The 56299-nt window shown below is 63.0% G+C and carries 51 protein-coding genes and 1 tRNA gene (2 of these 52 only partly in view); 12 read left to right on the forward strand and 40 right to left on the reverse strand.

The features are described from left to right. The 3 genes in view from AC72UB_RS06650 to AC72UB_RS06660 are tightly spaced (at most 16 nt apart) and all read left to right on the forward strand, a layout consistent with a single transcriptional unit that may run on beyond the window. On the forward strand, window positions 1-726 hold the 3' portion of the coding sequence (locus AC72UB_RS06650) for a glutamine synthetase family protein (RefSeq protein ID WP_505189069.1). 630 nt of this gene lie to the left of the window's left edge; the window shows 726 of its 1356 coding nt (coding positions 631-1356); its start codon lies beyond the left edge, outside the window; its stop codon occupies window positions 724-726. A gap of 1 nt (window position 727) precedes the next feature. Next, window positions 728-916, forward strand: a complete 189-nt coding sequence (locus AC72UB_RS06655) for a hypothetical protein (protein ID WP_505189070.1) — start codon at window positions 728-730, stop codon at window positions 914-916. A gap of 16 nt (window positions 917-932) precedes the next feature. Continuing rightward, window positions 933-2309, forward strand: a complete 1377-nt coding sequence (locus tag AC72UB_RS06660) for an NAD(P)/FAD-dependent oxidoreductase (protein WP_505189071.1) — start codon at window positions 933-935, stop codon at window positions 2307-2309. Between the two features lie 179 nt (window positions 2310-2488). Here AC72UB_RS06660 and AC72UB_RS06665 read toward each other — a convergent pair whose 3' ends face one another. The 14 genes from AC72UB_RS06665 to AC72UB_RS06730 all read right to left on the reverse strand — a co-directional run bounded on the left by AC72UB_RS06665 (window position 2489) and on the right by AC72UB_RS06730 (window position 17080). Next, the gene (locus AC72UB_RS06665) at window positions 2489-3355 is read right to left on the reverse strand and encodes an ABC transporter permease (RefSeq protein WP_505189072.1); all 867 of its coding nucleotides are present in this window, start codon (window positions 3353-3355) and stop codon (window positions 2489-2491) included. Window positions 3356-3367: 12 nt separating this feature from the next. Beyond that, complete coding sequence (locus AC72UB_RS06670) at window positions 3368-4294, reverse strand: ABC transporter permease (protein WP_505189073.1); 927 nt, start codon at window positions 4292-4294, stop codon at window positions 3368-3370. Between the two features lie 3 nt (window positions 4295-4297). After that, entirely contained in the window at window positions 4298-5380 is a 1083-nt protein-coding gene (locus AC72UB_RS06675) for an ABC transporter ATP-binding protein (RefSeq protein ID WP_505189074.1), read from the reverse strand. A gap of 168 nt (window positions 5381-5548) precedes the next feature. Then, complete coding sequence (locus tag AC72UB_RS06680) at window positions 5549-6676, reverse strand: extracellular solute-binding protein (RefSeq protein WP_505189075.1); 1128 nt, start codon at window positions 6674-6676, stop codon at window positions 5549-5551. Window positions 6677-7004: 328 nt separating this feature from the next. Continuing rightward, complete coding sequence (locus tag AC72UB_RS06685) at window positions 7005-7508, reverse strand: flavin reductase family protein (protein WP_505189076.1); 504 nt, start codon at window positions 7506-7508, stop codon at window positions 7005-7007. Between the two features lie 4 nt (window positions 7509-7512). Beyond that, on the reverse strand, window positions 7513-8880 hold the full coding sequence (locus AC72UB_RS06690; RefSeq protein ID WP_505189077.1) for a glutamine synthetase family protein: 1368 nt from the start codon (window positions 8878-8880) through the stop codon (window positions 7513-7515). Then, a complete protein-coding gene (locus AC72UB_RS06695) occupies window positions 8873-9559 on the reverse strand; it encodes a TetR/AcrR family transcriptional regulator (RefSeq protein ID WP_505189078.1) in 687 nt (228 codons plus the stop codon). Before AC72UB_RS06695 ends, AC72UB_RS06690 begins: the two co-directional genes overlap by 8 nt. Continuing rightward, window positions 9556-10857 carry an alpha/beta fold hydrolase gene (locus tag AC72UB_RS06700; protein ID WP_505189079.1) on the reverse strand — a complete coding sequence of 434 codons (1302 nt, stop codon included), beginning with the start codon at window positions 10855-10857 and terminating at the stop codon, window positions 9556-9558. Before AC72UB_RS06700 ends, AC72UB_RS06695 begins: the two co-directional genes overlap by 4 nt. Then, window positions 10857-12164 (reverse strand): acyl-CoA dehydrogenase family protein, encoded by a 1308-nt coding sequence (locus tag AC72UB_RS06705; protein WP_505189080.1) that lies wholly within the window; start codon window positions 12162-12164, stop codon window positions 10857-10859. Before AC72UB_RS06705 ends, AC72UB_RS06700 begins: the two co-directional genes overlap by 1 nt. 14 nt (window positions 12165-12178) lie before the next feature. Then, entirely contained in the window at window positions 12179-13231 is a 1053-nt protein-coding gene (locus AC72UB_RS06710) for a 2,5-dihydroxypyridine 5,6-dioxygenase NicX family protein (protein ID WP_505189081.1), read from the reverse strand. A gap of 160 nt (window positions 13232-13391) precedes the next feature. Then, window positions 13392-14027 (reverse strand): flavin reductase family protein, encoded by a 636-nt coding sequence (locus tag AC72UB_RS06715; RefSeq protein ID WP_505189082.1) that lies wholly within the window; start codon window positions 14025-14027, stop codon window positions 13392-13394. Then, window positions 14027-14950: a carbon-nitrogen hydrolase family protein gene (locus AC72UB_RS06720; protein WP_505189083.1), complete on the reverse strand. Its 924-nt coding sequence runs from the start codon at window positions 14948-14950 to the stop codon at window positions 14027-14029. Before AC72UB_RS06720 ends, AC72UB_RS06715 begins: the two co-directional genes overlap by 1 nt. Window positions 14951-15028: 78 nt before the next feature. Continuing rightward, complete coding sequence (locus AC72UB_RS06725) at window positions 15029-15949, reverse strand: fumarylacetoacetate hydrolase family protein (RefSeq protein WP_505189084.1); 921 nt, start codon at window positions 15947-15949, stop codon at window positions 15029-15031. Between the two features lie 9 nt (window positions 15950-15958). Continuing rightward, window positions 15959-17080 carry a cupin domain-containing protein gene (locus AC72UB_RS06730; protein WP_505189085.1) on the reverse strand — a complete coding sequence of 374 codons (1122 nt, stop codon included), beginning with the start codon at window positions 17078-17080 and terminating at the stop codon, window positions 15959-15961. 143 nt (window positions 17081-17223) lie between these two features. Between AC72UB_RS06730 and AC72UB_RS06735 the strand changes: the two genes are divergently transcribed. The 3 genes from AC72UB_RS06735 (at window position 17224) to AC72UB_RS06745 (ending at window position 20467) form a co-directional block, all read left to right on the forward strand. Beyond that, the gene (locus tag AC72UB_RS06735) at window positions 17224-17940 is read left to right on the forward strand and encodes an FCD domain-containing protein (protein WP_505189086.1); all 717 of its coding nucleotides are present in this window, start codon (window positions 17224-17226) and stop codon (window positions 17938-17940) included. A gap of 9 nt (window positions 17941-17949) precedes the next feature. Further along, window positions 17950-18414: an Rrf2 family transcriptional regulator gene (locus AC72UB_RS06740; protein WP_463291330.1), complete on the forward strand. Its 465-nt coding sequence runs from the start codon at window positions 17950-17952 to the stop codon at window positions 18412-18414. A 154-nt stretch (window positions 18415-18568) separates the two neighbouring features. Then, window positions 18569-20467, forward strand: coding sequence for a PHA/PHB synthase family protein (locus AC72UB_RS06745; protein ID WP_505189087.1), 1899 nt, complete (start codon window positions 18569-18571; stop codon window positions 20465-20467). Window positions 20468-20504: 37 nt separating this feature from the next. On the opposite strand, the gene AC72UB_RS06750 is transcribed toward AC72UB_RS06745, so the two are convergent. From AC72UB_RS06750 to AC72UB_RS06760, 3 genes are all read right to left on the reverse strand, one after another. Further along, window positions 20505-20581: transfer RNA gene (locus tag AC72UB_RS06750), tRNA-Met, on the reverse strand. A 369-nt stretch (window positions 20582-20950) separates the two neighbouring features. After that, complete coding sequence (locus tag AC72UB_RS06755; protein ID WP_505189088.1) at window positions 20951-22954, reverse strand: hydantoinase/oxoprolinase N-terminal domain-containing protein; 2004 nt, start codon at window positions 22952-22954, stop codon at window positions 20951-20953. A gap of 117 nt (window positions 22955-23071) precedes the next feature. Next, on the reverse strand, window positions 23072-24214 hold the full coding sequence (locus AC72UB_RS06760; protein ID WP_505189089.1) for an MFS transporter: 1143 nt from the start codon (window positions 24212-24214) through the stop codon (window positions 23072-23074). Window positions 24215-24434: 220 nt separating this feature from the next. Here AC72UB_RS06760 and AC72UB_RS06765 point away from each other — a divergent pair, with 220 nt between their 5' ends. Beyond that, on the forward strand, window positions 24435-25028 hold the full coding sequence (locus tag AC72UB_RS06765; RefSeq protein ID WP_505189090.1) for a 50S ribosomal protein L25/general stress protein Ctc: 594 nt from the start codon (window positions 24435-24437) through the stop codon (window positions 25026-25028). A 79-nt stretch (window positions 25029-25107) separates the two neighbouring features. Here AC72UB_RS06765 and AC72UB_RS06770 read toward each other — a convergent pair whose 3' ends face one another. The 5 genes from AC72UB_RS06770 to AC72UB_RS06790 form a co-directional block, all read right to left on the reverse strand. Beyond that, entirely contained in the window at window positions 25108-27540 is a 2433-nt protein-coding gene (locus AC72UB_RS06770; protein WP_505189091.1) for a GcvT family protein, read from the reverse strand. Window position 27541: 1 nt separating this feature from the next. After that, entirely contained in the window at window positions 27542-28432 is an 891-nt protein-coding gene (locus AC72UB_RS06775) for a phosphotransferase (RefSeq protein WP_505189092.1), read from the reverse strand. Then, window positions 28429-30420, reverse strand: coding sequence for an ABC transporter permease (locus tag AC72UB_RS06780; protein WP_505189093.1), 1992 nt, complete (start codon window positions 30418-30420; stop codon window positions 28429-28431). Before AC72UB_RS06780 ends, AC72UB_RS06775 begins: the two co-directional genes overlap by 4 nt. After that, window positions 30417-31433 carry a quaternary amine ABC transporter ATP-binding protein gene (locus AC72UB_RS06785; protein WP_505189094.1) on the reverse strand — a complete coding sequence of 339 codons (1017 nt, stop codon included), beginning with the start codon at window positions 31431-31433 and terminating at the stop codon, window positions 30417-30419. The genes AC72UB_RS06780 and AC72UB_RS06785 overlap by 4 nt, the downstream gene beginning before the upstream one ends. Window positions 31434-31510: 77 nt before the next feature. Next, window positions 31511-32446 (reverse strand): ABC transporter substrate-binding protein, encoded by a 936-nt coding sequence (locus tag AC72UB_RS06790; RefSeq protein WP_505189095.1) that lies wholly within the window; start codon window positions 32444-32446, stop codon window positions 31511-31513. 247 nt (window positions 32447-32693) lie between these two features. Between AC72UB_RS06790 and AC72UB_RS06795 the strand changes: the two genes are divergently transcribed. Then, the gene (locus tag AC72UB_RS06795; RefSeq protein ID WP_505189096.1) at window positions 32694-33479 is read left to right on the forward strand and encodes a DeoR/GlpR family DNA-binding transcription regulator; all 786 of its coding nucleotides are present in this window, start codon (window positions 32694-32696) and stop codon (window positions 33477-33479) included. Window positions 33480-33490: 11 nt separating this feature from the next. Here AC72UB_RS06795 and ureG read toward each other — a convergent pair whose 3' ends face one another. The 8 genes from ureG to AC72UB_RS06835 are packed head-to-tail and all read right to left on the reverse strand — an operon-like array spanning window position 33491 to window position 38665. Beyond that, entirely contained in the window at window positions 33491-34132 is a 642-nt protein-coding gene (gene ureG / locus AC72UB_RS06800) for an urease accessory protein UreG (RefSeq protein WP_505189097.1), read from the reverse strand. Continuing rightward, window positions 34129-34740, reverse strand: coding sequence for an urease accessory protein UreF (locus tag AC72UB_RS06805; RefSeq protein WP_505189144.1), 612 nt, complete (start codon window positions 34738-34740; stop codon window positions 34129-34131). Before AC72UB_RS06805 ends, ureG begins: the two co-directional genes overlap by 4 nt. Before the next feature lie 17 nt (window positions 34741-34757). Continuing rightward, window positions 34758-35318 (reverse strand): urease accessory protein UreE, encoded by a 561-nt coding sequence (locus tag AC72UB_RS06810; RefSeq protein ID WP_505189098.1) that lies wholly within the window; start codon window positions 35316-35318, stop codon window positions 34758-34760. Window positions 35319-35329: 11 nt separating this feature from the next. Continuing rightward, entirely contained in the window at window positions 35330-37036 is a 1707-nt protein-coding gene (gene ureC / locus AC72UB_RS06815) for an urease subunit alpha (protein WP_505189099.1), read from the reverse strand. 1 nt (window position 37037) lies between these two features. Next, entirely contained in the window at window positions 37038-37343 is a 306-nt protein-coding gene (locus AC72UB_RS06820; protein WP_505189100.1) for an urease subunit beta, read from the reverse strand. Further along, on the reverse strand, window positions 37340-37528 hold the full coding sequence (locus tag AC72UB_RS06825; protein WP_505189101.1) for a hypothetical protein: 189 nt from the start codon (window positions 37526-37528) through the stop codon (window positions 37340-37342). Before AC72UB_RS06825 ends, AC72UB_RS06820 begins: the two co-directional genes overlap by 4 nt. 9 nt (window positions 37529-37537) lie before the next feature. Further along, window positions 37538-37840, reverse strand: coding sequence for an urease subunit gamma (locus tag AC72UB_RS06830; protein WP_505189102.1), 303 nt, complete (start codon window positions 37838-37840; stop codon window positions 37538-37540). 12 nt (window positions 37841-37852) lie between these two features. Then, a complete protein-coding gene (locus tag AC72UB_RS06835; RefSeq protein WP_505189103.1) occupies window positions 37853-38665 on the reverse strand; it encodes an urease accessory protein UreD in 813 nt (270 codons plus the stop codon). Between the two features lie 390 nt (window positions 38666-39055). On the opposite strand from AC72UB_RS06835, the gene AC72UB_RS06840 reads away from it, so the two are divergent. The 3 genes from AC72UB_RS06840 (at window position 39056) to arsJ (ending at window position 42266) form a co-directional block, all read left to right on the forward strand. Beyond that, window positions 39056-39910, forward strand: coding sequence for a metalloregulator ArsR/SmtB family transcription factor (locus tag AC72UB_RS06840; protein WP_505189104.1), 855 nt, complete (start codon window positions 39056-39058; stop codon window positions 39908-39910). A gap of 5 nt (window positions 39911-39915) precedes the next feature. Continuing rightward, the gene (locus tag AC72UB_RS06845; RefSeq protein WP_505189105.1) at window positions 39916-40923 is read left to right on the forward strand and encodes an ArsJ-associated glyceraldehyde-3-phosphate dehydrogenase; all 1008 of its coding nucleotides are present in this window, start codon (window positions 39916-39918) and stop codon (window positions 40921-40923) included. 95 nt (window positions 40924-41018) lie between these two features. Further along, complete coding sequence (gene arsJ, locus AC72UB_RS06850; protein WP_505189106.1) at window positions 41019-42266, forward strand: organoarsenical effux MFS transporter ArsJ; 1248 nt, start codon at window positions 41019-41021, stop codon at window positions 42264-42266. A 47-nt stretch (window positions 42267-42313) separates the two neighbouring features. On the opposite strand, the gene nagB is transcribed toward arsJ, so the two are convergent. The 9 genes from nagB to AC72UB_RS06895 form a co-directional block, all read right to left on the reverse strand. Then, window positions 42314-43093, reverse strand: coding sequence for a glucosamine-6-phosphate deaminase (gene nagB, locus AC72UB_RS06855; protein ID WP_505189107.1), 780 nt, complete (start codon window positions 43091-43093; stop codon window positions 42314-42316). Then, on the reverse strand, window positions 43090-44169 hold the full coding sequence (locus AC72UB_RS06860) for an ABC transporter ATP-binding protein (protein WP_505189108.1): 1080 nt from the start codon (window positions 44167-44169) through the stop codon (window positions 43090-43092). The genes nagB and AC72UB_RS06860 overlap by 4 nt, the downstream gene beginning before the upstream one ends. A 9-nt stretch (window positions 44170-44178) precedes the next feature. Then, complete coding sequence (locus tag AC72UB_RS06865) at window positions 44179-45006, reverse strand: carbohydrate ABC transporter permease (RefSeq protein ID WP_505189109.1); 828 nt, start codon at window positions 45004-45006, stop codon at window positions 44179-44181. Continuing rightward, window positions 45003-45875, reverse strand: a complete 873-nt coding sequence (locus AC72UB_RS06870) for a carbohydrate ABC transporter permease (protein WP_505189110.1) — start codon at window positions 45873-45875, stop codon at window positions 45003-45005. Before AC72UB_RS06870 ends, AC72UB_RS06865 begins: the two co-directional genes overlap by 4 nt. Before the next feature lie 14 nt (window positions 45876-45889). Further along, window positions 45890-47173 carry an ABC transporter substrate-binding protein gene (locus AC72UB_RS06875; protein WP_505189111.1) on the reverse strand — a complete coding sequence of 428 codons (1284 nt, stop codon included), beginning with the start codon at window positions 47171-47173 and terminating at the stop codon, window positions 45890-45892. 27 nt (window positions 47174-47200) lie between these two features. After that, window positions 47201-47923 carry a sugar isomerase domain-containing protein gene (locus AC72UB_RS06880; protein ID WP_505189112.1) on the reverse strand — a complete coding sequence of 241 codons (723 nt, stop codon included), beginning with the start codon at window positions 47921-47923 and terminating at the stop codon, window positions 47201-47203. After that, entirely contained in the window at window positions 47920-48645 is a 726-nt protein-coding gene (locus tag AC72UB_RS06885) for a GntR family transcriptional regulator (RefSeq protein ID WP_505189113.1), read from the reverse strand. The genes AC72UB_RS06880 and AC72UB_RS06885 overlap by 4 nt, the downstream gene beginning before the upstream one ends. Before the next feature lie 125 nt (window positions 48646-48770). After that, window positions 48771-50264: an FGGY-family carbohydrate kinase gene (locus AC72UB_RS06890; protein ID WP_505189114.1), complete on the reverse strand. Its 1494-nt coding sequence runs from the start codon at window positions 50262-50264 to the stop codon at window positions 48771-48773. A gap of 241 nt (window positions 50265-50505) precedes the next feature. Beyond that, window positions 50506-55059 (reverse strand): Ig-like domain-containing protein, encoded by a 4554-nt coding sequence (locus AC72UB_RS06895; RefSeq protein WP_505189115.1) that lies wholly within the window; start codon window positions 55057-55059, stop codon window positions 50506-50508. A gap of 222 nt (window positions 55060-55281) precedes the next feature. On the opposite strand from AC72UB_RS06895, the gene AC72UB_RS06900 reads away from it, so the two are divergent. Then, window positions 55282-55554: a hypothetical protein gene (locus AC72UB_RS06900; protein WP_505189116.1), complete on the forward strand. Its 273-nt coding sequence runs from the start codon at window positions 55282-55284 to the stop codon at window positions 55552-55554. A gap of 386 nt (window positions 55555-55940) precedes the next feature. Here AC72UB_RS06900 and AC72UB_RS06905 read toward each other — a convergent pair whose 3' ends face one another. Then, window positions 55941-56299, reverse strand: the 3' portion of a protein-coding gene (locus AC72UB_RS06905; protein WP_505189117.1) for a hypothetical protein. It continues 277 nt past the right edge of the window; only the last 359 of its 636 coding nucleotides appear in the window; its start codon lies beyond the right edge, outside the window; the stop codon is at window positions 55941-55943.

The following is a 56299-nucleotide window of genomic DNA, read 5'->3' on the forward strand; positions in this document are numbered from 1 at the left end:
GCGCAGTTCGAGGTGAACCTTGCCCATCTGGATGACCCGGTGCTCGCCTGCGACCATGCGCTGATGCTGCGCCGGATCGTCAAAGGGGTGGCTGCCAAGCATGGGCTGGAGGCCACCTTTATGTCCAAACCTTTTGCCGACCAATCCGGCTCGGGGCTGCATATTCACGCCAGCTTGATCGACGCGGCAGGGCGCAATGTCTTTGACGAAACCACGCCGGATGGCGACCGGATGCTTGGCCATGCGATTGCAGGCCTGCAGGCAACCACCTATGACGCGATGGGATTTTTTGCGCCCAATATCAACGCCTACCGCCGCTTTGCTGCCAATCAGTTTGTGCCGGTGAACACAAGCTGGGGGATCAACAACCGCTCCGTGTCGTTCCGCGTACCAATGGGCGGCGGTCGCGCGCGGCGGATTGAGCATCGTATCGCAGGGGCCGATGCCAACCCCTATCTCGTCATGGCGGCGATGCTGGCGGGGTTCCATCATGGAATTGCCAATAAGCTGGCGCCCACCCCACCTTCGACCGGCAATGCCGGCGAAGAGGCCGACCCCGAAATGCCCTTGCGCCTGTGGACCGCGCTGGACCGGCTGCAAGCATCGGCCCTGATGGCCGAGTATTTCGGGCCGCGCTATCCGGCGGCCTACGCGGCCATCAAACGATCCGAGTTTGAGGCCTTCATGGCCGAGGTGCTGCCGCGCGAATACGACTGGTATCTCTAGCATGTTCAATGTCGTGATCTTGGGCGGCGGGCTGCCTGATCTCGGCGCGGCGCATCCTTGCGGCCCCTCTGGCCGCATCGCCTGTGCCGGATCGGATATTGCGTCGGCACAGCAAGGCTGGTTTGAAGAGGCATTGGCTTCGGCCGAACGGACGGTGACGGCTTTGGCCGAAACCGTCTTGAGCACATGACACGCGGAGAACAGGCATGAAGATCGGTGACGTCAGCTTTTGGTATGCCGACATGGGCCTGCCCGAAACCCGCCGCCCGCCCCTGTCGGGGGATACCTCGGTCGATGTGGCGATCATTGGCGCGGGGTTCACCGGGCTTTGGACGGCGTGGTATCTGATGCAGGAAAAGCCCGACCTCAAGGTCTTGGTGATCGAAAAGGAATTCGCGGGCTTCGGCGCTTCGGGCCGCAATGGTGGGTGGTGCATGGGCACCTTCGCGTGGAAGCACGACGCCTATGCCGCCGCCACCTCGCGTGAGGCGGTGCTGGAGATGGTCAAGGATCTCGAGGCGACCGTGCCCGAGATCACGGCGGTCTGTGCGGCCGAGGGAATTGACGCTGACATCATCCCTTCGGAAGAGATGATGGTGGCGACCACTCCGGCGCAATTGCAGCGCATGAAAGAGGAAATCGCCCATCGCCGCGCTTGGGGTGACGGGCATCGCGCGCGCGAACTGAGCCCGCAAGAGGTGGCGCAGCGGATCCATATTCCGGGCGTGCTCGGCGCGATGGTGGTCTCGGGCATGGCACGGGTGCAGCCGGCAAAATTGGTGCGCGGGCTGGCCGAAGCGGTTGAACGCAAGGGCGCGACCATTGTCGAAGGCACCGAGGTGATCTCTTACGACGCGGGGCGCGTCACCACCAACCGCGGGGTGGTACGGGCGCCGATCATCCTGCGCTGCACCGAAGGCTTTACCGCCGGGATCAAAGGGCACAAGCGCGACTGGCTGCCCCTGAACTCGGCCCAGATCGCCACAGTGCCCTTGCCGCCCGAGGCTTGGGCCAAGATCGGCTGGGACGGGCATGAGCTGATCGGCGATATGAAGAACGCCTACTGCTATTGCCAGCGCACGCGCGAGGGCCGCATCACGGTGGGCGCGCGCGGGGTGCCCTATAAATTCGCCAGCCAAATGGACCGCAACGGCGCGCCGGATGCCGAAACCATCCGCCGGCTGACCGCCATCTTGCACGAACACTTCCCCGAAGCCGCGAAACATCCCATCGACCACGCCTGGTGTGGCGTGATCGGTGTGCCGCGCGATTGGTGCGCGACAGTGGGCTTGGATCGTAACACTGGCCTTGGCTGGGCGGGGGGCTATGTGGGCGTCGGGGTCTCCACCTCGAACCTTGCCGGTCGGACACTGGCCGACCTTGCCCTCGGCCGTGAGACGCGGATCACCCGGCACCCATGGGTCAACCGCCGTGTGCGGCAATGGGAGCCAGAGCCCCTGCGCTGGCTTGGTGTGCATCTGATGTACAAGCTCTTGGCGCTTGCCGACCGCCGCGAGGCGCGGCTGCGTGGCAAGCCCTCGCGCTTTGGAGCGCTGGGCAACTGGATCACCGGGCGGCACTGACCCGCCCCATCCCTTTCATCTTGGCCCAAATACTCTCAGGGGTGAATGGGCGGCCTCTTGGCCGACCAGAGGGGCGCGAGCGCCCCTGACTGCGCCGCTTTGGCGGGGGTAAGCCGCAATAAAGAAAGCCGCCGATCCATTGCAGGATCGACGGCTTGATCGTTCAAGGATTAAGGTCCTTAGACTGCCTCTTCCAGCGCCTCCGCACGGCGGGCTTCCGCCTCACGCGCAGCCTCGATCCGGGCCAGTCGGCGGCGGTTGAACTCATAGACCAAGGCCAGCGCCAAGGTCACAAGGATCAACAGGAAGGCCAGCGCGTTGATCGTGGGCGTAATGCCCGCGCGGACCTTCGAGAACACATAGACCGTCAGCGTATCGGCCCCGCCACGGGTAAACTGCGTGACGTTGAAGTTCTCGATCGACTGGAAGAACGCCACCGCCCCACCGGCAAGGATGGCCGGATAGAGATGCGGCAGAAGGATGCGGCGCATCACCTGGCCGTGGCTTGCACCCAGATCCAGCGCAGCCTCTTCCAGCCCCGCATCAAAGGATTGCAGACGCGCCAGAACCAACAGCATCACCATGGCGGCGATATAGCTCACTTGCCCCAGCACGCTGAGATGCAGACCGGGGTTAAACAGGAAGAACTCAGTCCCCAGCGCATTGCCCATCTTGGTCCACAGGATCATGGTGGAAATACCGATGACCACACCGGGGATCAGGATGGTGGAGATCATCAACCCGTAGACCACCGTGCGCACCCGGCCCGAGATTGAGTTGATGAGAATGGCCGAAGCCGTGCCAACGAGGATCGAGATCACCGCCACAGCCACCGCAACCCATAGGCTGTTGCCAAAGGCCAGCATCATCCGCTGATCGGCGATCATGTCGCTGAACCAATGGGTGGTGAAGCCTTTCCACGGCACGATCGAGGGCAGTTTGCTGTCGTTAAAGGCCGCCCCTGACATGACCACAAGCGGCGCGATCATATAAAGCAGGAACAAGACCATATAGGCGTGGGCGAGGTTCAGTCGAAGCTTGTGCATGATGTCCCTCCCTTATTTCGCGATGTCAGACAGTTTGACCCGGAACAGCTTCATCGCAATGGACACGAAGACGGTGCACAGGATCAACAGAAGGAAGGCATAGGCACTGGCGGTGTTCCAGTCGAGCGCGTCCTTGAACCACTGGTCGATGGTTTGGGTAAACCATTGCGAGGTGGTGGAGCCAAGGATCGAAGGCACCAAAAGCGAGCCCGCCGACAGCATGAACACCATGACCGAGCCCGAGGCGATGCCGGGTTTGGCATGGGGCAGCACGATACGCCAATGGATCTTCCACCACGGCGCGCCAAGGTCATCGGCCGCCTCAATCTGGTTGGTGTCGAGCGACGAAATCGCGTTGTAGATCGGGAAGAGCATGAAGAGCACATAGGTATAGACCAAGCCCACCATGACGCCCGTATAGCCCATATTGGTCCAACGGATCGGGTCTTCGATCAAGCCAAGGCCCAGAAGCATGGCATTGAGCGGGCCTTTGAACGCCAGAATGATCCACCACGCAAAGGCGCGCAGCACCTCAGAGACCCACAGCGGCACGAAAAGCAGCAAAAGCAGCGTCGGGACCGTTTTCGGCGCGACGATCTTCGACATGTAATAGGCCAGCGGGTAGGCCAGCGCAAAGCAGATCACCGTGACGACCATCGAATACCAAATGGTTTGCGAGAAGGTTCTCACATGCACCGGGATTTCAAAGGTAATGCCGAGCAGGCTGGTTTCGATATTGCCATCAAAGACTTTGGCGTAGTTGTTGAAGCTATAGGTGTCACGTGGCCCGCCAATTTCAACGACCGGCAGATAGGGCCGGAAGCTTTGTTCAAAGAGCGTGATGTTGGGCACGATGACCAGCATCACCAGCCAAAAGGCCACCAAAAGCACGATCAGCCCCGACAGGCCCGGACCGTAGCGACGCAGAAGATCCTGCATGGCTCAGGCCCTCACATTCACGTCAGGCAACAACGAGGCGCGGGCGGCGTCAAAGCGGGCGTGCAGCTTGGCCCCAACCTCAGGCACAGTGGCCGCACCGTCGTTGCGGATTTCGGCAGTGATGGTCTTGCCGCTTTCGCTGATCCCGTGAACCGTGATGAAGGCACCCTCAAACGAGACTTCGGTGATGGTCACCGGCACCGAATTTTCGGTGGCCTTGGTCTTGGCCAGCGTGGTGTGTTCAGGACGCACATACAGCTTGACGGGCTTGCCCACCGCATCAGCGGCCAGCCGTGCGCGGAACGATCCATGCGCGGTGTCAAAACCGGCCATGCCATCGGCGGCCGTGCCAGCTGTGCCTTCGAAGATGTTGTTTTCGCCCACGAAAGACGCCACGAACCCGTTGACCGGATTGTTGTAGATGTCGCGCGGATCGGCGATTTGCTGGATGCGGCCTTGGCTCATCACGCCAACGCGGTCGGACATGGCCAAAGCCTCGCCCTGGTCGTGGGTGATGTAGATAAAGGTCACCCCGGTGCGCTTTTGAATGGCGCGAAGTTCCGCGCGCATGTGCTGGCGCAGCTTGAGGTCAAGCGCCGACAAAGGCTCGTCCAAGAGCATGACCGCCGGTTCCACGGCCAAGGCGCGGGCAATCGCCACGCGCTGCTTTTGGCCACCTGACAGCTGGCTCACCATCTTGTCCGCCGCGCCCGGCAGATCAACAAGGCGCAACAACTCTTCAGCCTTCGCACGGCGGGTGACCTTGTCGACCCCGCGCATTTCCAAACCGAAAGAGATGTTTTCCCAGATGGGCATAAGGGGGAACAGCGCGAGGTTTTGGAAGATCAGGGCGGTTGGACGCTGGTTAGGGCGCTGGCCCTTCATGTCCTTGCCGCCGATTTTGATCTGGCCTTGGGTCGGGTCAATAAAGCCCGAAATCATCCGCAGGATCGTGGTCTTGCCACAGCCCGAGGGGCCCAGAAACGAAAAGAACTCGCCCGGTTTGATGGACACATTGGCATTGTCCACCGCGCGGAAGGTTCCGAAGTCACAGCACACGTTTTCAAGATCAATCCCTGCACTCATGGATCGTCTTTCTCCCTGTCATTCTTGTTTTGTCGCAGCCTAACAGGCCCGATGTCCTGTGCAAGCGATATAGCCAGTTCAACGCCGCGCTTAGTCCAGCAACGACGCCCTTGCAGAAAAAAAAGACGCCGGGCGTTTCGGCCCGGCGTCCCTTTCTGGCAGCGCCTATTAGGCGGCCTTGTACTTGTCGGCGTATTCCGCGCGCTTGGCGAGGAAGTCGGCCGACTGGTCGGGCCACCACCACAGCTTGGACAGCGCTTCGTCGTTGAAGGTGCCGTTGTAGTACTTCGACACTTCCGGATCCATGATCTCGGCAGCGCCCTTGCCCACCGGGTTCGACGAGAAGGCGGAAGCCCAGCCCGCAGCGCCTTCGGCGGTCGAGACCCACTTCACGAACTCATGCGCCTGGTCGACGTTGGCGGCGTTCTTCATCATGACGAAGCCCTGGTGCCAAGCGAACGCACCTTCGACGGGCGCGACATAGGCAAAGCCGTCATTGCGCAGGTTGAAGCCGGTCGAGTCCCAGCACAGGCCGACGGTAGCGCCGTTGGCGGTGAAGCCAGCGTTGGCTTCATTTTCGCCCGACCACCACTGAACAACGTTGCCCTTGGCTTCGATCGCCTTGGCCAGCGCGATGTCCCACAGCTCGGCCATAGCGGCCATGTCGGTGTAGCCATCCATCCACGGACGCGGCAGTTGGCCGGTCGCATCGAGCCAACGGCCCATGGCAGCCAGCGCCGAGTGCGGACGCACAACGACCGAATTCTCGGGGTTGAACAGATCGCCCAGCGAAGGCGGGGTGCCGATTTTCGCATCGGCCGTGTTCACGACCAGCGATTCGGTGCCCCAGGTCGACGGCACATATTTCAGCGCGCCGCCCGGACGCGAACGCTCACCCGCGGCGCCATCAGCGAGGCCCGGCAGGTAGTTGTCCATCGCCAGTTTGGATTCGTCGAACGCGCCCAGAAGGCCGTTCGAGTCCCAAGCGCCAACGCGGTCGATGGTCGGTTCGATAACGTCGATGCCACCAGCTTCCAGCGCGACCTTTGCTTCACCGAACATGGTGTCCTGGTCGGGAAGTTCTTTGAAGTTCACCTTGATGCCGGTGGCGGCTTCAAAGGCGGGGAACACTTTTTCGGCCAAGCCAGGATAGCCAGCCCAGCCGGAGAAGTTCAATTCGCCCGACGAGGCCAGAGCCTTGGACGAGATCAGCGCCGGAGCGGCGAGAGCGCCAGCACCGGCTGCGCTGCGCTTGAGGAAGCTGCGGCGGTTGAGGGTGGAGAGGGTTTTGGTCACGTAGGTCTCCCTGGGTTGTTCCGGTCATCCGGAAGGTTTTGCGAGAACGGCAACGCCACACTCGTCATTTTGCACGACATAAGGCCTTTGCCTGACAAGTTTGTGACAGTGCCAGCCAAAGCCCAATGATAACGCCAGATTAGGCACTTACGGGCCGTCGCTGTCAACAGGATGCCGCCAAAATCCCGTTCATTTCCCAGCGAGCAGGCAGTGCTTGCCATTTTGACCGGCCTGCAAGGCTGTTTGGGGAGGATCTGTTTGCCTGATAGGTGATTCGCAGCGTGCGGCGATGGTAGGTCCGAACGGTCCACTGGATGGGCTGTGCCGCTCAGGCCAGCTCATCCATGCCAACCGCACGGCGATAGCTGCGCTGGCCATAGAGCAGCGCATCAGGGTTGTCCGACAGATGCACCGCGCCGACCTGCCCGATCAGCACATGGTGGGTTTTCCACAAAAGCGTGGACTTGAGCGTGCATTCAAAGTTTGCCGCCGCGCCCGCGAGCACTGGCTGACCGCCCTGCCCTGCCTGCCAGTCGACCCGGTCAAACCGCGCCAGATCAGAGGGGGCACGTCCCGCGAAGATGTCGGACTGGCCCTGTTGGCCTGTGTTCAGAAGATTGACGCAGAAAGCTCCGTTTTGAAGGATGGCGGCGACGGCCGGGCTTTTGTGGTGGATGCAGACCAAAAGCGAAGGCGCCTCACCATCGGCCGAGACCGAGGTCATGGACGACACTGTGACGCCATGTTGTCCGCCCGGCCCGTCGGTGGTGATGATCGACACGAAGGTGGTCGCGCGGGCCATGCCTTCGACAAAGGACTGGCGCAGGTCCATGCCCTTAGCCCAGATCAAAGAAACGTTGCAGTTCGACGTCGGGCACCTTTTTGGCAAACTGGTCGTGCTGGCTTTGGCGGGTGGCCGAGAAGGCATCGACAAAGCGGTTGCCCAACCAGTCACGCGCAAAATCCGACCCGCGCAGCCGGGCAATCGCCTCGGGCATCGAGCGGGCATAGTCGGCCCCTTCCTGCGGGTTGGCGTGGCCGTTGCCCTTGACCTCCGCCTGCGGTTCGATCTGCTCAAGGATGCCCGCAACGCCCGCGGCGATGGTGGCGGCCGCCGTCAGATAGGGGTTGGTATCCGCCCCCGGCAGGCGGTTTTCCACCCGCAAGGACCCCGCATCATGGCCTACGACCCGGAAACAGGTCGTGCGGTTCTCATAGCCCCATGTCAGGCCAGGCGGCGCAAAGGTGCCCGGCGCAAAGCGGCGGTAGCTGTTGACGGTGGGCAGGAACACAAGGCTGAGATCGCCGATGTATTTCTGCAGCCCACCCAAGAAATGCCGGAAGGTCTGGCTCATGCCATGTTCAGCCTTCGGGTCGTGGAACAATGTCTTGCCGCCCGCATCCTTCATCGAGATGTGCAGGTGGATGGACTGGCTGTCTGCCGTTTCCGTCCAGCGCGGCATGAAGGTGACCGACCGGCCCTGCCGCAGCGCCAGCGCGCGGATGAAGTTCTTCAGCAGCACCAGCTGATCGGCAGGCTCCAACCCTTGGCCAGCGCCTATGCAAGCCTCAAGGAACCCGCCGCCGATTTCTTCGTGCATCTTGGCCAGATCGATCTTCAGGGGTTCGCACATGGCCGAAACCGCCTCGTACCATTCGGTTTGCACGGTCTGATACAGCACCAGATCGTGGCTTGGGTGCATGGTGGCGGTTTTGAGGTTGCGATAGCCCTTGTCCCGTGCCGATTCCGGGGTTTCGTCGAAAAGGGTATATTCCAACTCCATCCCATATTTCGGATGCAAACCGTGGGCTGCGGCCCGGTCTAGCACCGATTTCAGGATCGAGCGCGGGCAGATCTGGGCGGTGTCGCCGGAATAGTTGGTGAGAACCAAAAGGTCATGGCCGGGCTTCGCCCAAGGGATGCGGCGCGCGCTGGTCGGATCAACGATCAAGGGGTCGTCGTGAAAATCGCCGGTGCCATCGGTGACGCCGGGCATTTCCAGCATCTCATCAGTCGGATCAAGCGCCAGTTGCGCGGGCGCCATGCCCATGCCGTTCTTCAAGATGCCCTTCAGGCTGGAGACCGACACCATCTGCCCACGCAAAAGCCCGTTGGTATCCACAAGGGCCACGGTGGCAAAGCGGCTGGTTGCGTCGTCCATATAGGCGTGCAGCTGGGCAGGGTCAGGCGCGGTATCAGTCATGGTGTCCCCGTGGTGTTGGGCCCTCGGCGGCAAGGGCCTGAAGTTGGGCCAGATCTTGGCCGGGATCGGTGGAATAGGCTTTCAGGAACACCCGAAGGCCATTGGTGATAAAGCGGTGCAGATCGGCGCGGCCCGGCAGGTTGGCCGCATCATGCAGCGCGCGGTTGCGCGGGGCTGACAGGATCAGGCCCCAAAGGTCCTCGGCGGCGAGTTCCGCATCGTCAAAGGCAAGCCGCCCTTCGGCGCGCTTGGCCGAGAGATAGGCCATCACGCCGCGCAAAACGCGCTCTGGCCCCGCGGATTGATAGGCGCGGCCAATCTCGGGAAAGCGCTGCGCCTCACCGATGGTAAGCCGGGCGAGCGACAGGAAATCGGGGCGCAGGACGGTGTCGGCATAGTGCCAGGAAAAGGCCCAAAGTTCCGGCACCAACCCCAGACCGTCGGGTTCCTCAAACGCGCCCAGCATAGTGTCGCGCTGTTCGACCATGATGGCAGAAAAGAGCTGTTCCTTGCTGCCAAAGTATTGATAAAGCGTTGGTTTTGACACACCTGCCAGCGCCGCGATGGCATCCATCGATGTGCCGGAATAGCCCTGATCCGCAAAGACCTTCAGCGCGGAGGCCAAGATCCGGCGCTCTTTCAGCTGCTTGTTGCGGGCGCGGGGCGGCAGGGCTGTCATGGCACAAGCCGCGCCAGAAAGGGGATCAGCGCGGCGTTATAGGCGTCGCTCCCTTCAACATTGCAGACATGGCCAACGCCGGGGATGGTTTCATATTGCACATCGGGGCGGGCGTCTTGCATCTGCGGCGCGGCATCAAGAATGCGGCCCGCAACAGCGCGGATTTCGGACGGGGGGGCAAGACGGTCATGCTGGCCGGTCATCAGAAGCGTGGGCATCGTCAGGCGGGCAAAGTCAAACCGCTCGCGCGGCGAGGTAAAGCAGACCAGCGCATCGCGGTAGGTGGCGGCGGGGATGGCGGACATGGAGGCCAAAAGCTCATCCCGGATGGCGTCGGGCGCATCCGGCCCGGCGATCACCTTGACCACGGCGGGGGCGAAATCGGCAGGCACCTGTCCCGCGTTCAACGGCACTTCGCGCGAGACGCGGAAGGCTTCCCGTTCCTCTGGCCCCGCTTCGGACATGCCTGTGCAGCCGCCCGACAAGACCAGCCCCGCCAGCTTTTCAGGGTGGCGCATGGCGAAGGAGGTCGCGATCCATGAGCCGTAGGACAGGCCCACCAACACCAGCCGGTCGGCGCCGAAATGGGCCATGACGCGGCAAATGTCGTCGCAATAATCGTCGACTGTGGATTGGTCAAAGCCAAGGCTGCTGTCGCCATAGCCGCGCAGGTCCATGGCGCAGGCGGTCATCAGATGGCCGACTTGGCCCAGTTGGCGCGCCCAGTTCTGGCGCGCGCCGCCGATGCCATGCAGGAACAGCGCCAGCGTGCGGCCTTTGGCGGCGGTATGGGTCAGGCCAAGGCGCGGGGTGCCGGGCAGGATGGTTTCGGTCAATGCAACGGCGGGGGCTGCGGCGGGAGGGGTCTCGGCCCCCTGCCCGGCGCGGGCGATCAGCGCGTCGATCCCGGCCTCAAACACCGGTTGCGTGCCTTTGGCAATGTCCGAGGCGCGGGGACCGGGGGCCTCGATCTCGGCGGTCCAGCTGATCGCGGTGCCGCCGCCATCGCGGGGCGAGAACGTCAGGCGGGCGTTGTAGCGGCTGGCCCCCTTGATGCCCTCAAGATGGGTATAGGCGATGACGCGGTCTGAGTTCGACAGATAGGTGCGTTGTTCGCGGTAGACGGTGTCCTCGCCATGCGCCGTAAAGCGGCGGATCAATGCGCCCTTTTCGCCGCGCTCCTGCGTGATGGTGGCAATGAAGGGATGCCAAGCGCCGCAAAAATCTCGCGCCGTGCCCCAAAGCGCATCGGGCGATGCGCTGGCCGTGGCGATGACATGCAGCGTCTCGCGTCCCATCAGCGCAGAGCCCGCAAGGCGCCCGAGTGCCCGCGCCAAAGCGAGTTGCGCGCACCACCCTCGTCGCCGGGGGCGTGGTCAAGTTCGTCCATCTCGTAAAGCGCAAGAACCCCGATGTAATCCTCCATGATTTCCGAGGTATAGGGCAGCATCAACGCGCCGCAGCGGCTGTCACGATACATGCGTTCCAAGGGCAAGGATTTCAGCATGGACTGGCCGCCACAGGTTCGGATGGCCATGGCGGCGATTTCCTGCACGCCTTCCATGACGTTGTACTGGGCGGCGTACATCCGCATCACTTCCGGTTTGCCGGGCATCCCCTTGGCTTCGGAAAACGCCTGCCACCACAGCGCACGCATATTGGCAAGGCGGGCATACATCTTGCTGACAGCAACGCGTTTGGTCGCATACATGCGGCGGTCAATCGGCGGCTGGCCGGGGATTTTGCCCTGCAGATAGGCCACGGTGAAATCATAGGCCCCTTGCGCCACGCCCATGTAGGTGGGCGAGAGCGTGGCCATCATGTGGGGCCAGTTTGGCAGCGTTTTGCCGAAAATGCCGTTGGGCATCAGAAGATCATCTTCGGTGACAAAGACATCTTTCAAGATCAGATCACGGCTGTTGGTGCCGCGCATGCCCAAGGGGTCCCACTCGCCCTTGACCGTCAGGCCGGGGGTGTCTTTGTGGACGACGAACAGCACCGTATCCTCGTGGCGCGGCTCCACGCCTTCGAACACCTCGGTGCAGACGATGGTGTAATAGTCGCAATAGCCCGCGAGGCTGGCGAATTTCTTGAAGCCGTTGATTTTCCAACCCCCATCCACCTTGCAGCATTGGGTTTGGTTGGGCTTGGACGTCCAGTTTTGTCCGCCTTCAGAGATGGGCTGCGAATAGATTGCGCGCTCTTTCATCGCCCGGCGGAACTGCTTTTCGCGCAAGGGGGCGAAGGCGGCCTTCTCCTCGGCACTCAGGTTCGGCATGTCATACATGAAGCGCGACCAAGCCATGGACGAGTTGTGCATGTTGAAGGTCAGCGCAGTGGCGCCGCAGTATTTTGCAATCTCGGCCCCGACCATGGCATATTCGCCCATGGAAAAGCCCCAGCCGCCGAATTCTTGCGGGATCGACAGGCCCAAGAAACCGGCGTCGGCCAGATCCTTGTAGTTTTCCGTCGGGAAAGAGGCATCATCATCCACCGCCTTGGCGCGGGTGGCAAAGGCCGGACCCATGGCGTTTATCTTGTCCAAGGCCACAATCACTTCGGTGCGGACGCGAGAGAGGTCGTAGTAATCGGCGGGGGTGCTCATCGGGGCCTCGGGGATCAAAGGGCGAGGTCGCCCAGCAGGACGCCCTCCTTGACGACGGCGTGGCCGTCGAGCGTGATGGTGCAATTGCGCATCGGCAGGTCGAAATGGCCCAGCGTATAGCGCCCAGCATATTGGTTGGCCCCGGTGGACCATAGGAAACTGCCGGGAAGGGCGCGGAATTCGACGGCCTGCATGTCGCGCTTGTCATATAGGGTGGCCGAAACCCATTTGGCGGCCGGGTTCACGCCCCAGCCGACATGCGAGATGCCATAGGCGTTCCGATCCTCCCAAGCCTCCATGTATTCGCGGAAATGAAGGGCATCGATGCCGTCGCCCTTGATGGCAGTGACGAAATCATTCTCGATCGTGCAATCGATGCGGCTGGTCAGGAAGGTCTTAAACGTCAGGTTCATATCGCCCACGTCCATCACGATGCGGCCGTTGACGGTGTTCTTGCCGGGGAAGGCAAGGCACAGCCCGCCGGGCCAATGGGCGACCGCGCCGGGGGTGGTGCCGAAACCGGGGGTGCCGCCGCAAGGGGCGTCGGTCAGGTCGATGGTGAGATCGGTCCCGGCCTTGGAGGTGACGCGCATCAGCTTGGCCTCGCGCAGCATCTGGACGCCAAGGGTGACGCGGGCGGCGTGTTCGGCCTTCGGTTCGGTGCGCTCAAGGATTTCGGGGTGTTCGTTGGTGATGACCAACAGCCGCGCGCGGCCCGCATCCTCGATTTCCGGCCATTCGGGGGCGTGGATGAGCCCTTCGACGGTGCAATCGACGATGATGTCTTGCAGTTTCAATGCCTCGATCACCGAGCGGTTGCCTAGAATGGCCCAAGAGGTGCCGGTGGATTTCACCGGAACGGGCGCGGTTTGCACGGGCGTCGGCATCTGGATCATGCAGAACTCGGCCCCAAGGTCATAGGCCGCGAGTTCACACAGTTGGATAAGGACCGGGCGCGACTGGGTTTCGGACAGGATCGCCAGCTTGGTGCCCTTGCCGATGCCGTTCAGCGCGAACACGCGGCGGAACGCGGCCAGCCATTTGCCTTCGATACGCTCTTGCAGCATGCCCTGCCCTTTCGAAACGCGCGCCAGAAATCTTACTGACCAGTTTAGTAATTCCAAGACTCAGGATTCTGTCAATCGAATTTTCGAAAATCCGGTGCGCAGCGGCACCGGCGACTAGGTCTGGCGTTCGGCAGGGCTTTGTGGGACAGCGCTTGGGCGGTCAGGATTTACCTTTGCCCGTCCATGTCGCCCAATTCGGCCGCGCCATCTCGAACGTGTCTTGGGCGCGGACATAGGTCGAGCCATAGCTGCGCCCCACCAGTTGCAAGGCGGGCGTGTCGATATGGGCGCGTTCGGTGTCGAGGACGAACCGGTCTTCGATATGCACGGCCTTCACCCGTCCGATCACCACAGTCTGATAGGGGCCGGTGACGATCGAAGAATGCAGCACGCATTCAAAGGAGACAGGGCTACCTTTGATGCGGGGCGGCTTGATCTGGGTTGAGGGCAAGGTGTCTAGCCCTGCGATCTCAAGCTCATTCATGCCAGCGGGCGCATCCAGCGCGGTGATGTTCATGGCGGGGGCCATCGCCTCGGTCACAAGGTTGACGACAAACTCGCCCGTGGCGTGGATGTTGTCGGCAGTGTCCTTGAAGCCACGACCTGTATCGGACTGGATGCCCAAAACAACGGTGGGCGGTTCAGAGCCCATGGCGTTGAAAAAGCTGTAGGGGGCGGCGTTGAGGCGGCCTTCGCGGTCTTGGGTCACGACCCAAGCGATGGGGCGCGGCATGATGGTGGCGGCGAGCAGCTTATAAGCGATGGGCTCTTCCACCGCGTCCATATTCCAATACATCAGACTTCCTTTACGGCGGATTTGGCGCGGGTATCGACGGTGAGTTCAAAGACGTCTGGCCGGGCATAATGGCCGGTCACGTCGAAATCATACTTGGCGCGGGGGATTTCGGCGGGTTCGATCTCGGCATAAAGGATGGTCTCACCTCTGAAATCGGGACCAGCGAGTACCTTGCCCAAGGGGCCGATGATCGCCGATCCGCCGCGCATCATCACGGTGGCCGGATCATCGCCCAGCGCGGATTCGTGGTCAGGGCCGTAAGCGGCGCGGGTGATGTGCTGGCAGGCGGTCAGCACGAAGGTGCGGCCTTCCAAAGCGATGTGCTGCATGGTGGCAAGCCAGGTGTCGCGGTCATCCGCCGTTGGGGCGCAGTAAAGGCTAACCCCTTGGTGATACATATGCATCCGAAGCGCGGGCATGTAGTTTTCCCAACAGATCACAGCACCAATGGTGCCATAATCGGTCTTGAAGACAGGCATGGTCGAGCCGTCGCCAAAGCCCCAGACAAGGCGTTCTCCGGCGGTGGGCATCAGTTTGCGGTGCTTGCCGACAAGCCCCTTGGCCCCGTCGAAGTAGAGGACTGTGCAATACAGGGTCGCCCCGTCGCGTTCGATGACGCCCACCACGGCGAAGGCGCCGGTCTCGGCGGTGGCCTCGGCAAGGGCGGCGACTTCGGGGCCATCCAGATCAATCGCGGCGGCGTGGTAGCGGGCAAAGGCGGCGCGGCCTTCGGGTTTGCGCATGCCGATAGGCGCGCCGAAGCTTTCGCCTTTGGGATAGCCGCCAATCAGCGCCTCGGGGAACACGACGAGCTTGGCCCCTTTCGCCGCCGCCGCACGCAAGGTGGCGGCGGCTTTCTCGGCGGTGGCGAGGCTGTCAGTCGGGATCGAGGCGATTTGGGCGACGGCGACGGTGAGGGTCATGTTTAGCTCCCGCTTGCGGGAAGCCCCGGGGGCGCTTCGCCCCCCGGACCCCCCGAGAGTATTTATGCCAAGATGAAATCAGTCCGGCGTGGAATTGACAACCGGGTGGCGAAGGCGACCGATGCCTTCGACGCAAGCCACGATGGTGTCGCCGGGCCACATGAATTCTTGGGGGTCGCGACCGGCGCCGACACCTTCGGGCGTGCCCGAGGCGATGATGTCACCCGGCTCGAGTGTGATGCCTTGAGAGATGTCAGCGATCAGCTCATCGACCTTGAAGAGCATCTTGGCGGTGTTGGAGCGCTGTTTTTCGACGCCGTTGACGGTGAGCCAGAGGTCCAGCTTTTGCGGATCGGGGATCTCATCGGCGGTCACGATCACAGGACCGAAGGGGGCATAGCTGTCCATCCCCTTGGAGAAGATCCATTGCCCGGCGCGGCGGTTGTCGCGGGCCGAGACGTCGATCATCACCGAATAGCCGAAGACATGCTTAAGCGCGCCCTCACGGGGGACGCGGCGGGCCGTGGTGCCGATGATCACGGCCAATTCCACCTCCCAATCGAGTTGCTTTGTGATCTTGGCGTTGTGCAGGATCGGCTCATCCGGGCCGATGACGGCGGTGGGGGGTTTGGAGAAAATCACCGGTTGCTTGGGCAAATCCTTGTTGGTGTCGAGCGCCTTGGCGGATTCGATGACATGGTCAAGGTAGTTCAGACCGATGCCGAAGATGTTCTTGCGGGGCCGGGGGATGGGGGCGAGGAGGCGCACATTGGCCAGCGCGGTGGCCGTGTGGATCGGGAAGTCGGTTCCCACTTCGTCCAGACAAGCGCGCAGGGCGGTAAGGCCCGGGCGCCCGGCATCGATCAGGCCCAGCATGGTGTCGGGCAAGGGATCGCCCAGCGCCTCGCCCAGCGCGGCGACATCGACGACCATGTCATCCACGATGACACCAAGGCGGGCGGCATCCTCGACGGAGGCGCGGTAGGTAACGAGTTTCATGATATTTCCTTACAGGATAGGCTGGTGGCCGTTGTTGTCGCCAAACGCTTCTTCGCGGTAGAGCGAAAGCGCGCGCATCACGGGAATGTCGGAAAGGCAGAAGAGGCAGGCGTCGTTGCGGTCGTCGAGGTTGACGTGTTCGTGCCAGGCCCAAGAGGGGACACAGAAGATATCACGCTCCGACCAGTCATAGCGCTTGCCGTTGATCACCGAATAGCCGCGACCTTTGGCGACATGGTAGAGGTAGCTGCCGGTGTGACGGTGGGCTTTGGTGTGTTCGCCCGGGCGCAGCATCTGCATGCTCGCGCCAAGGGTTTTCATCACCGGGCCGTTGGTGACCGGGTTGACGTAGTCCATCATCACCCCATCAAACGCGCTGCCATCGGTGCAGCTTGCGTATTTGGAAAGTGCCTCATAGGTCGGCACCCATTCGTATTTGTACATCGGCGAATAGCCGTGTGACCATGCGCCCGTGGAGGGTGTGAGCCCCGCATTGCCCCAGGTTTTGGTCATATCATCCACCGCATAGCCAACGGCCTGGTTCAGGTCGGGATGCACCTCGTAGAAATTCGCCTCCATCGCGTTGACGAAGGGGATGTCGAGACCGTCTTGCCAGAGGCACAAGGACCCATCGGCGCTGACGCCATGTTCATGCCATGTGCCATTGGGGGTGAGGACAAAGTCATTGGCGCCAAGGGTCATCTTGTGGCCATCGACCACGGTATAGGCCCCCGTGCCTTCCATGATGAAGCGGATGGCGCTGGCCGAATGGCGGTGGGCTGATGCGACCTCGCCAGGGTTCATCACTTGCAATCCGGCATAGATCCAGCCCACAGCGGCCGCGACATCGGTCCGGCCGGGGTTGTTGAGATAGATCACCCGGCGGCCCGCCTTTTCCGGCGTCACAAGGTCAACCGAGCGGATCACATGATTGCGCAGGTCCTTGTAGCGCCAGACCACCGGGATGGATTGTGATTTCGGCTCCCAAGGTTCGATCTTATTGGCCACGGTCCAAAGGGCGCCTGCGTGGTGTTTGTCCAACTCATCATAATAGGCCAAAAGCTCGGGTGTATCCTCGACATTGGCGCGGCCAATGACATCTTCCCGGTGGTTCTCGCGCGAGGTGGCCATGGGGGCTTCTCCCAGATGCAGGATGCGTTTCGTCGGGCAGTCTGGCGCGGATGATTTTCGAAGGCAATACGGATTTTCGAAAATCCCACAATTGCCAAACACCCTGCCCCGCGCCATAGTTGGCGCGAAAGGGTGCCCTGACCATGACGCTTGCCGAAAAAGCCTATGACAGCCTGCGCCGGGATATTGTCACCGGCCAGCTCAAGCCCGGCGCGCCTTTGCGCATGGCCCAGCTTTCGCAGCGCTACGAGATGGGATTTTCGCCGCTGCGCGAGGCCTTGAACCGTTTGCAGGCCGAGCGGCTGGTGACCTCGGTGGCGCTGAAGGGGTTTTCGGTGGCCCCCTTGTCGATCGAAGAGCTGTGGGATGCCACCAATACCCGCATCTTGATTGAACAGCGCGCGCTGAGGCTTTCGATCGAACAGGGCGGGGATGAGTGGGAGGCGGGGATTGTCGGCAGCCTGCATGCGCTTTTGTTGCAAGCCGCACGTGGCAGCGCGACCGAAGCGGAGGCCCGCGCGCTGGAGGCGCGCCATCACAGCTTTCACACCGCGCTGCTTTCAGCCTGTGGTTCGGGCTGGCTGATGGAGTTTTTTCAGCGGCTTTATGTGGAAAGCGAGCGCTATCGCCATCCGATGCTGGCCCCGGCTCCGGGCGAGCCGGCCCGTGATGTGCAGGCCGAACATGAGGCATTGGCGCGCGCTGCGCTGGCGCGCGATGCCGATCTGGCCGCCGCCCTGCTGGCCGATCACTACCGGCGCACCGCGCAGCGGGTCGAACGGCTGACGTTGCCTGCCGAGGGCGCGACACAAGGGCAAACCGCCCAAGCGCCGATTGATCTTGCGCCCTTGGCACCTTAGGCTTCGATCATGATCACACAGAAGATGAAATATGCGCTGAAGGCCCTGTTGGTGCTGGCCGATGAGGCCGCCCGCCCGGTGCCCGAGGGTCTGACGATTGAGGAAATCGCGCGGCGGGCTGGCACGCCCAAGCGGTTTTTGGAGCATATTCTTTTGGAGCTGCGCAATGCAGGGGCGATCCGGTCAACCCGAGGACGGCTCGGGGGCTATTCGCTGTTGAAAAAGCCAGCCGATATCTCGATTCCAGACCTTTTGCGCACCATTGACGGGCCGATTGCCCCCCTGCCCTGCCTGTCGCGCAGCGCCTATCATCGCTGCGAGGACTGCACCGACGAGGCGACCTGCCGCATCCGCAAGGTCTTTGCCGAGGTGTTCTGGTCCTATCTCGTGATCATCGAGTCGCTGACGCTGGAGGACATGCTGCGCAGCGGTTCGGCCGAGTTGCCGGGCCTGAGCGAAGTGGCTGGAGCCTAGGCAAGCGTCAGGGAAGCTGCGCCTACGCACGCGGGCCATGCAGCGATGACGTCTGTCAACGACAGGGGCCAGACGGCGGGGCAGTCTGGGCTGTGCACTGGGCTGGTGGGTGGCCGCCGCCCGAGGGCGCCGCTTTGGATAAGGCCCACCCGATATGACCCGTAAGAAACGTCCTGTGACCCTAAGCCCCATGCCTGCTGGTGCGAGTTCGGGGGGTGCTACGGATGCTTCCCACGAAAAGGGCGCGCGTGAGGCGGCAGGCGATCAAGTTCCCGCGGTCATCGCCCCGATACCGGGCTTCGAGCCGTCCCCCAAGGCAAGCGCCAAGGCTGGCCTGCACCCGCATGCCGCACTCGACCGCGCCCTTCAGGCCAGCATGGTCCAGATGACTGGCGGGCTGTCCTCGCATGCGATGCTGGATGCGTGGACGGATTGGATGATGCATCTGGCACGCGCGCCGGGCCGCCAGATGGAACTGGCCGAGCAGGCGCGGACCAACGCGCTGGAGCTGGCGCAATACGCGATGGCCAAAGCCTTGGGCCTGCCACAGGATAAGCCCTTTGCGCCGGGGCCTTATGATCCGCGCTGGTTGCATCCCGGTTGGGACCGCGCCCCCTTTGCCCTTTGGCAGCAGGGCTTTCTCGCGGTACAGGATTGGTGGCGCGCGGCGACAGCACCGCTGCCGGGGCTGCAAAGGCCCAATGCACGGCGCATCGGCTTCATGATGCGCCAGTTGCTGGATACGGTGTCCCCGTCAAACTTCCCGCCATCAAACCCCGAGATCCTTGCCCAAATCGTAGCGACCGGCGGGCGCAACCTGATCGAGGGTGCCGCCCATGCCATCGACGACGCCCGCCATATTCTGGCCCGCGAACACCGCCCGGTGCCCGAGGCCTTCGGCATTGGCAAGGTTCTGGCCAGCACGCCCGGCACGGTGGTCTATCGCAATGACCTGATGGAGCTGATCCAATACAGCCCAACGACCGCAGCCGTCCGGCCTGAACCGGTGCTGATCGTTCCGGCTTGGATCATGAAATACTATATCCTTGATCTGTCGCCGGAAAACTCGCTGATCCGCTGGCTTGTGGATCAGGGCTACACGGTGTTCTGCATCTCGTGGCGCAACCCGACCGAGGCCGAGGCGCATTGGTCGCTGGAGGATTACCGCAAGGACGGGATCTTGCAGGCACTGGCCGTGATCAACGCCATCGTCCCGGGGACGCGGGTCCATGCTAATGGCTATTGCTTGGGCGGCACGCTTTTGGCCATCGCGGCGGCCACCATGGCGCGCGACGGCGATGACCGGCTGGCCTCAGTGACGCTGATGGCGGCGCAGGTGGATTTCGCCGAAGCGGGCGAGTTATTGCTGTTCTTGGACGACAGCCAGGTGAGCTTTCTGGAAGACATGATGTGGGCGCGCGGTTTTCTGGACCGCCCGCAGATGTCGGGGGCCTTTGCGGCGATCCGGTCCGAAGATCTGATCTGGTCGCGCGCGACGCGGCGCTATTTTCTGGGCGAGGCGGATTTGCCGACCGACATGACCGTCTGGGTCAACGACACCACCCGGATGCCAGCGCGGATGCATTCGCAATACCTGCGCGGCGTGTTTTTGGAAAACCGCATCACCGCCGGGCGCTTTGCGGTGGAGGGGCGGGTGATTGCGCTGAAGGATATTGCGGCCCCGATCTTCGTGGTGGCGACCGAGACGGATCACATCGCGCCGTGGCGGTCGGTCTATAAGACCACGCTCTTTACCGATTGCGACCTGACGGTGGTGCTGACCAAGGGCGGGCATAATGGGGGCATCTTGTCACCGCCCGACCACCCCGACCGGCATTACCGCATCGGCCACCGCCCGGCAGGGGCGCATTACATCGACCCCGATGCTTGGCTGGCCCGCCACCCGCCGCAGCCGGGGTCGTGGTGGCCCGAGTGGCGCACGTGGCTGGACGGCCTAAGCGGCATGCCAGACGCGCCGCCGGGCTCCGGCGCACCCGGCAAAATGCTGCCCATCCTGGACACTGCACCAGGACGCTACGTGCTGGAGCCCTAAGGCGCGCACGCCGATTTCGACAGTGAGCAGAGAAAAGTGGTGGCGAGGGGGGGACTCGAACCCCCGACCCCATGATTATGAGTCATGTGCTCTAACCAGCTGAGCTACCTAGCCACTGGCGCGGGGGATACGGCGGGGCGCGCAGGGCGTCAAGGGGGATTCGCGGGCGATTGGGCGGTTTCGTGTCCCACGCGCCGGGGGTTTCACACCCCCGGACCCCCGTGGAGTATTTCGCAAGGCGCAAGCCCGGCAACAAGCCCAGTATCACGGCGCAATGCGCCCCGACGAGGGCACCGGTCCAGTGCGCAGAGAGCGCTTCTCACACCCGTCGGGACGACTTGCGCCTTGCGGTCATCGGGACTCCTCCCTGTACCGCCGCGCGAGCTTGCCCCGTCAAAGTTAAGAACGGCTAAAGGATTTGCGCCTTTCAAAATACTCCCCCGCCGAAGGCGTTCCGCCAGGGGTGCAGGGGACTAGCCGCGGTCAGCTGTGCGCGACGCGGGGGCGGCCGGCGGCGGTGACCGAGACGGAGGCTTCGACGAACATCTTGCGCCCTTCGATGTCGACCTCGCGCAGATCGCGTTTGGCGGTGATGCGCAGATCTTCGGCACCTGCGGCCTTGGCACGGGTTTCCGCCTCAAGGCGCAAGGCGCTTTCCAAGGCGGCAAGCGCCTCGGTGGCGCTTGAGAAGGTTTGCAGCGCATCGGGCAGATGGGCGATAAAGCGACCCTCGGCGGGCGAGGTGACGATGCCAGTCACCTTTTGCGACACCTGCCCGACCACCGCGCCGATGGCATTGGCCACACCGGCATGTTCGGGCAGGATCATCTCGCAGCCCAGCACCTTGCCTACGGCCCCGTAATAGGACGGCGCCGAAGCCCCGAGCCCGATCACGGGCACACCAAGGCGCGCGGTGAGCTCTACCACGCCGCGGTGGTGTTTCAGCCCGGCGGTCATGAGCGGATGGCGCGCCAGAACCTCGGAGGCTTGGCCGTCGAACGCGTCATCCTCGTCAAAGGCTGCTTCCAAGAGGCAATCGACGGTTTGGGCAGTCAATTGGTCGATGATCGCGGTGGCAAGGGTTTCGCCATCTGTGGCAAAGCGGTCGCCTGCGCCGTTGCGGCGGCGGGCGAGCAGTTTCAGCGCCTTGGCGGCGGCGGTGCTGTCCCAGCTGTCCAAGCGGCCGAGCACATGGCTGGCATCCGAGGGGGTCACACCTGAAAGCATCACCAACCCGCGCGCCACAAGACGCTCCAGTGCGGCCACTTCGATGCGGCTGGTCAACGCGGCTGCGAGCGGCATGGGTTGGGTGATGCGCGCAAGAACTGTTGCCTCGCGGGCGTTGAGGCCCCCGGCATTGCCGCCCATCGGCACCACAAAGCGACCGTCAAACTCGCCTGCCGTTTCGGTCGAGAGCGCGCGGTCAAGGGTCGCGTGCACCATCGCTCCGTGGTCCACCGCAAGAAGCGACACCGGCATCAACCGCCGAGGCCCAAGGCGCAGGCCACCGAGCAGGCCGTCGGTTTTCAGATGCACTTCGCTGTCGCCACCAAGGCCGGTGGTGCGCATCGCCACCGCCTCGACCATGGTGCGAAAGCCGCCAACGCGGGCACCAGCCGGATCAATCTCGGGCAGGCCGCCGCGCAACAGCGCCACATCGGTGGTGGTGCCGCCAATGTCGCTGACCAGCGCATCGGGTGCCCCCGTTAGCCAGCGCGCGCCGACGATGGAGGCAGCGGGGCCAGAAAGGATCGTTTCGATCGGGCGTTCGCGCACCATGGAGGCCGAAATCAGCGCGCCATCGCCGCGCACCACCATCAGGGGTGCATCAATGCCAACTTGGGCCAGATGCCGCTCGCAAGCCGTCACCAGCCGGTCGATCATCCCGATCAGGCGGGCGTTCAGGACGGCGGTCAGCGCGCGTTTGGGGCCGTTCAGGTTGGCCGACAATTCATGGCTGCAGGTCACGGGGCGGCCGGTAACCCGGCGGATCACCTCGCGCGCAGCGATTTCATGCGCCGGGTTGCGGGTGGCAAAGCGCGCGGCCACGGCAAAGCCCATGACGCTGTCGCGCAGATCCAGAAGCTGCGCCTCAAGCCCGGCGGTGTCGAGCGTGGCGGCCTCGGTTCCGGCATGGGTGTGGCCACCATCTAGAAGGACCACCGGGTCGCCCTTAAGGGCCTCGGTCAGCCCGCCGCGCTCCATATCTCCGGCGTCAAAGCCGATGAAGATCAGGGCGACGCGCCCGCCTTGGCCTTCCACGAGCGCATTGGTGGCCAGCGTCGTGGACAAAGACACCAGCGCCACATCGCTGGCGGCAATCCCGGCCCCTTCGAGGGCGGCATCCACCGCGCGGCCAATGCCCAGCGCAAGGTCTTGGCGCGTGGTCAGGGACTTGGCCTTGCCAATGACGGTATCAGCCGCCTCATCGACAATCACGGCATCCGTATAGGTGCCGCCGGTATCAACACCGAGAAAATAGGCCATGGTCGAGAAACTCCTGTCGCGCGCAGGCTCAGTTAGCCCGCGCGCAGCCAAAGGTCACCCCGCTGCGCGACATTTTCTGCACCTATGCCGACGCGGCGGGTGGGATGCGGGCCGTGATCAGCCGCGACGGGCCATGATCCGGGCCAGAACTGGCACCAGCAAAAGGATCACGGCGGCAAAGACGAAGGCATAGCGTAGGCCAAGGCTGCCCGCGATAAAGCCGAAACCGGGCGGGCCGATGAAATAGCCGAAATAGCCAAAGAGCGTGGCGCGGGCCACGGCGCGGGCGCGGGCCTCGGGCGCGGCTTGGCTGCCCACCAGCGAAAAAGCGGTTGGCGCGATGACCGAAGATCCGATGCCCATCACGATGAAACCAGCATAGGCCATCCAAGGTGTGACGGCCGCCGCCACGGCAAAGGCCCCCACCGCCGAAACCAGCGCCCCCGCTGTGAGCAGCACCACCGGCCGCACCCGCCCGGCAATCCCCTGCCCCACCAATCGCGCGACCCCCATGGTCAGTGCCAGCGTCGCAGGCCCCATCGCGCCATGGGCGGGCGAGCCTCCCAAGGTTTGTTCGATATGCAGCGCCGACCAGTTCTCAGCCGCGTTTTCCGTCAAAAAGGCAATGAACACCATGCCACCGCCGATGACCGGCACCCAGCCAAGCCCACGCCCAGCGCTGGTTTTTGGGCGCGCCAAGCCTTCGATGCGGCCATCCCGCTCGATCGTCAACAGCGCCATCAGCCCGGCCACCGCAACCATGGTCCCCAAGACCCAAGCCGGAGACCAGCCCGCCTGCCGCATCACGCCGGTGGCGATGGAGCCGCCAGCGTAGCCAAAGGAATAAGCCGCATGGGCAAGGTTCATCAGGTGGAGCCCGCGGCTCGCCTCCATCGCGGCGACGCGGGCGTTCATCAAGACATCGGTCATGCCGGTGCCAAAGCCCGCCGCCATCATCGCAATCGGGAACATCCAGATCACGCTGGCCTGACCGGGCAGCATGAACCCAGCGCACATCAAAAGCGTGGCCGCCGGCAGCGCCACACGGCCAAAGGCCACCCCAGCGGCGGGCGCAATCAGCATGGCCACCACAGCGGCCACCGGGGTCATGAACATGAGAAGACCCATCTGCGTCTCGTCCACCCCGAGCATCAGCTTGAGGTCGGGCAAGGCGGCGGCAAAGGTGCCCCATAGGATGCCCATGGCAGCAAAAGCGGCCACGGCCGGGCGCGAAATGGCCAGAAGGGAGAGGAAGGACATGCCGGGGCTCGCGTCAGGATTGGCCCTGTGCTACCCTTGCTACGCAGGTCCGGCGCGTCTTTTGACGACACGCGATCCCTCGCCCGCGCCGCTTTTGGCGGTTTCGCGGCTTTTGCGGGGATGGCGGATTTTGGGCTTTCCCTAAAGCCGATTCCCCGCTATAGGCCCACGGTCGCGCCATGCACCCTTGGAGGATGGCGGACTTATCAAGGAGAGAACCATGGCTCGTGAAGCTCAAGATTTCATCGCCGCGGTACGGACGGGGACAGGCAAGGGGGCCGCTCGTCAAGCTCGTCGTGAGGGCAACGTACCCGCAATCGTTTATGGCGACGGTAAAGAACCGGTCGCTTTGAACATCAGCTACAACTATCTGCTCAAGCGCCTTAAGCAGGGCCGCTTCCTGCAGTCGCTGTTGAACCTCAAGGTTGAGGGTCATGAGGACGTGCATGTCGTCTGCCGTGGTGTGCAGCGCGACGTGGTCAAGGATCTGCCGACGCATGTCGACTTCCTGCGCATCCATGACGACTCGAAGATCGAGCTGTTCATCCATGTCGAGTTCGCGAACCACGAAGCCTCGCCCGGTCTGAAGCGTGGCGGCACCCTGACCGTTGTGCGCGCGGAAGTGGAACTGGAAGTCACCGCAGGTGATATTCCTGACCACATCACCGTGGACCTGACCGGCAAGCAGATCGGCGATGTGATCCACATCAACGACATCACCCTGCCTGCAGGCGCCAAGCCCACCGTCGCGCGCAACTTTGTTGTGGCCAACATCGCAGCGCCTTCGGGTCTGGCAGCTTCGGCTGAAGACTAATCCTACCGCCGCGAGGCGTAAGACAACGGCGCGGCAGGGAAACCTGCCGCGCCGTTTGCGTTTGGGGGTCTGGCGCGCCTCAGGCCTTGATGCGTGCGCCCTCGGGGTCGACCAGCGGCTTGAGCGACAGTGTGGCAGGCGTTTCCGCGCCCGCGATGACAAGGGCATAGCGGCCTGCCGTCAGCCAAGGCTCAGTCACGCCGGCCTCATGGCGGACATAGCCAAGGCCAATGCTCTTGCCGATGCTATAGCCATAGCCGCCGGAAGTGAGATAGCCCACCGCCTGCCCATCGCGCAGGATGGTCTCGCGCCCGACCAGAACGGCCGCCGGATCCTCGACGGTGAAGGTCATGAGCGATTTGGTCAGCGGCTTGCCCTGCGCCGCCTCAAGTGCGGCCCGGCCATGGAAGGGGGTGTTGGATTTCAGCTTGACCGCCCAGCCCAGACCCGCCTCAAAAGGCGTGTCATTGGGGGTGATGTCCGAAGACCACGCGCGGTAGCCCTTTTCCAATCGCAAGCTTTCCAGCGCGCGATAGCCGACGGGGCGAAGGTCCGGATCCGCCGCCATCAGCGCATCATAAACCTCGCCCAACTGATGGATCGGGCAGTGCAATTCCCAACCAAGCTCACCCACATAGGTGACCCGCAAGGCGCGAACCTTGACCCCGGCGATGGTCAGGATGCGGGCCGAGCCAAAGGGCAGTGCTGCGTTCGACACATCCTCCGCCGTGACCGCCGCCAGAATGTCGCGCGCGCGCGGGCCCATGAGCGACAGCGTGCCCCAGCCTTCGGTGACATCTTCAAAGCTGACGCCGGTTTTTGGCAGATGGTCGGCGATCCAGCCGAAATCATGGGTGCGGAACCCGGTGCCGGTGACGATGTAGAACCGATCTTCCGCCAGACGCGCCACGGTCAGATCAGCCTCGATCCCGCCCCGGCTGTTGAGAAGCTGGGTATAGGTCAGCCGCCCCACCTCACGCGCGACGCGGTTGGCGCAGATCGCTTCCAGCGCCTCGGCAGCCTTCGGGCCGGACAGCTCATACTTGGCGAAAGACGATTGGTCGAACACCCCGGCATGGGCGCGGACATGGGCGTGTTCCTCGCCCACCGGGCCAAACCAGTTCTGGCGGCCCATCGAATAGTGATCGCGGGCCTCAACCCCGGCGGGGGCGAACCAGTTGGGCCGCTCCCACCCGAGTTTTGATCCAAAGACCGCGCCCTTGGCTTGCAGGCGCGCATAAAGCGGTGAGGTGATGCGGGGGCGGCCACTGTCATATTCCTCATGCGGGAAGGCGACGGTGTAGTGTTTGCCATAAGCCTCAAGTGTGCGGGTGGCGACCCAATCGCGATGCCGGTGCAGGCCGGAAAAGCGCCGGATATCCACGGCCCAGAGGTCCAAGGGCGCCTCACCGCGCATCACCCATTCGGCCAGAACCCAGCCTGCCCCGCCGCCCGAGGCAATGCCAAAGGCGTTGAACCCGGCACCCACATACATGTTGTCACATTCGGGCGCGGGCCCAAGGATGAAATTCCCATCGGGGGTAAAGCTTTCAGCCCCGTTGATCATCTGCTTGACGCCCGTGTGTTCCAGCGCGGGCACGCGGGCGATGGCCTGCTCCAGATGCTGGCCGAAATGGTCGAAGTCGTCGTCAAAGAGGCGGAATTCCCAATTGGCAGGAATGTCGCCCGTCACCCAGCCTTGGGGGTTCGGCTCATACCCGCCCATCACAAGGCCGCCGACCTCTTCCTTGAAATAGGTGCGCCGATCCGGGTCGCGCAGCGTGGGGGCGTCGGGGGAAAGTCCGTCGATCTTTTCGGTGATGATGTATTGGTGCTTGACCGGGTGCAGCGGCACTGCGACCCCGGCCATCGCGCCAAGCTGGCGCGCCCACATGCCGCCGCAGTTCACCACCTTGTCGCAAGCGATGTCGCCTTGGGTGGTTTCCACATGGGTGATGCGGCGACCGTCCATCCGGAACCCGGTGACGGTCACCCCTTCGACGATCTTCGCGCCGTGCATCCGCGCGCCTTTGGCGAGCGACTGGGTGATGTCCGAGGGGCTCGCCTGCCCATCGGTCGGCAGCCAGCTGGCCCCGATCAGGTCAGAGGTGTCCATCAGGGGCCACATGCGTTTGACCTCATCCGCACTGACCAGTTCCATGTCCATCCCAAAGCTGCGGGCGGTGGTGGCAAGGCGTTTGTATTCGGTCCAACGGTCTTGGGTGGTGGCAAGGCGCAGGCAGCCCGTCATCTTCCAGCCGGTATCAAGGCCGGTCTCGGCGGCAAGCCCCTTGTAAAGATCGACCGAGTATTTCAGCACCTTGGTGATCGACGCCGAGGAGCGCAGCTGCCCCACCAGACCCGCCGCGTGCCATGTGCTGCCGCTGGTGATCTTACCCTGCTCCAACAAGAGCACATCGGCCTTGTGATCGCGGGCCAAGTGATAGGCAGTGGAACAGCCGATGATGCCGCCGCCAATCACGATGATCTGGGCCTGAGTGGGAAGTGTCATGTCAAAGGGTTCCGTGTGCTTGGGTAAAGTGCGACAGGCTGGCAGCCAGTTTTTCAAGGTTTTCAGTGGCATAGGCGCGATAGTTCGCACCGGGGGCTGACAGGTGCAGGTCTGACACCATCGCCCACATCGCCTCACGCAGAAGGCTGGCGGCTTGCATGGCGTCAAAGGCGCGGGCAAAGGCGGCGTCGGGTTTGTGGCCCAGATAGGCCACCAAAAGCGCCTCGGTCTCCGCGCCGTTCATCCCGGCATTTGAGGCCGCGCCAGCAAGGTCAAACATCGCGGTGCCAAAGCCTGCGTATTCATAGTCGATCAACCACAGCTTTTGCCCGTCATCCAGAAAGTTCGCGGGCAGAAGGTCATGATGGCCAAAGACGATGGGCATGGGGATTTGCGCCGCCTCCAACTTGGCGGCGAGCGCCAGTTGATCGGGCAAGCCAGGGGCAAAGGGGCTGCCGCCTGCGGCGATGGTGCGGGCATAGTCGCGGATCACGTGGAACGGCCAAAAGATGAACCCCGCCCCGGTGATCTGGGCGGGCATCTCGTGGTGAAAGCGGCGCATAAGTGCGCCCACGCGGTCGGGGGCGGCGCTGACATCGGTGGGGGTCCAAGTGGCCGCCGTGATGAACTGGCCGACGCTGACACCGGGGGCGGCATATTCCACCGACGGGCCAAAGCCTGCGGCATGGGCGGCGCGGGCGGTCATCACCTCACGCGCGCGGTCAACGTGGTGGAATGGGTAATCGCGGCCAAAGCGCACGACATGCGCGCCAGCGGCATCGGTCACCTTCCAGCTCTCATTAGACAACCCGCCGTGCAGGGGCTCTGCCGCGATCTCACCCCGCCAGCAGGGCAAGGCGCGGATGGTGTCAGGGATCATCGCGGCGATCATGTGGCACCCTCCAATCCCAGTTTTTCTCGGGCTGACCGGGCGGCGGCGGACAACAGCCGGTCGGCGATGATGGCGATGAAGGCAATGGCCAGCCCCGCCACCAGCCCGTTGCCGGGGTTGGCCTTGGTCAGGGCGATATAGACGTCTTGGCCAAGGTCGCGGGTGCCGACGAGGGCGGTGATGACCAGCATCGACAGGGCAAACATGATGGTCTGGTTCAGGCCCAGCAGGATTTCGGGCAACGCCAGCCGCAGTCGGATCTGCGTCAGGATCTGCCAAGGCGTGCAGCCCATGGCGCGGCCTGCCTCGATCAGCCTTGGGTCCACCCCTTGCAGGCCCAAAGCGGTGTAGCGCACCGAGGCGACCACCGCATAGGCCACCACCGCAATCATGGCGGTAAAATCACCGACCCGGAACAGCATGACGATGGGCATCAGGTAAACGAAACTCGGCAGGGTTTGCAGCGTGTCGATCACAAGGCGGGTGACGGTCCACCAGCGATCCCGCTCGGCCACCCAGATGGCGATGGGCAGACCAATGGCCATAGCGATCAGGGTCGAGATGCCGCACAGATAGACCGTGATCATCGCCTTTTCCCATTGCCCGGTGGCGGCAATCAGAAACGACAGGCCCGCGCACAAAAGCCCAAGGCGCAGGCCCCCCAACCGCCAGCCCACAAGGCCCAGAAGGGCAACGACGCCCAGCCATGGCAGACCCAGAAGGAAGCGTTTGGCGGGCATCAAGACCCATGTCAGGATCGCGTTCTTCACCGCCTCAAGCGTGTCAAAGAAGCTGACGTTGATCCATTCCACCAGCGCGGCCCAAAAGGGGCTGGTCGAAAGATGCGCCGCCTCGGGGTAGGTTTGCACGGCGGGCAGCATCAGGCCGATCAGCCCGGCGCCAAGGGCAAAGGCCAAGGCGGCCACAAGGTAAGGATGGCGGGAAAGGCCGGTGCTCTCTACCGCGCCCGCGCTGCGATGCGCGATGGCTTGGCTCAGCCGGTCCAGCGCGATGGCCAGCGCTACGATGGCCAGCCCCGCCTCCAGCCCTGTGCCGAAATCCAACCGGCGCAGGGCGTTTAGCACCTCAAACCCCAAACCGCCTGCCCCGATCATCGAGGCGATGATGACCATGTTCAGCGACAGCATGATCACCTGATTGACGCCCACCAACAAAGGCTCACGCGCCGAGGGGACCAGCACGCGCCACAGGCGCTGGCGCGGGGTGCAGCCAACCATGGTGGCCAGATCGTGGGTTTCTGACGGCACGCGCGACAGGGCCAGCGTGGTGATGCGAGTCATCGGCGGGGTGGCATAGATCAGCGTGGCAATCACCGCCGCCGTAGGACCAAAGCCGAAAAGGATCAGGATCGGCACCAGATAGGCAAAGACCGGCATGGTCTGCATCAGGTCCAGAACCGGGCGCAGGGCACGCTCAAACCACGGGTTGCGCCAAGCGAGGATGCCAAGGCCAAGGCCGCCAGCCACGCCCAAAGGCACGGCCACCACGATGGAGGCCAGCGTCACCATCGTGGCATGCCAATGGCCGAAGATTGCCACGAACACAAAGCAGCCCGCCACCAGCGCCGCCAGCCCTGCCCCGCCCGCCCAATGGGCAAAGAGCGCCATGATCGCGATGACGGCCAGCCACGACAGGGGTGGCACCAGTTGCAGGGTTTGGCCCGCCTCTTGCCGCTGCACGCCGTCGGCCAGTAGGCCAAGGGCGGCTTGATATGGCACATCGATAATCGTTGAAACCGCACGCGTCAGGTCAGCAAAAGCGATGGGGCCGATGGCGGCCTCTTTCACCAGCCAAGTGATAAAGGCGCCAATCCACCGCGCGGCGGGGATTTGGGCGGATTTCGGGTAGTCAAAGGCAAAGGGCAGAAAGGCTTGCCCCCAAAGCCACAGCGCCACCGCAAGGCCAAGCGCCACCACCCACAGCGGGCGCGTGCCGCCGAGCGCGGGCAAGGGGCTGGTCCGGATCATGCCTCTCCCCCGAGCAAAAGCCGGACGACATCATCGCGCGCAACGGTGCCGATGGGTGTGCCGTTTTCTTCGACGCCGACCAGCGCCTGACCATCCAGAAACGCCTGCCCCGCCTCGGCCACTGTGGCGCGGGCGGGCAGGATGGCCGCGCCCGCAGGCACAGGACCGGGGGTAACCAATGATCCCAGCCGCACCACCTTGGCCTTGGCCACCGCCCCCGTGAAGGCGCGCACATAATCGGTGGCCGGATGCAGCACCAGATCCTGCGGTGTGCCGATCTGTTCGATCTGGCCGTCCTTCATGATGGCGATACGGTCGGCCAAACGGATCGCCTCGTCAAAGTCATGGGTGATGAAGATGATGGTCTTTTGCAGCCGCGATTGCAGGCGGATAAACTCATCCTGCAACTCGCGCCGGATCAGGGGGTCAAGCGCGGAAAAGGGTTCATCCAAGAACCACAATTCAGGCTCAACCGCGAGCGAACGCGCGATGCCGACCCGCTGTTGCTGCCCGCCCGACAACTGGCGCGGATAGGCGCCCTCGCGGCCTGCAAGGCCCACGAGCGCGATCATCTCGCGCGCCCGCGCCTCGCGCTCGGGTCGCGCAACGCCTTGAACATCCAAGGGAAAGGCCACGTTTTCCAGAACCGTCAGATGCGGCAAGAGGGCAAAGTGTTGAAACACCATGCCCATCTTGTGCCGCCGGATCTGGGTCATCTCGGCTTCACTCGCCGTCAAGAGATCTTGGCCGTTGAACAAGACCTGCCCAGCGGTCGGTTCAATGAGCCGCGACATCAGCCGCACCAGCGTCGATTTGCCAGACCCCGACAGGCCCATGATCACAAAGATCTCGCCGCGGCGGACCGACAAATCCACGGCGCGCACAGCGGGCACAAGGCCCAGCGCGGCAAGCCGCGCGGCGTCGCCCCCGGCGGTGGAAAACGCCTCGGTCGCGCGGGCGCCGAACACCTTCCACAGGTTGCGGCACACCAGCGTTGCGCTGTCGTCAGACATAAAGGAACCCGGTTTCATCTGGCCCCGGCGCATCGGGTGACGCGCCGGGAGTAGGTTTGGAAATGGGGGCGAAAAGCTTACTTGGCGATCCAAGTGCTCCAGGTGGCCTCATTGGCGGCCATCCAGTCGGCCACCACAGCCTCAATGGCTTTGCCGTTCAGATCGACCTCGGTGATCATCTGCCCCATCGCAGCATTGTCGACGGTAAAGGCCTGAATGGCCTTATGTGCGCCGGGCCATTTGTCTTTCACGCCCGACCAGCCAACCTTCCAGATATCGCCAAAAGGCTTGCCACAGTCATGCGCCGCATCCGGGTTTCCGCCCCAAGCCGGATCGGTATAGCAGGCGGCCTCATACGTCGGGAATTCCACCCATTCGCCTTCGAATTTGGCGGGTGCCCAATGCGGGGCATAGACCCAGAGCATGACCGGCGCTTGGCGCTGATAGGCGCTTTCCAATTCGGCAAACAGGGCTGCGTCGGTGCCAGCGTGGATCACCTCAAACGGCAGATCAAGGGCGGCGATGCGTTCCTCATCAAACCCGCCCCATGTGACCGGCCCGCCCAGATAGCGACCCTTCGGCGCGGTTTCGGCAGTGCTAAACGCCTCGGCGCAGGCGGGGTCTTTCAGGGCTTCCCAATTCGGCAGTCCGGGGCATTTTTCCTTCATGTAAAGCGGATACCACCACTCTTCCTTGGCCTGCATGCCAGTGGCACCCAGCACCTCGACATTGCCCGTCGCGGTGGAGGCGTCCATCGCGTCACGCCCCGTAGTTTCCCAGATTTCCATGGCCACATGCAGATCGCCGGTTTCCAGACCCGCGAACTGGGCAAGATAATCAGCCTGAACATATTCGACGTTGTAGCCGCCCTTTTTCAGCACCTCACCCATCAACTGGGTGGTGATCAGCTGGCCCGTCCAGTCATGCAGCGTCAGCTTGATCGGATCGGTGGACTCCTGTGCCATGGCGGTTGAGGCACAGAGCAAGGCGGCAAGGGTTAGAGGCAGGCGCATGTCACACTCCCTGATGGGGGCCGCCGGAGATGCGGCAGGCCGGTTGGGTGGTTCTGGCGCTTGGGGCGCGGTCGATAATGGCGCGCCTGCGCCTTTTGTTCTGGCAAAATTACGCGTCAGCAAGGGGCGTCGTGTCAATCAAAAATCAGGATAACTGTGGATTCAATGACCGCATCATTGAAAGATGGGCAAAATTCGGTCAGAATGCTCCTGTATTTCCACAAAAGCGGTGGGGGCTTTGGCCAGCATGTTGAACAAACGCCATGGGGCGATTCTCGGGCTGTTGCAGGAACAGGGCGCCTTGTCGTTGGCGGCCTTGGCGCAGGCTTTGGCGGTGTCGGCTGAAACGGTGCGCCGCGATGTGCGCGCCATGGCCGAGGCGGGGGCTGTGGTGCGGGTGCATGGCGCTGTGGGGCTGGCAGGCCAGACGGGTGAGGCCCCGTTTGACCGCCGCATGCGTGAGAATGCAGGCGCCAAGCGCGCGATTGCCCGCAGCCTTGCCGAGCAGATTGCCGATGGCGACAGCCTGATGCTGGACACCGGCACCACCACCAGCTTTCTGGCGCGGGAACTCTTGACCCATCGGCGGCTGACTGTGGTGACGAATTCCTCTGACATTGCCCGCACCTTGGCCACCGTCAACGGAAACCGGGTGTTCATGGCTGGGGGCGAGTTGCGCGGTGACAGTGGGGCGGCGCTGGGAGCGTCGGCCTTGGACTTCATCCGCAGCTTTGCCGTGCAACACGCGATCATTTCGGCAGGCGCGGTGGATGCCAGCGGGGTGATGGACTTTGACCTGCAAGAGGCGGAGTTCGCCCGCATGGTGCTGGCTTGTGGTGAGCGGCGGGTGATGGTGACCGATGCCAGCAAGTTTGGCCGTCGCGGGTTTATCCGGGTGGCCGGGTTCGAGTTTCTGGATCTGGTGGTCACCAATGCCCCGCCCCCGCCCGAAGTGGCCGCCGCCATGGCCTCGGCCGGTGTAACGCTGCACGTCAGCGCGGGGGGGCCGGTGGCCGAGGGGGTGGGCGGCTAGGTCCCTGCCCTTCAGCCTGCCGGTGGGATCATGCCGCGCAACAGTCCGCCGTGGCGCAAGATGAATTCAACAACCTCGGCCACGCCCTTGCCGTGGCGCAGTTCCGCCATGACAAAGGGCCGCGTGCCACGCGCACGGGCGGTATCCTCGGCCAAAAGGGCGGGATCGACGCCGACATAGGGGGCAAGATCGGTTTTGTTGACGATCAAAAGGTCGGATCGGGTTACACCGGGGCCGCGTTTGCGCGGGATGTCCTGCCCGGCGGCGGTGTCGATGATGTAAAGCGTCAGGTCCGCGAGTTCCGGGCTGAAGGTGGCGGCCAGATTGTCGCCGCCGCTTTCGATCAAGATCAGATCAAGATCGGGAAAGGCCCGCGTCAGATCGGCCACGGCGGCCAAGTTGATCGAGGCATCCTCGCGGATGGCCGTATGCGGGCAGCCGCCGGTTTCCACGCCGCGAATCCGCTCGGCCGGCAGGACCTGCGCGCGCATCAGCGCCTCGGCATCCTCGCGGGTGTAGATGTCATTGGTGATGACGGCCATCGACAGATGCGGGGCAAGCGCGTGCGCCAGCTTTTTGGTCAGCGTGGTTTTGCCCGCACCCACCGGGCCGCCGATGCCCACCCTGAGGGGGCCAAGTTGGGAAATCGTCATGTGCGAAAAATCCTGACATCCATGGTTTCGTGCTGCATGGCGGCCAGATCGGCCGCGAGTGTGGCGCTGTTGAGATCGGCGGTATCAGCAAGCGCGGCGCTTTCCCCAAGCGCCACGATATCGGGCAACAGTCGGGCCAGAACCGCCTGCCCTTCGGTCTGGCCCAAGGGGATGTGGCGCGTGGCGATGAGGCAAAGGTTGGCGGCAAAGCCTTGCAGATAAAGCTGCGCAACTTCGGCCGGGGCAAGGCCCAAGGGGGCGGCCGCCTCGCCCAGCGCGATGGGCAAAAGGCGCGGCGGCAGGGGGCGCCCCGTCATCGCTGCTATTGTGCGGGCAAGGGCGGCCCCCTGCTCGGCGCTTTCCTGCAAGCGTTCAAGGCTGGGCTGCAGGGCGCGCGCCAGATGGTCAAGCGCCTGATGATCCGCGCCGGGACGCAGGGCCGCGCACAAAAGCACTGCGTCATTCCAGCCAGCCCCATAGTGCAGGATATTGCGCAGCCAGCGCTCCATGCTGGGGGCGTCCTGAACATCCCCGGCGGCGATCACCCGCTCAAGCCCATGGCTATAGGCAAAGGCCCCGGTCGGAAAGGCCGGCGAGAGCCATTGCATCAGGGTCAGACGCGCGCTCACCTTGCGGGCTTTGGCGCGTGGAAATGCAGATGCCCATCGCCGTGGTCATGCCATCCAAAGCTGTCCGCGCCCGGCCCGGGCTTTTCTGGCTCGGGCTTTTCTAGATCGGGCCCATGCGAATGGCCCATGGTGCGGCCATGGCCATAAGCGCCACCCTCGGGCTTGAAGGGCTGCACCGCCCGGGTGATCGTGGCCCCAAGCCCCGCGAGCATGCGTTCAAGCACATGATCTTCGCGGATCACAAGGTGGTCGGCCATGATCTGGCAGGGCGTGTGGCGGTTGCCGATATGCCAGGCAAGCCGCGTCAGATCACCCCGGATCACCAGCACCGTTTCAGGCGCGGGGTCGACGCGGACGGTCAGGCCGCCGTCCAGCTCAAAGCCCCAGAAGTCATCAAGATTGGTGACGCTGGGCAAAGACAGAAGCACGTCGCGCCCGCCGGTGGTGGTCAAAAGCTTGCGGCGCACAAGGCGGGCATCATAGTCCAAGACCACCGTGTCGTCGGTGCGCACGGGGGCGGTGCGCAACAGCCGGGCCGGGATTGGGTCAGGCAGCATGATCCTCCCTTTCAATACAGAAAGTAGCGCTGCGCGAGCGGCAGTTCGGTGGCGGGCGCGCAGGTCAGCACCTCGCCATCGGCGCGCACCTCATAGGTTTCGGGATCAATCTCGACCTTGGGGGTGGCGGCGTTCAGCACCATGTCGCGCTTGGCGATGTCGCGGGTGTGCTCGACGGCCAGCGTGGATTTGGCCAGCCCAAGGCGGGCGCGCAGGTCATCTTCCTCAGCGGCGCGGCTGACGAAGATCACGGCAGAGCGTTCAACCGCCCGGCCCAGCGCCCCGAACATCAGGCGCGAATAGATCGGTTGAGCCGGGATTGACCCGTTCGGATCGCCCATTTGCGCGACCACGATCATGCCGCCCAGCAAGATCATCTCGGGCTTGGCACCAAAGAAGGCGGGGTTCCACAGGACCAGATCGGCACGTTTGCCCACCGCAATGCTGCCAATATGCGGGCTGATCCCATGCACGATGGCGGGGTTGATGGTGTATTTCGCGATATAGCGGCGGACGCGAAAGTTATCGTTGTCGCCCGTCTCCTCGGCCAGCCGCCCACGCTGCTGGCGCATCTTATGGGCGGTTTGCCATGTGCGGGTGATGACCTCTCCCACCCGGCCCATGGCTTGGCTGTCGGACGAGATTACCGAAAACGCTCCCATATCATGCAGGATGTCTTCGGCGGCAATGGTTTCGCGACGGATGCGGCTTTCGGCGAAGGCCACATCTTCGGGGATGCGTTTGTCGAGGTGATGGCAGACCATGAGCATGTCGAGATGCTCTTCCACTGTGTTGACGGTATAGGGCATGGTCGGGTTGGTCGACGAGGGCAGGACGTTCTGCCAGCCCACCACTTTCATGATGTCAGGCGCGTGCCCGCCCCCTGCCCCTTCGGTGTGAAAGGCGTGGATGGTGCGGCCCTTGAAGGCGGCGAGCGTGTTTTCAACAAAGCCGGATTCGTTCAGTGTGTCGGTGTGGATCATCACCTGCACATCCATCTGATCGGCCACGCCCAGGCAGCAATCAATCGCGGCGGGGGTGGTGCCCCAATCTTCATGCAGCTTCAGCGCCGCCGCTCCAGCGCGGACCTGTTCAACCAGCGCTTCGGGCTGGCTGGCGTTGCCCTTGCCGGCAAAGGCAAGGTTTATCGGCAGGTTGTCGGCGGCCTGCATCATCCGGCCCAGATGCCAAGGCCCCGGCGTGCAGGTGGTGGCCAGCGAGCCATGCGCAGGCCCCGTGCCGCCGCCCAGCATGGTGGTGATGCCCGAATGCAGCGCATCCTCCACCTGCTGGGGGCAGATGAAATGGATATGGGCGTCCATGCCGCCCGGGGTCAGGATGCGCCCCTCACCTGCGATGATCTCAGTGCCCGGGCCGATGATGATTGTGACGCCAGGCTGGGTGTCGGGGTTGCCCGCCTTGCCGATGGCGGCGATGAGCCCGTCGCGCAGGCCGACATCGGCCTTGTAGATGCCGGAATGGTCAATGATCAGCGCATTGGTGATCACCGTGTCCATCGCGCCGCCCGCACGACTGATCTGGCTTTGCCCCATCCCGTCGCGGATGACCTTGCCGCCGCCGAACTTGACCTCTTCGCCATAGATCGTCAGGTCGCGCTCGACCTCAACAATCAGATCGGTGTCGCCCAGACGCAGACGGTCGCCCGTGGTGGGGCCATACATGGTGGCATAGGTGGCGCGGGGAATGGTGTAGGCCATCTTAGAGCGGTCCCATGATCTGCTGGTTAAATCCCTGCACCACCCGTCCCCCGCGATAGGGCACCAGCTGCACCTCACGCGATTGGCCGGGTTCAAAGCGTACGGCGGTGCCTGCGGGGATGTTCAGCCGCTGGCCACGCGCGGCGGCGCGGTCAAAGCCCAAAGCGGCATTGGCCTCGGCAAAGTGATAGTGGCTGCCCACCTGCACCGGGCGATCGCCGGTGTTGGCGACCATGAGCACGGTCACCGGCAGGCCCTCGTTCAGCACGATGTGTCCGGCGGCTGCGAAGATCTCACCCGGGATCATGACCGGCCCCGCAGCTTGACCGCCACCAGCACCACAACCGCCGCGGCCAGAGCAATCATCGCCAGATGGTCGGGTTCGGTGAGAAGATGCATCAGACCCGCCGCGCCGTGGTCACCGGGATGGGCAAGGGCGGGGGTCGCCATAAGCGTGAGGCCGAAAGCGATAGGGTTGGGGGTACACTTCATAACGGCCTCTCAGCGGATGGGGTGATGGACGGTGACAAGTTTGGTGCCGTCGCGGAACGTCGCCTCGATCTGCACCGAGTGGATCATCTCGGCCACGCCGGGCATGCATTGATCAGCGGTGATGACATGGGCGCCCGCCGCCATCAGATCGGCGACCGAGCGGCCATCGCGCGCGCCTTCGACGACGAAATCGCTGATCAAGGCCACCGCCTCGGGGTGGTTAAGCTTGACCCCTCGCGCCAGACGCCCACGCGCCACCATGGCGGCAAGGCTGACCAGAAGCTTTTCCTTCTCACGCGGCGTCAGGTTCATCGCCTTATCCCTTCAAATTTGCCAAACGCGGGGCACAGGTGCCTCGCGCAACACGTCCAACAGCCGCAGGATCTGGCGGCGCATCGGCCAGCCATCCACGGCCAAAAGCCGCACCATCACGCGGCCATCGAGTGCAGATGCCCCGCTGGTGACGCCCGGCTCGTCCAAAATCCGGCGCACTGCCGCCAGCGCCGCCTCGGCCCCCTGCCGCACAAGGGCAAGGCTGGCAAAGGCGCGCGCGCCTTGCAGCACCCCGGCCCCGGCGCAAAGCGCCGCTGAACTCAGCCGCAGCGGTTCAACAAGCACTGGGATATCGCCGCGCCAGACCTCGCGGCGGTCCTGCAGGTCAAGGGCCACCACCCGCTCGCCCATGGCGGCGCGGCCGAGAATTCCCGCCTCAAGCAACAGGCAAGACGCGCCGGGGTCGAGGCGCACAGTGGTGGTGCGATGCAGGGCGGATTGGTCGAAGAAGATCGTCTCTTGCGGCAACCAATCCAGATGGGCCCCCATGCCCAGCCGATGGTCAACACTGACTTCGGCCACGCCCGAGGCAGACCGATAGGCGCGCTCGGCGGTCTGGGTGGTGGCGGTGACACGGGCCCCCGGCCCAAGATCCAGCCCGTAGTGCAGTTGGTCGCCGCCGGTCATACCGCCGGAGGTGTTCAGAAACACCACCTCGGGGCCTGATAGCGTCATATGGCAAAACGCCTTGGCGCTGCCGGATTGGGTCAGACGGTCCAGCCGGGTGAAGGCCCCGGCCTGACGAAAGCCCAGCCGGCTGGCACCATGGCTGCGCTGGGGCAGAGGGGCGGGGCAAATGGACATCGGACCTTCTTATGCTGGCCCAACCTGCCTAACGCGGGTGGCACGACCGGTCATCCAAGAGGCGCCTTGCTGCGCGCGGTTTGGCGGGCTTCGCCCATATCTGATGCAGCGCGGGGTAGCTTTGCCGGAAAATGCATCAGCAAGAAAAGAATTGCCGAGGCAGAGACCGTTTGGCCCCGAACCAAGCCGCCAATAGGCGCGCCCGCAGGGCCAGCGGCACCCTATGCCCCCTGCCCGATCAAAGTTGTCAGTCCCGTAACCTGCTTGGCCTCATGGCCCTTCACATCGGCCCTCAATGCCGTCCTCTCCGCCCATCGAGCGAGAACATCCTTCTGAGCTGTCATGAAACCTTCATTGGACGCCCAAGTTTACTTCCTATATTCGGGAATTATGGAACATACGATCGCCACACATGCCTTTGCCACGCTCGGCCACCCCGACCGTTTGGCCGTTTTCCGTCTCTTGATGCGCTTTGCCCCGCAAGGTGTGCGCCCGACCGAGATGGCCGAAGCGCTGGGCCTGAAACAGAACACCCTGTCGCATCATTTGGCTGACCTCACCGCCTCGGGGCTGGTTCGGGTCGCACGGCAGGGGCGGTCCTTGTTCTACGCGGTCGATCTTGACGCGGCCGAGGGGCTGATCGGCTACCTCGCCCTTGATGTCGGCCGCGCCCGGCCTGATTTAATCCCCCCCCTGCTTTGTGCGCAAAAGGACGCTGCCGCAATGACTGCCCTGCACCGCGACACAGATTTTGACGTGCTCTTCATCTGTTCGGGCAATTCCGCCCGCTCGATCTTTGCCGAGGCGCTGCTGCGCGACCTCGGCCAAGGAAAGTTCCAAGCCTTCTCCGCCGGAACGCGGCCCAACACCCAGTTGAACCCCTTTGCGCTTGAGATCCTTCAGCGCAATGGACATGACACAACAGAGCTGCGCTCGAAGCATATCTCGGAGTTTCAAACACCGGGGTCCATCGTGATGGATTTCGTCTTTACCGTCTGCGATACGGCAGCGGCCGAAGAATGTCCGCCTTGGCCCGGCCAGCCGATCACTGGCCATTGGGGCCTGCCTGACCCGGTCAAGGCAGTCGGAACCGACGCTGAAAAGGCGCTGGTCTTTGCCCAAACCTATGCCGCGCTGCGCCGCCGGATTGCAGCCTTCGTCGAGTTACCCTTCGACAGCCTCAGCCGCATGTCCTTGCAATCCCGCGTGGACGCCATCGGCACAGACACAGAAACAAAGGCCTGACCCCCATGACACGGATTGCCCTGAACGGCCTTGGCCGCATCGGAAAACTCGTTCTGCGCGACTTGATCGACGCCGGCTGTGGCGGCGAGATCGTGCTTTTGAACGACCCTGTCGGCACCGCTGAGCAGCACGCGCTCTTGATGGAGTTCGACAGCGTTCATGGCCGCTGGCGCACGCCCGTCAGCTATGGCGACGGCGCGTTGGTGCTGAACGGCCAGACCATCCGGCTGACGCATGAAAAGACCATCGAAGCCCTGCCCTTGGCCGAACTGGGCGTGGATCTGGTGATCGACTGCACCGGCGTGTTCAAAACCGCCGCAAAGATCGCGCCCTATTATGCTGCCGGGGTGAAAAAGGTCGTCGTCTCGGCCCCGGTCAAGGATGGCGGCGCGTTGAACCTTGTCTTTGGTGTGAACCATCAGCTTTACGACGGCTCACAAGCGCTGGTGACGGCGGCGTCTTGCACGACGAACTGCCTCGCCCCGGTGGTCAAGGTGATCCATGAGGCGCTTGGCATTCGCCATGGATCGATCACCACGATCCATGATGTGACCAACACCCAAACCATCGTGGATCGCCCGGCCAAGGATATGCGCCGCGCCCGCTCCGCACTGATGAACCTGATCCCGACCACAACAGGCAGCGCCACCGCGATCACGCTGATCTACCCCGAACTGAAGGGGCGCCTGAACGGCCACGCGGTGCGGGTTCCGCTCTTGAATGCCTCGCTGACCGATTGCGTCTTTGAGGTGGAGCGGGCGACGACCGTGGAAGAGGTGAACGCGCTGTTTGCCGCTGCCGCCGAAGGGCCGCTGAAAGGCATCCTTGGGTTTGAAACCCGGCCGCTGGTGTCCTGTGATTTCACCAATGATCCGCGCTCATCCATCATCGACGGGCCCTCGACCATGGTCATCAATGGCACGCAGGTGAAGATCTACGCTTGGTATGACAATGAATGGGGCTATGCCTGCCGTTTGGCGGATGTCGCGCGGATGGTGGCGCACAGTCTCTGACCCGTTCATCTCTGACCCGTTCATCTGACATTCGGTAACTTGGAGGTTTGGCGGGCAAAGCGCCGCCAGATCGCCACCAGACAAGGCGACCATCTATGGCCGAAGCCAACCCTATCCGCGCTTATGCCGCCGTCACGGCAGCCTATTGGGCCTTTATGCTCTCGGATGGCGCGCTGCGGATGCTGGTGCTGTTGCACTTCAACAGTCTTGGCTTCACGCCGGTGCAACTGGCATGGCTGTTTCTGCTGTATGAGGCGGCGGGGATCGTGACAAACCTTTGCGCGGGCTGGTTGGCCGCGCGCTTTGGGCTGGCGGCCACGCTCTATGGTGGGCTTGCGCTCCAGATCGGCGCGCTGGTGGCGCTGGCGCAGCTTGATCCGGGCTGGGGCATTGCTGCCTCGGTCGCCTTTGTAATGGCGGTTCAGGGCGTTTCGGGTGTGGCGAAGGACTTGGCCAAGATGTCTTCGAAATCGGCGGTCAAACTCTTGGCGCCCAAAGAAGATGGCGGCCTCTTCCGCTGGGTGTCGGCGCTGACCGGATCAAAGAACGCGGTAAAGGGGCTGGGGTTTTTCCTAGGGGCCGCCCTTTTGGCGCTGGCGGGGTTTCAGGCGGCGGTCTGGGGGATGGCGGGGGTCTTGGCAGTGATCCTCATCGCCGTGTTGCTGTTCCTGCCCGCGGGTCTGCCGGGGAAGATGAAATCCGACGAGGCTTGGGGGGGCTTTCGGTCGCAGGACAGCCGGGTGAACCGCCTGTCCTTGGCGCGCCTTTTCCTGTTCGGGGCACGGGATGTCTGGTTCGTGGTCGGCATCCCGGTCTATTTTCAGGCGGTCTTGTCAGACGGCACCGCCGAGGGGCGGCGCGAGGCGTTCTTCCTGATCGGCAGTTTCCTTGCGCTTTGGATCATCGCCTATGGCGCGGTGCAGGCGATGGCACCCCGAATTCTGGGGGCCAAGGGCCAGCCTGAGGCCGAGACCACGCGCAAGGCGATTGTCTGGGCAGGGCTTTTGGTGCCGATCCCCTTTGCACTTGCGGCGGCGGCATGGGCGGCAGATGGGCCTGCCCCTTGGCTAACCACCACGCTAATCGGCGGGCTCTTGCTGTTCGGCTTTGTCTTTGCGGTGAATTCCTCGGTTCATTCCTACCTGATCTTGGCGTTTGGCTCGGACGCAAGGATCACGCGGGATGTTGGGTTTTACTACATGGCAAATGCGGCGGGGCGGTTGATTGGCACGCTTTTGTCGGGCCTGAGTTACCAAATCGGAGGCCTTCCGTTGTGCCTGACCACGGCTGGTGTGATGGCCCTGGCCAGTTGGCTGGCAGCACGGCGGCTGCGCCCGGACTAAGCGACCCTGCGGCGATCTCAGCGCCCCAAACCGCTGCGCGGCAGGGGTTAAGGCAAGCGCGCTTCGGCTCCGGCGGGATGAACGGTTTCATAATAATGCCGCAAGCGCAGGTTTGACGCCGCCTCTTCGTCCAAGACCACCGTCGCCTGCCGGTGCATCTGAAGTGCGGTCGCAGGGCAATCCGCGCCCAGCGGCCCTTCGATCATGCGCGCCACGGCATCCGCTTTGGACTGACCTGTGGCGATGAGGAGACAGCGCTTGGCCGCAAGGATCGTGCCGATCCCAAGCGTGATGGCAAAGCGCGGCACCGGATCTGGCGCAAAGGCGGCGGCGTTTGCGCGGCGCGTGGCCTCGGTCAAAGTCTTGACGCGGGTCCGGGATGCAAGGGAAGACGTCGGCTCATTAAAGGCGACATGGCCGTTCCGCCCGATGCCCAGCACTTGCAGACCGATCCCCCCTGCCGCCGTAATCGCCTCTTCATAGCACGCGGCCTCGGCGTCCGGGTCAGGCGCGTCGCCGGCCAGCAGGTTGATGCGCGCAGGGTCGATGGTGACATGGTCAAAGAGATTGGCCCGCATGAAGGCTGCGAAACTGGCCGGATGATCGGCGGGCACGCCGACATATTCGTCCAGATTGAAGGTGGTGACGGGCGCAAAATCGACCTGCCCCGCAGCCCACATCGCGACAAGCCGCGCATAAAGCGGGCGCATGGTTTCCCCTGTTGCAAGCCCCAGCACGGGCTTAGCCTCGCTGGCCACGAAGGCCGCGATAATCCCGGCAGCCCGGTCGGTCGCAGCGGCAGAATCGGGGAGGATCAGAACCTTCACAGCCGCCCCCCTTCGGGCGAAAAGAGAAGGCAGGCCGAGGCGTCGAGGCTAAGCGAAATATCCTCGCCCGCGTGCAGATCAACGCGCCGGGGCACCTCGGCAACGACGGCCGCGCCGCGGGTCGTGGCGGTGTAAAGATAACGCGTGGCCCCCATATTCTCGACCACTTCGGCGCGTAGGGTCAGCGGGTGATCCCCCGTCTCGCCCCAAGCCTCGGCGCGAAAGCCAAGGACGGCGTCGGTCGTTGGCGGGGCGGAAGGGTGCCGCAGCGGCACGGCCACGCCTGTCAGGCCAAGGGCGGGGACATCCACCACCGCGCGGCCCCCCTCTTGCCGCAGAACACGAACCGGCAGCAGGTTCATCTTCGGCGCCCCCAGAAAGCCCGCGACAAAGATCGTGTCCGGGTCATTGTAAAGCGCGCTTGGTGTGCCGACCTGTTCGATCCGCCCTGCGTTCATCACCACGATGCGATCGGCCAGCGTCATCGCTTCAACCTGATCATGGGTGACATGGATCATCGTGGCCCCGATGTCGCGGTGCAGCCGGGCAAGCTCAAGCCGCATTTCAACGCGCAACTCGGCATCAAGGTTCGACAGGGGTTCGTCGAACAGGAACACCTCGGGCTTGCGCACAATGGCACGCCCGATGGCGACGCGCTGGCGTTGCCCGCCCGACAGGGCGCGCGGCTTGCGTTCCAGATAGTCGGTCAGGCGCAAGGTGCGCGCGGCGGCTTCAACGGTGGTGCGGCGTTCGGCCTTGGCCATGCCGGCCATCTCCAGCCCGAATTCCATGTTATCGCGCACGGTCATGTGCGGATAAAGCGCATAAGACTGGAACACCATCGCCACGCCCCGGTGGCCGGGTTCATGGCCGGTGACATTGCGCCCGCCAATCAGGACGCGGCCGGATGTGGGCTCCTCTAACCCGGCAATCATGCGCAGCAAGGTGGACTTGCCGCAGCCCGAAGGGCCGACCAGCACGCAAAACTCACCCGCCGCGATGGTCAGGTCCAGCGCGGGGATCACCTGCGTTGCGCCAAAGGATTTCGTCAGGCTTTCCAGCCGCACTTCGGACATCCCGTTCCCCTATTTCACCGCGCCTTCGGTCAGGCCCGCCACGAACCATTTCCCGATGATCGCAAAGATCGCCACAACCGGCAGGATCGCCAGACTGGCCCCCGCCAACAGAAGGCCCCAATCCACCTGATACTGGCCGATGATCCCGGCAAACCCGACAGGCACCGTGCGCAAAGAGTCCGACAGGATCATGACCGAGGCAAAGACATATTCGGTCCAGCTTGTCACAAAGGCGAAAACCGCCACTGCCCCCATGCCGGGCGCGATCAAAGGCAAAAGGATGCGCCGCAGGATCGTGAGCGGCGGGCCACCATCCATCCGCGCGGCCTCTTCGATGTCAGGCGGGATCTGAGCGAAGAACGCCCGCAGCATCCAGATGGCAAAGGGCAGCGCAAAGGCTGTGTTGACCAAGACCAAGGCAAAGCGGCTGTCGATCAGGTTCATCTTGGCGAACATGGCGAACAGCGGCACCAGCACCACGATGGAGGGAAAGGCATAGGCCAAGAGGATCACCCGGTAGACCGCATCGCGACCCCGAAACCGCAGCCGGAAAAAGGCGTATCCGGCCGGAATGGACAGGGCCAGCGTGAGGACGGTCGAGGCGGTGGCGACCAGAACCGAGTTGAGCATGTAGGCCGTATAGTCTGATGCGGCCAAAAGCTTTTGATAATGCTGGGTCGTGAAGCTTTCGGGAAACACCGTCGGAATGCGCGCGATGATTTCCTGCGGTGCCTTGACCGATCCGGTCAGGACGAACCAAAACGGCAGGGCGACCATCCCGCAGATCACGGCGAACCCGGCCCAAAGCAAGAGTTTCCAGCCCATGCGATGCGTCATCGCTCATCTCCTGACAGGGCCAGTTTGCGGGTGGCAAAGACGGCAAATGTCATCAAGAGAACGGTCGCCAGCACGGCAATCGTGGCCGCCTCGCTGATGCGATAGCCGCGAAACGCGGTCTCATAGATCAGGACTGGCAGCGTGCGCGTGGCCCCAGCAGGCCCGCCAGAGGTCAAAAGCCAGATCACATCGAACACATTGAACGACAACAGCGTGCCGATCACCAAAAGGACAGTCATCGTCGGGGCCAACAGCGGCCATGTGATGCGCATAAAGCGCTTCCAGGGGCCCGCCCCATCAACCCGCGCGGCCTCAAGCAGGTCGGCGGGGATGCGGGTCAACCCGGCCAGCATCATTAGGGTGATGAAGGGAAACCAGCGCCAAGAGTTGATGAACACCAGGGTGGCAAAGGCCGTCCAAGGGGTGGCGAAAAACCCGACAGGGCGCTCTGTCAGGCCCAGCCCCATCAGCGCGGGGTTCACCACCCCGCCTGAGGTTGAAAACAGCCAGCGCCAGATCATGACGACAACGACGGTCGGGACGATCCAGCTGAGGATGATCCAGGTCCGCGCAATCTGCACGCCGCGAAACCGCTGGTTCAGGATCAGCGCGGCGGCCAGGGCAAGGGCAGTCTGCACCACGGCATTCGCAACCACCCAGACCAAACTGAGCTTGGCCGCCCGCCAGAAGGCCGGGTCAGCCAAGACCTTTTCGTAATTTGCAAGCCCGATGAACGGGCCGTCGGACCCCACCACCCGCACATCCTGAAAGGACATCACAATGGCAGAGAGCATCGGCCATGCCAGCACAGCCGCCAAAAGCGCGAGCGCCGGCGCGATCAGGAAAAGTCCTAGCGTTCCCTGTCGCACCGGCGCCCCCTTTCTTACTGCGCCAACTCGGACATGCGGGCCTGACCCGCCGTGACCGCCGCCGCCGTCTCGGTGCCATTTACAACGATGTTCTGCAGCGTTTCGGCCAGAACGTTCTGTGCCGAGATCGCCGAAATCGCCGGGAACACGCGGCCCGAGGTAAAGCCGAAGAGCTTGCCATTGGCGCTGTTGGCGATGATCGTTTCGATCTGGCTGCGGTACTTTTGGACCATCGGATCAGACCACAGCGATTCTGCCTTGGCCCCATCGGCGGTGACCGGGAAGAACAGCCCCGGCTCCATGTTCAAGAAGCGGCCATAGTTTTCCGGCTCCAAGAGGAAGGCGATAAAGCGCTGCGACGCGGCGCGGCGGGCTTCGTCTTTCGACAGGAACATGACGGCGTTGGCATAGGCGATGGTGCCGGGTGCCTCGCCTGCGGTCTTGACGGGAAGGGCTGCAACGCCCAGATCGGCGGCATCGCCTTCGGCCTGGGTGTCATAGGTCGAGATCACGCTGAACTGCATGACCATCGCGCAAGAACGCGAGGCAAAGCAGGCTTCCGCCTCACCCCAGGTCCAAGATGGCGCATCGGGCGGCGAATAGGCCATCATTGATTTGTAGAAGTCATAGGCCGCCACCGTTTCGGGATTGTCGAACCGCAGGCTACCGTCTTCGTTGTAGATCTCGGAGGCGCCGCCGTTCAGCATCACCGAATAGACGGTCTGGTCGGTGTAAAGCTGCTTGTTGGCCGGCAGACCCATCCCGTATTTGCCATCCACCGTCAGCTTTTCAGCGGCGGCTTTCCATTCATCCCATGTGGTCGGCACCGCGACGCCAGCGGCTTCCAAGACCGAGGGGCGATACCACATGTGCATGGTCATGTTGTACATCGGCACAGCCCAGATTCCGTCGTCATAGGTATAGGCCTCAACCGCGCTGTCGACGAAGTCGTGCTTGGCATCCAGTTCAGCCACGAAATCGGCGACCGAATCCAGCTGGCCCAGATCCTTGAAGATCGGGGCAAAGTCGGGGATCGCGAAGAGCATGTCCGGCCCAGCACCTGCCGCCACGGCTGCGGGGGCCTTGGCATAGATCTCGCCCCAGTTCTGCGGTTCTTGCTTGACCACCACATCGGGGTTGGCCGCGTTGAACGCGTCGATCAATTCTTGGATCCGCGCCACACGATGTGGCGGTTGTTCCATGTGCCACAGCGTGACCTCGGTCGGGTCTTGCGCGGCAAGCGGGAGCGGCGAAAGCACGATCGCCGCTGTCAGCAATGATTTTAAGGCAGTTCGCATGGTATATCCTCTCCTGTTGCAGTGTGCTCAGAGATGCGGATTGCGCGGACCATACCGCGCGATCAACTCCCTGTTGTTTTCCGCCGCGCCGGGCATATTGGCGCTAAGCAAGATTAATGGCGCCCCGTCCGCCGCCAGCCGTGCGGCCGCTTCGGCAAACAGCGCCTGCAAGATGGCCGCGCCGATGGAGGTGGAGCCCGGCCCAGCCTTAAGGCCGGTTCCAGGCAACGCCACCAGCGCGTCACCGGGCGGAAGCGCGTTGTCGAGCACATGATCGGCGCGGCTGGCAAGCGTCGGCCGACCCCGCGCCGCCGCCTCCGAATAGGCCCGTGAGGTCAGCGCGATGACAGTCGCACCCAGCGCCTTCGCCAACTCTGCCGCCTCAACCGGAGCCGCATTCACGCCGGAATTGGAAATGACGATAACGACATCTCCCGCTGTGATCGGATACCGGGAAAGCGCCTGAGCCGCGGCCCCCGACAAACGCTCTCGCTCAGTCGATGCCATGGCGCCGTGATGCAGCATAAGGCTTTCATCCAGCACCGGAACCACATAGGCGGGCCCACCCGCGCGGTAATGCAGATCAAGCGCCAATAGGTGGGAATGCCCGGTTCCGAAAACATAGACCAGCCGGTCAGCCCGAACTGCCGCGACCACGGCGGCGATTGCGGGTTCCAACTGCGCTGCCAGAGCAGGATCGGCCAAGCGCGCCACAAGATCGGCAAGGTAGGTGCGGGCTGTCTCTATCATCCTTCCCCCAGTTCCAAACGCACCTTCATGACGAAGGCATCGCCGCGATAATAGGAGCGGACATGTTCAAACGGACGGCCTGAAGCATCGCGGGTCAGACGGGTCAGGCGCAGCACCGGTGCACCTATGGCGATCCCCAATGGGACGGCCACAGCCTCATCCGCTGCCGCAGCGGCCAAGGTCTGTTCGGCAGTGGCGGGACGAAGGTCGAACTGCTCTTGCAGCACCGCGTAAAGCGACATGCGACCGAAATCCGCCTTGCGCAACAAATCAGGCGTGCCCTCAGCCACAACTTCGGTGGTTTCGAGTGCCACGGGTTCACCATCGGCAAGGCGGATGCGGGTGATGTGCCACACTTCGGCCCCAGCGCTGAGTCCCAAGGCCAAGGCCGCTTCGGCGGAGGGCGCTCGGCAGGTTGCTTCGGTCAAGATTGATCCCGCACGGCGGCCCTGCCGCTCCATCTCTTCAGTAAAGCCGGTGAGGGTGGACAATTGCTGTTGGATCGCAGGCGCGCCGACAAAGGTGCCCTGCCCGACACGCGCTTCGATCATGCCGCGCTCAGCCAGATGCCGCAGCGCCATGCGCACCGTCGCGCGGCTGATGCCAAGGTCTTCGGCAAAGGTTCTTTCAGGTGGGATTTGATCGCCAGCCTTCAGCCGACCCGCCGCGATTTCCGCGGAAAGCCGGTCTGCAACTTGGCGGTACTTCGGCAAACTGCTCATCGCACCCGATTCCAAAAGGAGTGTACCAGAGCAAGATTGGTATAGACCAATTCGATTGGCAAGAAATCTTTGCGCCCATCTCCGGCTAAGGATCGGGCTCTGTCGGCCGTTTTGTCAGGTGTGGATTAGCGCAGCGCGCGGTCGCGGGCCATGCCGTAGGCGGTGCGCAAGGCCGCCCATTCAGCAGTTTGGGTGCCAGAGGGCCGGTAGGTGGTCCCATCGGCGGCCATGGCGGCGGAGGCCTCGCGCACGGACGCAAAGCGACCCATGGCCGTCGCGGCCAGTAAGGCCGCCCCTCGAGCTCCGAATTCTGCGCCTTCAGGCACGGTAACGACGCGACCGGTCAGCTCTGCAATCATCTGACACCACAGCGCACTGCGCCCACCGCCTCCGGTCAGGACAATGGGGCCCGCGCCTTGGGTGCCCAGAAGGTCGCACAGATCGGCGATAGAACAGGCCACGCCTTCATAGACGGCACGGATCATCTCGGCCCGGCCGACGGCGGGTGTCAAACCGCCAAAACCCGCCCGCGCCGACGGATCGACAACCGGGGCAATGATCCCGCTTTCGCTGAGATAGGGAAGATAGGTCACCCCGCGCGAGCCGACCGGAACCGATGCCGCCATCTCGGCAATGCGGCGCCAACGGTCGGGGTGGTCTGACAGTTCGGGGCACAGCAAGGCCGTGACCCAATCAAGGTTCAAGGTGCCAGCCACATTGACCATCGCCCGGAACCAATGCTGTTCGGGCAAGGAGAACAAAAGCCCCAGACCTGCAGGTTCAAAAACCGGCTCGGTGCGGCAGATGCCGATCATACAGGTCGTGCCCAAAAGGCCCGTCATGGCGCCCGGCTGCAAGCCGCCCGCGCCGATCACATTGGCGATCACATCCCCTGCCCCCGCCACGACGGGCAGGCCTTGCGGCAATCCGGTTTCCACCGCGACTGCAGCCGTCACCCGCCCCGCCCATGCGGCAGAGGCCAGCACTGGCGGAAAAAGCGACCGATGGGCGGAAAGACCGAAAAGGTCGATCAGGTCAGCGCTGCGGCCTTGCGCGCGCGCGTCCCCCGGTGCGACCGCCGCTTCACTGACATCGGTCGCCACCTCGCCCGTCAGTCGCAGGCGCAGCCAATCCTTGTATCCAAGGACAGCATGGGCATGCGCCATGACCTCGGGCTCTTCCGTCAACAGGGCAGCGGTCACCGGCAAGGTGCAGCCTTGCTGCAACGCAGACCCGGACAGCGCAAAGATATCGTCCAGCACCTTGGGATTTTGCTGTTTCATCGCATCAATCACGCCATTCGCGCGACTGTCTTCCCAGTTGATCCCGGCGCGCAACGTCTGCCCGTTGGCATCCACCACCCAAGCCCCGACCATCGCCCCGGCCAGCCCCATGGCCACGATCTGGCCCTCGGACGCGGCGGCGGCAACCATCTGGCGCAGCACGCTGACCGCCGCAGCCCATGCCCGCTCCGGATCAGCTTCGACCCGCGCATTTGACCGGATCAATGGCGTGGGCTCAGCCGCGACCGCAACAAGACGCCCGTCTTGGTCAAACAGCGCGGCCTTGCAGACCGACGATCCAGCATCGACCCCTAGGTATAGGTCTTTTGCAGGCATGGCTCACCTCCTTGGCAATGGCACATGGTTTGCCCAGCAAACGCCGGCGCGCAAGCCTGAGATGCGATTGGGCGCGGATGGGTCTTGCAGGGATGTCCAGCCAACGCCCATCAACGGGTGGCCTGATACGCAGAAGGCTTCGGCACATGGCGCGTATCACGTGATCAACGGCGCCGCGCACCAAACCCGGCCAAAGCAAAGGGGGCGGCAGTGCCGCCCCTGTCTCAGAATGTGGGCGCCCTCAGAAAGCCATCTGCAGTTGCAGCTTGGCTGAGCTGCGGTCTTGGCCACCGATGCGATCAAAGCTGACGCCGGCGTTCACCGTGGTCAAACCATCGCTGGACGCGCGGGTCAGGTTCAGCGCCAGACCCGACCCGCAATCCCGGGTGCCCGTCACAGCTTCACGACGCTCGCAGGTCAGCCGCGGGGCAAGCGTAACTTCCGACAGGCCCTGCCCGACAGCAGACGCGTTCATCTTGAAGACAAACTCCGGCTCAACAACAAGGCTGTAGAACCGCACCGTGCCGCCCGACACCGGCAAGGCCGTCGAGTTGCCAGCCGTGGTTTGCGTCATGCTCAGATCGCCAATGTAGGTCTGACCAAAGTTCGCCGACACAGACGGGCGCAGAAGATAACTCTGCCGGTCCATCTCGCCAGACACAGACGCGCCCAGCATGATCGACTGGGTGCCATACTGGTCCGCAACGGTGACGGTGCCATCGTCCATGAACAGATCGTTGGCATTCAGCCCAATCCCGCCATAGGCCGACCCGATCACGCCATTTTCCGCCTGCGCGATTACATAGGCACCCGCAACAGCGCCCCATGTGTTCTGCCGCCCCGGAGCACCGCTTTGCAGGTTCGACCGTTGCACGTCAGCGCCCAAGAAATAGCCGTACATGGTGGTGGCATTTGCATAGCGTTCCCATGACATCCGGCCATTCATGCTGAGCGTAGAGCCGACCCCTTCGGTGTCACGGTAATTCAACTCAGCAAAGCCCGTGCGACGCCAGCCATTGGCGACGCTGAGGTAGTTCATGCTGCTGAACAGAAACTCACCGTTGTTATCGGCATTCAGGTCAAACCCGGTGATCTGCAGACCATTAGTGCCCTTGGTGCTGGCAAAAAACTGGTCGCCATAAAGGCTCACGATGTTGCCCGATGAGTCAGTAATGGGCTCTGAAGCGCCGCCAGAACTACCCTCATAGGTGCCATATGGTCCAACTCTCAAGCCACTCCCCGCCCAAGGCATATTGGGCTCAGAACCGAAAGGCGTGGCACCGAAGAAGTAGTCTCCCAGAAATCGGTCTAAAGCACTTTCCATCAAGAACCCATTGCCCGACAGCGAGGTACCTAAGCTGGTGAAGGCCGCTTGAGGCAATGTGCTGTTGGGGGTGCCAAACCACCACAGCTGGCTGCTGAACACAGTGTTGTTCACGGACTGACCCTGTGGCGTCACCGAAACAGCTTGCGACGGTAAGCCATCACCGACCGAGTTCACCGCCAGCATACTGATCGCGTATGTCGTGCCATTCGTCAGCCCCGAGATCGTGATCGGGCTTGTCGTGTCAGAAGGGCTTAAGGCTGTCCAATTTGAGCCACTGTCCAAGCTGTACTTATAGTTGATGATGGCTGACCCGCCGTCTGCCCCTGCAGTAAAGCTGATCGTTGCCGACCCATCCCCCGCCGTGGCCGTCAAGTTGGTTGGAGCCGCTGGGATGGTGGCCTGCTGTTGGGAAGACTCGGGAGTGATAGAGTTCGACGCTACAGAGGATGGCCCAGTGCCCGCCGAGTTCGTTGTGGTCACCGTGAAGGAATAGGCCGTCCCGTTCGTCAAACCTGTGACGGTGATCGGCGAGGAGCTCGCCGAGCCGGTGGCGCCACCCGGGCTGGCTGTCACCGTATACCCCGTGATCGCAGCGCCACCATTGCTGGCGGGTGCTGTGAACGCAACGCTGGCTTGCGCATCGCCCGCCGTCGCTGTCCCAATCGTCGGGGCGCCTGGGACCACGGGAAGTACGCTAAAGGTCCGGCTCAGCTGTGGCGCAGCCAAGTAGGTACCGTCTCCGGCTTGGTCCGCATTGATCGTGCAGCTTCCAGCCGCGACGAAGGTCAGTACACCACCAGAGGTGATGGTGCAAACCCCTGAGGTGGAGGAGGTGAAGGTCACTACCAAGCTTGAACTTGCTGTCGCGCTCAACGTTGGCGTGGTCCCAAAGTTCTGATCACCGGGACTAGCGAAGGTGATCGTCTGGGCCGCACCCGGGGTGACAGCGTTGGAACCCGCCGAGGCTGGACCGTCGCCCGCCGAGTTCGTTGCGGTTACCGTGAAGGCATAAGCCTGTCCATTGGTGAGACCCAGCACGGTGATCGGTGAGCTACTGCCATTGACGGGCGCCACATCCGGGGGGCTCACCGTCACCGTGTAGTTCGTGATCAAGGTTCCGCCCGTGCTGGCAGGGGCTGTGAAGGCAACAGTGGCCTGCGTGTCACCCGCCGTCGCCACTCCAATCGTGGGGGCACCCGGCACTATCGGACTCACTGTGAAGGTCTGGCTCACCTGGGGCGCAGCCGAGAAGCTCCCGTTCCCGGCTTGGTCCGCATTGATCGTGCAGCTGCCAGCCGTGACGAAGGTCAGCGCGCCACCAGAGGTGATGGTGCAAACCCCTGTGGTGGAGGAGGTGAAGGTCACCGACAAGGTTGAACTTGCCGTCGCGCTCAACGTTGGCGTGGTCCCAAAGTTCTGGGTGCCGGGGTTCGCGAAGGTGATCGTCTGGGCCGCCGCCGGGGTGACAGAGTTTGACGCCGCCGAGGCTTGACCGGTGCCTGCCGAGTTCGTTGCGGTCACCGTGAAGGTATAGGCCGTCCCGTTTGTCAAACCTGTAACGATGACAGGCGAGGAACTCCCCGTGCCGAAGGCGCCACCCGGGCTGGCTGTCACCGTATACCCCGTGATCGCAGCGCCACCATTGCTGGCGGGTGCCGTGAACGCAACGCTGGCCTGCGCATCGCCCGCCGTTGCCGTCCCAATCGTCGGGACACCGGGGACCGTGGCCGGAGTGACATACGTGTATTGGTTTGACGCGCCCGTTAAACTTGTTCCCCCGGCCGTTGTGACTGTGACGTTCACAACACCCGCCGAACCCGCAGGTGCTGTGGCGATGATCTGCGTTGCAGAGTTCACGATGAAACCTGTCGCCGGGGTCGCCCCAAAAGATACTGCGGTTGCGCCCGTAAAGCCCGTGCCGGACAGCACAACGCTCGTCCCGCCCGTGGTTGAACCGGAACTTGGGCTAAGGCCGGTGACTGCCGGCTGAACCCCGTTGATAACGAGAGCCTTGTTGTTTCCCAGTGAATTCGCCGCACCCGGCGACGCGAGCGTCAGCGTCGCAGTGTTGCCGGCACTGTCGCGGATCGTGCCGCTATTCAGCGTCAAAGACGATGTCCCGACATAGTCCAGATCGGCGGAGCTATCACCTGCTTGAACCGTGTAGGTGAAGGTTAAGGCCGAGGTCCCAGAGCCGGAGGCATAACTCACAGTCTGATCCGTTGAGCCCGTCTCCAAGGTCAACTGCGGTGTTCCGGTGACCGTCACGGATTCATTGAAGTTCACCTGAACGCTGACGGTGTCACCGACCGTGTAGGTGCCATCGGCTGTGGATGAGTTGACAGAGGTCACTGTGGGAGCAACCGTATCAATCATGTAGTTGTTGCTGTCCGTGGTTCCCGTCCCAGCATTCCCAGCCGCGTCGGTGACGCCGATCATATCAAGGGTAATGACGTTTGTTGCATCGGTTATGGAAGCCGTGGGCGTCAGGGTCGCGGTCCAAGTGATACCACCATCACTGCTGCTAACAGCCGAGAGTGTTCCATTCGCGATGGTCAGATCGGCATTGGTAAACCCTGCCACAGCCTCGCTGAACGTAAAGGTGACCGATGATGTTTCCCCGATACTTAATGCCGTGTCCGCGACAACAATGGTTGCCGTGGGTCGCACTGTATCGATCGCGTAATTGTTGCTGTCTGTGGTGCCTGTCCCAGAGTTTCCGGCCGCATTCGCCACACCTGTCATGGCAAGCGTGATGATGTTTGTCGCATCCGTCACGGAAGCCGTCGGCGTGAAGGTCGCGGTCCAAGTGACGCCACCATCACTGCTGCTGACAGAGGAAAGCGTCCCATTGGCAATGGTCAGATCAGCATTGGCAAATCCCGTCACGGCCTCGCTGAAGGTAATGGTCACCAAAGATGTGTCTGCGATGCGCAAAGCATTGTTCGAAACGACAATGCTTGCCGCGGGGCGTACGGTCGCGACCGAATAATTATTGCTGTTCGTTGTACCGACCCCGGGATTGCTGGCCGCATCTGTAAGACCGGTCATATCGAGGGTGATGACGTTTGTTGCATCCGTCATGGAAGCCGTCGGCGTAAAGGTCGCGGTCCAAGTGATGCCACCATCACCGCTGCTGACAGCGGACAGCATCCCATTGGCAATGGTGAGATCGGCATTGCTAAACCCGGTGACAGCCTCGCTGAACGTAAAGGTGCCCAGAGATGTTTCCCCGGCGAGCAATGCGGTGTCCGACACGACAATGCTGGATGTCGGCGGGGTCGTATCTACTGGCGCGGCGGCAACAGATGACCATTGAACAATACGATCGAAATAATCGCTATATAGATATCCTCCGGTAAAGCCGATGCCGGTAAAGGTGAATGTCTCTGTCCCGCAAGCAGAGATGAATCTTGGTGTCGGTGTAACCCCCCCGACCCCATGAGGTATATACCGGGTCCATAGCAACCGGCATCTCGATTCCTGACAGTGTCCCCAACAGTCGGAGAGATGGTGATAGCACCGGAATAAGCATCTACATCATATTCGATGAGTTCCAGATCGGCTGCTTGAGCAAAAGAAAAAATGCCGCTAAGGCAAAATGCCATCATGGCAAGCACAGTCCGCCGCATCCGGAACGCTCGGACTGACCTGACGCAGGCGTTTGAGAGCGTTGCGCAGGAGATAGCCTTGAAAACGCGAAGCATCAGTAACAATCCTTGGCTTGTGATAACTGGCCATGAAAGAACTGAGCTGGATAAATTGCCCTTAGCTCTGACGCCCTGTGTCATTTTACTCCAGGGGTCACATGCCGAGGCCAAAACACCTATTAAAACTGGCTTTCTTGCCAAATTAGGCGTTTGCCAAAAATTTGAGACGTTGATGACGCAAAGGCCCCGTCTTGCTGCCTTATGGGGCTTGGCCATGGCGCATGTCATTTTGGATTTTTCACGATTTGTATAAGTCGATCTAATGTCCTCTAGACAATTGGCATGCAGCTTTTGGGCTGCGCAATCTTCCGCACCAGAACATGAGGCTTGCGGCGGCTGCAGCGGATGTTGTTGGAATTGTAAGGCCGGCAAGAGGGATCTCGATCAAGCAGACCGAGTTCGCAGCAGCTACGGCTGCTCTTGCGATAAATGGCGCCTCAAGCCTCCTAGCACCCGCAAAAAAACACTCAAATGTACCTCTTTGGCACCCTCTCCGCTTCCACCCGCTGCAAGCGGGCACCACGCCTTCAAGCGCCCCCGTGCTTCGCAGGGGCGCTTGGGATTTCGAGCGAGATACAACCATCACGCCGGCCGCACTCCCAGTCTGCTGCGGCGGGGTGGTGGTCTGATGTCAGCAGATCACCGAATGATGGTGGGCACATCGTCCCGCGACGGCCATCGGCTTGTCAACAAAGGCAGACCGAAGAGCGAGGAGAACAGCCGCCCGCCCCGAATGGCCGAGCTGCGCTCTTTGGGCGGCGAGACCAGTTTCATGGGCCAGAACATCCGAGACATATGACCGCCGCCCCGCATCGCCGAGGTGCGCGGTTTGCTTTCCATGATCGGGTTGCTGCCGAAGATATGCCCATGGGACAACCGGCGGAACGGATTGGACATGAACAGCGGGTGGTCGTTCATGATGCTGTTTGAGAACCGTGCGTCCGGGTATTCACGCAGATAGACGTCCTCATCGGCCAGGCCCACATCCATTGCGGGAT

It is taken from the genome of Allotabrizicola aquatica (SeqCode), assembly GCF_965194375.1.
In the GTDB taxonomy this organism is placed as follows: Bacteria; Pseudomonadota; Alphaproteobacteria; order Rhodobacterales; family Rhodobacteraceae; genus Tabrizicola_A; species Tabrizicola_A aquatica.

What these genes read in the sequence shown, in the direction of transcription:
- AC72UB_RS06655 (WP_505189070.1), top strand. Translation starts at nt 728, where the DNA reads ATGTTCAATGTCGTGATCTTGGGCGGCGGGCTGCCTGATCTCGGCGCG.
- AC72UB_RS06660 (WP_505189071.1), top strand. Translation starts at nt 933, where the DNA reads ATGAAGATCGGTGACGTCAGCTTTTGGTATGCCGACATGGGCCTGCCC.
- AC72UB_RS06665 (WP_505189072.1), bottom strand. Translation starts at nt 3,355, where the DNA reads ATGCACAAGCTTCGACTGAACCTCGCCCACGCCTATATGGTCTTGTTC.
- AC72UB_RS06670 (WP_505189073.1), bottom strand. Translation starts at nt 4,294, where the DNA reads ATGCAGGATCTTCTGCGTCGCTACGGTCCGGGCCTGTCGGGGCTGATC.
- AC72UB_RS06675 (WP_505189074.1), bottom strand. Translation starts at nt 5,380, where the DNA reads ATGAGTGCAGGGATTGATCTTGAAAACGTGTGCTGTGACTTCGGAACC.
- AC72UB_RS06685 (WP_505189076.1), bottom strand. Translation starts at nt 7,508, where the DNA reads ATGGACCTGCGCCAGTCCTTTGTCGAAGGCATGGCCCGCGCGACCACC.
- AC72UB_RS06690 (WP_505189077.1), bottom strand. Translation starts at nt 8,880, where the DNA reads ATGACTGATACCGCGCCTGACCCTGCCCAGCTGCACGCCTATATGGAC.
- AC72UB_RS06695 (WP_505189078.1), bottom strand. Translation starts at nt 9,559, where the DNA reads ATGACAGCCCTGCCGCCCCGCGCCCGCAACAAGCAGCTGAAAGAGCGC.
- AC72UB_RS06700 (WP_505189079.1), bottom strand. Translation starts at nt 10,857, where the DNA reads ATGGGACGCGAGACGCTGCATGTCATCGCCACGGCCAGCGCATCGCCC.
- AC72UB_RS06705 (WP_505189080.1), bottom strand. Translation starts at nt 12,164, where the DNA reads ATGAGCACCCCCGCCGATTACTACGACCTCTCTCGCGTCCGCACCGAA.
- AC72UB_RS06710 (WP_505189081.1), bottom strand. Translation starts at nt 13,231, where the DNA reads ATGCTGCAAGAGCGTATCGAAGGCAAATGGCTGGCCGCGTTCCGCCGC.
- AC72UB_RS06715 (WP_505189082.1), bottom strand. Translation starts at nt 14,027, where the DNA reads ATGTATTGGAATATGGACGCGGTGGAAGAGCCCATCGCTTATAAGCTG.
- AC72UB_RS06720 (WP_505189083.1), bottom strand. Translation starts at nt 14,950, where the DNA reads ATGACCCTCACCGTCGCCGTCGCCCAAATCGCCTCGATCCCGACTGAC.
- AC72UB_RS06725 (WP_505189084.1), bottom strand. Translation starts at nt 15,949, where the DNA reads ATGAAACTCGTTACCTACCGCGCCTCCGTCGAGGATGCCGCCCGCCTT.
- AC72UB_RS06730 (WP_505189085.1), bottom strand. Translation starts at nt 17,080, where the DNA reads ATGGCCACCTCGCGCGAGAACCACCGGGAAGATGTCATTGGCCGCGCC.
- AC72UB_RS06735 (WP_505189086.1), top strand. Translation starts at nt 17,224, where the DNA reads ATGACGCTTGCCGAAAAAGCCTATGACAGCCTGCGCCGGGATATTGTC.
- AC72UB_RS06740 (WP_463291330.1), top strand. Translation starts at nt 17,950, where the DNA reads ATGATCACACAGAAGATGAAATATGCGCTGAAGGCCCTGTTGGTGCTG.
- AC72UB_RS06745 (WP_505189087.1), top strand. Translation starts at nt 18,569, where the DNA reads ATGACCCGTAAGAAACGTCCTGTGACCCTAAGCCCCATGCCTGCTGGT.
- AC72UB_RS06755 (WP_505189088.1), bottom strand. Translation starts at nt 22,954, where the DNA reads ATGGCCTATTTTCTCGGTGTTGATACCGGCGGCACCTATACGGATGCC.
- AC72UB_RS06760 (WP_505189089.1), bottom strand. Translation starts at nt 24,214, where the DNA reads ATGTCCTTCCTCTCCCTTCTGGCCATTTCGCGCCCGGCCGTGGCCGCT.
- AC72UB_RS06765 (WP_505189090.1), top strand. Translation starts at nt 24,435, where the DNA reads ATGGCTCGTGAAGCTCAAGATTTCATCGCCGCGGTACGGACGGGGACA.
- AC72UB_RS06770 (WP_505189091.1), bottom strand. Translation starts at nt 27,540, where the DNA reads ATGACACTTCCCACTCAGGCCCAGATCATCGTGATTGGCGGCGGCATC.
- AC72UB_RS06775 (WP_505189092.1), bottom strand. Translation starts at nt 28,432, where the DNA reads ATGATCGCCGCGATGATCCCTGACACCATCCGCGCCTTGCCCTGCTGG.
- AC72UB_RS06780 (WP_505189093.1), bottom strand. Translation starts at nt 30,420, where the DNA reads ATGATCCGGACCAGCCCCTTGCCCGCGCTCGGCGGCACGCGCCCGCTG.
- AC72UB_RS06785 (WP_505189094.1), bottom strand. Translation starts at nt 31,433, where the DNA reads ATGTCTGACGACAGCGCAACGCTGGTGTGCCGCAACCTGTGGAAGGTG.
- AC72UB_RS06790 (WP_505189095.1), bottom strand. Translation starts at nt 32,446, where the DNA reads ATGCGCCTGCCTCTAACCCTTGCCGCCTTGCTCTGTGCCTCAACCGCC.
- AC72UB_RS06795 (WP_505189096.1), top strand. Translation starts at nt 32,694, where the DNA reads ATGTTGAACAAACGCCATGGGGCGATTCTCGGGCTGTTGCAGGAACAG.
- ureG (WP_505189097.1), bottom strand. Translation starts at nt 34,132, where the DNA reads ATGACGATTTCCCAACTTGGCCCCCTCAGGGTGGGCATCGGCGGCCCG.
- AC72UB_RS06805 (WP_505189144.1), bottom strand. Translation starts at nt 34,740, where the DNA reads ATGCAATGGCTCTCGCCGGCCTTTCCGACCGGGGCCTTTGCCTATAGC.
- AC72UB_RS06810 (WP_505189098.1), bottom strand. Translation starts at nt 35,318, where the DNA reads ATGCTGCCTGACCCAATCCCGGCCCGGCTGTTGCGCACCGCCCCCGTG.
- ureC (WP_505189099.1), bottom strand. Translation starts at nt 37,036, where the DNA reads ATGGCCTACACCATTCCCCGCGCCACCTATGCCACCATGTATGGCCCC.
- AC72UB_RS06820 (WP_505189100.1), bottom strand. Translation starts at nt 37,343, where the DNA reads ATGATCCCGGGTGAGATCTTCGCAGCCGCCGGACACATCGTGCTGAAC.
- AC72UB_RS06825 (WP_505189101.1), bottom strand. Translation starts at nt 37,528, where the DNA reads ATGAAGTGTACCCCCAACCCTATCGCTTTCGGCCTCACGCTTATGGCG.
- AC72UB_RS06830 (WP_505189102.1), bottom strand. Translation starts at nt 37,840, where the DNA reads ATGAACCTGACGCCGCGTGAGAAGGAAAAGCTTCTGGTCAGCCTTGCC.
- AC72UB_RS06835 (WP_505189103.1), bottom strand. Translation starts at nt 38,665, where the DNA reads ATGTCCATTTGCCCCGCCCCTCTGCCCCAGCGCAGCCATGGTGCCAGC.
- AC72UB_RS06840 (WP_505189104.1), top strand. Translation starts at nt 39,056, where the DNA reads ATGGAACATACGATCGCCACACATGCCTTTGCCACGCTCGGCCACCCC.
- AC72UB_RS06845 (WP_505189105.1), top strand. Translation starts at nt 39,916, where the DNA reads ATGACACGGATTGCCCTGAACGGCCTTGGCCGCATCGGAAAACTCGTT.
- arsJ (WP_505189106.1), top strand. Translation starts at nt 41,019, where the DNA reads ATGGCCGAAGCCAACCCTATCCGCGCTTATGCCGCCGTCACGGCAGCC.
- AC72UB_RS06860 (WP_505189108.1), bottom strand. Translation starts at nt 44,169, where the DNA reads ATGTCCGAAGTGCGGCTGGAAAGCCTGACGAAATCCTTTGGCGCAACG.
- AC72UB_RS06865 (WP_505189109.1), bottom strand. Translation starts at nt 45,006, where the DNA reads ATGACGCATCGCATGGGCTGGAAACTCTTGCTTTGGGCCGGGTTCGCC.
- AC72UB_RS06875 (WP_505189111.1), bottom strand. Translation starts at nt 47,173, where the DNA reads ATGCGAACTGCCTTAAAATCATTGCTGACAGCGGCGATCGTGCTTTCG.
- AC72UB_RS06880 (WP_505189112.1), bottom strand. Translation starts at nt 47,923, where the DNA reads ATGATAGAGACAGCCCGCACCTACCTTGCCGATCTTGTGGCGCGCTTG.
- AC72UB_RS06885 (WP_505189113.1), bottom strand. Translation starts at nt 48,645, where the DNA reads ATGAGCAGTTTGCCGAAGTACCGCCAAGTTGCAGACCGGCTTTCCGCG.
- AC72UB_RS06890 (WP_505189114.1), bottom strand. Translation starts at nt 50,264, where the DNA reads ATGCCTGCAAAAGACCTATACCTAGGGGTCGATGCTGGATCGTCGGTC.